Origin of the sequence: Microbacterium pullorum, assembly GCF_014836535.1 — a bacterium.
In the GTDB taxonomy this organism is placed as follows: Bacteria; Actinomycetota; Actinomycetes; order Actinomycetales; family Microbacteriaceae; genus Microbacterium; species Microbacterium pullorum.
In genome coordinates, this window is the sequence record NZ_JACSQP010000012.1 from 1 (window position 1) to 57,671 (window position 57,671).

Consider the following 57,671-nt stretch of genomic DNA (forward strand, 5'->3'; position numbering starts at 1 on the left):
GGAAACCAATAACAACAACCCAAGGGGGGTCAAGATTCAAACGACGAAAAAGGGTCAGAATTCAGGCGACGTTGACAACTCGCCGACGAGGACAAAAGCAACGACCATAATCCGGAGCTGGCACGAGCATTTCGCATCGCTGCAGCGTGTGACCGTCGCTCACCCGATTCACGCGGTCTGTAGTCGCTCATCTTCCTCAGCGCGGCTTGTTGACGGTACGAGCGCGTACCGGCGCGACTGGGCAGCGGTCAGAGCACCCGCCCCTCCGAAGTCCGCTCAGACGGCCCACGATGGGACTGCGCAACCTTGGCCGCGGCGTTCATACGGCGGATCTCAGTGAGCGCTGCCTCGGCCCTCGCGTGATCGATTCGCTGCGCGGTGGCTTCGGGTCGGGACCCAAGCGGGCTCGGCGTCGTGACGGCGTATCGGTCGCGATACGCGGCGATCGTCCGCGCCGCCAACTGCCACTTCTCACGCCCCGATACAGCGGCGGGAGCATCACCGAGTGACGCGATCCATTGCGCACCATCTGCGATTGCTTCGCCGAGCACTGCGTCGGCCCGCTGCGTGATGAGGTCACGACGTTCATCGAGCGCCTGACGCATGTCATCAGCGACCCACCCCATCGCTTCGGGCACCAGCCCTGCAACGAGCCTGGCCGCTTTCCGTGAACGCCCCGATCCAGCGGGCTGAGCAGTCGCCGCTATCAGTCGGTGACGAATGACCGCAGCGATGTCGTCCGCATCCCCAAAGCCGCGTGCACGGACAAGACGCGGGAGCACGTTGGCCAGGTCATGATGGTTGGCTTCAGCTCGGCGCAGCTCTGCGGTCAAAGGGCCGAACGCATCCGAGCCAATGACCTCATCCGCTTCTTCAGTAGTGAGGCCGGATGCCCGAACCAGGGCGGCCCACCGGTCGCGTTGCGCTGCCGCAGCGACCGTCTCGTACTCGGCGGCGAGCTGTGCAATCGTTCCCCAGACCTCTTGTTCGACGGCAATCGTTTCATGCGCGGAGAGTTCCGCGCCGACGTGCTGGAGCACGCCGCCGAGAACACTGCGGCCGGTGACTTCATCGTTCTGTCCCGGATGCGGGCCATCGTGGGAAGTGTCGGGCGTATCGACGGCAACGTAGGCGATATTGGTGTCACGTCCCCGCGTCATCGCCACGTAGAGAGTCTCCCTGGTCATGGTCGAGTCGACGAGCACGTGGGCAGTATCGGTGGTGAGGCCTTGCGCGCGGAAGGATGTCACGGCGTAGCCGAGTTCGAGGTGCTCAACTACATAGTCGGCTGGCAGAAGAACGCTGGTCCCCCAGGAACTTCCAGCCCGTCGAACAAGCATCGATCCATCGCGTCGAACATCGACGACGTTCCAGCGATCCCCGTTGCGCACCCAGCCTCGCCCTGCCAGCAGGCGGCGATCATTGCGGCGCGTGATGACGATGTCACCGCACGCCGCATGGGTTCCATCGTGCAGCTCTGATTCGCGCGCCCCGCGGACAGTTCCGTCGAGGATGAGATCGGTCCGCGCGCGGTTATTGAGCGCGGTCACGGATTCGTTGGAGTCGGAGACGAGAATCGTTGCGCGCCCCGCGAGGTGGTCGGTGCGCCATGCGGTGTAGGCAGCATCGATCATGCTTTCGGTGTCACCGTCCACGATTCGATTCTGCGCGTCGTAGGTGTCGATAACTTCGGTGTGACCGTGGCGAAGATCGAGAGACGCACGCTTTTCCCAGTCGTGTGTGAATCGGTGAACTTCGACGAGCTCGGGCACGTCATCGCGGTCGTGCGTGAGCAGCCCGAATGCGCCGCCCGCGTCGACGGCCTGGAGCTGTGCGTAGTCGCCGACGAGTAGCACTTTCGCTCCGACCTCACCCGCGAGCTGGGTGATCCGGTCGAGCGAGAGCGTTCCCGCTAGCGACGCTTCATCAACGATCACGAGCTGGCCAGACTGAAAGGTCTCACCTTCTCGCAGGTGATTCTGCCACCACTTCGCCGTGTTCTCGGTTGCGATACCGAGATCCTCGGCGAGCACATGTGCCGCATTCGAGGAGGGCGCAAGCCCGACGACAGATCCTTGACCGTGCTCCTTTTCCCATGCCCGGCGTAGTGCGTTCATCGCGGTTGTTTTCCCGGCGCCAGCCGGGCCGACGAGCAGATCAACGACACGACCGGAGACAGCGATCTTCGTCAGCGCAGACGCTTGGTCCTCCCCCAACACCAACCGCTCACGATCAGGCGTTCGCACGATCCGCTCGACCGTCTCCAACGAGATGGTCGGGCCCGTCATTGTGTGCGCGAGTTGAAGCAGGCGCTCCTCGGCATCGAGCAGTTCACCCGACGAGAACACCGTGGAGTTCTTTGGGCGGAACACCGACGATTCATCGCTCCTGCGAAAGACCGCAGGGCTGGATGCCAGTTCGGGCGGCGTGAGCCGAATCGACACGGCCTCGGCCGCGTCCACCACTATGCCGATGATCGCTTCGCGATCGAGTGTGCTTGCGAAACGGTACCGCATCGTTTGCCGAGCAGCTTCGGCCGTGAGATTCCACCGGCGCCACGTCGAACGCTTCTCCCCAACTACAGTCACAACGCTCTGTCCCAGCCCACGAACGACGTCAAGCGGCACATCATCAGCGCGCAAGAGCAACGGCGCGCTATTCGCGGTGACCTCACGTGACCAGCCGCTTGCATCGTCACCAAGGATGTTGCCCGCCCGCTGCCTCCACTGAGTGGTGAGGTCGGCGAGCGAATGAATCTCCTTCTCCGGCCTTGTCGCGAGTGTCGCCTGGGCACGTAATTTGATGATCGTCGCGCTGGAGGGTTGCCTGCCGTGCTTCTCCATGTACGCAGCGATGAGACGATCCTTCTCCTCATTGATATGCCGCGAACGCGACGAGAACTCGGACACAAGTTGTTCAGGGACCTTCGCGATGGCCCATGCCGCGTTGCGGTCCCGGCCGCGATCACGCGTTTCCCACTCAACGCCGAAGAGCCGCGTGAGGTGATCCGCGAACACCGCTTCGTGGAACTCGGAGAGCGCCACCGTCGCAGCGTGGAGGGGGCGCCCGTCCAAGCTTCGCCACTTGTTGTCGAGCACGGTCTGCACCTTGTTGCTGATGACGACGTGCGTGTGCAGATGGGGGTCGCCTGAGCGTGAGTCGTAGTGGTCATACGCTGTTGCGATCAACCCGCGCACGTCGACCTGTGCAACGGCACCATCCCCAGGGGTTGCACCGGCACGAGTAGCTGCAACCTCACGCTCCATGAACGCAACCACCTCTGCAACCGCCGCATGGTGTGCGTTGACGATGAGAGATTGCGTTCCTGCGTCAGCAACTGCCCACAGCACGGAGGCGGACTTCGGGATGGAGAAGGTGAAGTCATATCCGGCCACGGCTCGTCGCGTGCCACGCTCGGATTCCTCCGCTTCGATCGCCGCGACTGCTCGGGCCCGAACGGTAGGACCCAGCTCGGGATCGAGCGCGCTGACTCGCTCACCAACCCGCTCAGGCGCCGATTTGTAAGCCGGGTACGCGCGCCCACGCGGCTCCCCCGTGACAGGATCACGCCCCATGCCAATCAACAGCTGGAGCTGGGCCTCGGTGACTCCATCGCCGTCGTGGAGTTGCCCGCTTCCGAGCCCTGGGAGACCGCTGCCCATCCATCGTCCCGGCGGTGTGCCGTCTGCGTTGTAGTACCTCGTCAACGGGGTCGACAGGTTGCGGTCGCCGTCACCGGCGGCCACTGTGCGCAGCAGGTACTTGTAGCCGTCGCCCGCCGACATCACCCGCATCGACACCGTCACCGCAGCTCACCTTCTCTCCATCAAGGAGAAGGTGAACGAGCAGGATCGGTAGCTTCAGGAGTCACAAGACAGAATCACACGGGAGTTGCCGAAACCTCGATCTGCAAGACGCGTGGTGGTGCTGAAGTCAGCGATCTCAGGTGAAGATATCTATGCCGCGATAGCGAACGCCGTACCGTGTGCCGAGTCGTTCCGCAGCGCGGCCAATTGCCGGGTCTGGAACGTCCAAGTACTTCAGAATCACGAGAGTCAGCACGATCCAGTTGGCGTCCCGGATACCGCGCAGCAAGACGCCATTTTCCCAGATGTCGCTCGAAACCGCGTGAGCAATAGTATTTCGAGCCTTGAGAAATTGCTTCGTCCATTCTTCAATGGACACCCGCGCCTGCTGCCAGACGTCGTCATCGACATGTCGGATGAGCTGCTCCACTTTCGAACGGAATGTGGTCCTTCCAAGATCGCCCTTGAGCTGCGCCACCGCCTCCTTCTGCGCTCGGTCGAGGCCCGTCAACGATTCCAGAGCTTCGAGAATCGGCCTAGATTCGTCGGGACCTAATCGCGGAGCTTCGTGTTGTTGAAGCGCTGTGGCGACTGACTCAATTGCCGCGGAGCTGAGGATCACGTCTGCGTCGACATATCCAGGCTGGTACCGCAACCCCGCGAGGATCTGGAGGACTGGTTTCCATTCGCTGTATGCCACCCACCAGCGCTCGATCGTGTGTTGAATCCAGTCACCTGCGAATCTCAGCGTGTATTCAACCGGCTTGCGCGTCGGACGCTCAAACGGCGCGTACTTGTCTCGCCCAAAGATGTTCACGGTCTGCCCGGACCTGTCAGTTGCGACTAGCGTGAGTTGTCCGCACGGCAGGTCAGCCGCGAATGTGAGCATCGCCTGAAAGACGGCGAGTTGAGTCTCAAAGTCCTCCAACGGAACCGGCTCCGGCACAACTAACGTGATCGAGTTCTCTCCACTGCGTAGCGTCGCTTCCATTTGCGACGCTCCGCCAATCGCCGGGAACACCAACGGTTGCCCAGGGCTCCGAGCCGCTCCATCCTCGTGGCGGCAGGAAGAGACCGATGCCAGGTGCTCGAATGTCGCCGTCACAGTTGTGTATTGAGCATCATCCAGAGCTGATCCGACCCTGAGTTCATCGACTCGCAACCCTAGGTCACCGTCGATCGCGAAGACTGTTCCACGTATGAGCGTCGGTGTCCCGTCAAGAGATGCTGTGAGGACTCGTATGCCAGGCTGCCCTGTCGCATACGAGAAGCTACTCGGTGATTTGAGGATCCACCGCCCGCCACGTTCGACAACTTCGGCCGTGCCGTCGCGTGCGCCATCACCGATCGATTCAAATACGACCGAGGTCGATGTCCATTGAAAGTTCTCCGAGAAGAGCGCCACAAATCGACCTATGCCGTAACGAGCTGCATCAGCTCGGTGTAGTCGGTGACGACCTCATAGGTGACGTCCTGGCCGTTCTTCTCACTAATGGATGCGAAGAACTTGCGGGCGCACTCGATCTTGGCGTCCTCCACTCCCTTGAGCTGGAGCGTTGAAAGAGACCCCTTGGTTTCAGCAACGAAGTAGACGTGTTTGACGCTGCCCTCTGTGAACGCAATCGCCCAGTCGGGGTTGTAATCACCCACCGGAGTCGGGATGAAGAATCCACGCGGGAGCTTCGCGTAAACAGCGACCTCCGTACTTGTGTCCAGCTCGGTGACGAACGCACGCTCGATCTTCGAGTCGGTCACTACGAAGTCATAGATGTGCTTCTTGAGCTTGGCACCCGCCTTACTGAAGTCCTGTGCCGTTTGATTCTCGGTGAAGATTGCCGAGTCGAACCGGTCCTCCAGAGCGTCGTACGCCAAGTGCTCGACGATGACGGTCGCCTTCTGCTCGTTGATCAGCCTCGCAGCCTCGGTGATGAACTGCTCCGGGTTGAGCCGGAACTTCCCGAACGTGCCCGGCGCCACGCCTCGCAAGATCGCGGCAACCGTACGACGGGTGAGCTGGGTCTTCTCGGTGATCTCACCAAGCAAGTCGTACTTCACTTGCGATCCCGCACTCACGGTCTCGGTGTGAGTCTGCGTGGACGACACCGCGAACCCTGAGCCGCCCGCGAGGTCGTCAGCCTCCAACTTCTCGCGCTGCTGCCCTGCTTGGACGACGTACTGCATCGCCGCGACGTTCAAGTGCTTATCGAGATGATCTGCGGACTTGCGGATCAGTTCGGCCGAGTCGAACTCGACCTGGTAGACCGCCTTATGGTTGATCCGGCCCCAGAGCGCCTGGAACTCCTTCTTGGCGAAGTTTGCCTCGTTGAGCGGGATCTTCTTCGGCTTGCGGTCGTCAGTGATCTCCGGCGCCGCGACGTGTAGAGCGTCAACTAGCTCCGCAACCTGATAAAAGTACGGCTGCAGCGATGTTGGCAGCTCGGGCATCTCTGGCAATTCAGCCCGACCGAACCACTTGTCAGTGAGGTGCTGCTCGTAGTCGATAAAGGCATTAACCGTCAGCCAGTGCTGGAGTTGTTTTGCCTCATCTAGCGTGATCGTGTGAAGGGTTCCGGTTGGAACATCCTCAACAGTCTTGCCGACGAAGTACTCGGTGGTCGCCTTGCGCGGTCGGGCAGCAAGGGACTCCGAAATCTCCTTCTGTAGTCCGGCGACAAAATCGGTGTATGACTCGTCGGTAACCACCGTCAGCTCGTTGATGTCATGAACAGTGGCGGGGTTGTCCATGCGTATGCCGTGCTGGTCGACGGCGAGACGCAGGCCGCGGCCGATCTCTTGGCGACGGGAGACCGTGTTGTCGCTCTTCTTGAGCATGCCCATGACGAACACATTGGGATTGTCCCAGCCCTCGCGCAGCGCCGAGTGGGAAAAGAGGAACCGGACTGGCTCACTGAACGAGAGCAGTCGCTCCTTATCCTTCAGGATCAAGTCGTACGCATCAATGTCGTTCGACTGCCCCTTGTCGTCGCCACGGCCGGAGACACTGCCGTCGACTTGATGCTTGGATTTCTTGTCGATCGAGAAGTACCCCTCATGCACCCGTCGGACTTCGTCGCGTCGCAAGTACTGCTGGTACTCTTCAGTCGCGTTATCGATGGCCAGCTCACCAAGTACCTCGTTGCGGATCGCGGCGTACTCTTCCTCGAACGTTTGTGCGTAGTCGCCGAGGGTGTCTTCGCGGCCGTAGTCACGGTATTTGGCGACCTCGTCAATGAAGAACAGCGAGAGCACCTTGATGCCCTGGCTGAACAGCGCACGCTCCTTATCCAGGTGGGCGCGAATGACTTCGCGAATTTGGATGCGCCGCTTCGTCTCCTCCGTGGCGTCTCGGTCGGCGAGCTGCCCGGCGATGACGACGTCGCCGTTGCTCAGCTCGATCACGTCACGATTCGCGTCGATCTCGGTGATGAAAAGGCCCTTGTAAGCCTCAATGCCGTTCGATACGTCGTGCAGGTTCGCACCGACGTCGAGGCGCTTGACCTGACGTTTGATGCCAGTCTGGGTCTGTACTTCGATTTCGATCCGGGCACTTGGCTTCGTCCCTTTGGCAATCTCGATCGCGTCCAGGTACAGGTATGCGGTAGATCCGGCCAGGCCTTTGACCGTGATGCCTCGCACCGCAATTTTCTTAACTAGCCTCTGGTTGTATGCGTCCAAGGCATCGAGGCGGTGCACCTTTGTGTGCTCTACCTTGTGAGTGGCCGAGTAGCGCAACATCATGAGGCCGCGGAATCGCGAGAGCGCATCGAGGGACTTCGCAGCACCAATCTTCTGCGGCTCGTCAATAATCACGATAGGTCGGTTCGCCGCGATCACGTCGATCGGACGCCGCGACTGGAAATCATCGAGTACGTCGTAGATGCGACGGTTGTCCTTACCAGTCGCGTTAAAAGCCTGAATGTTGATGATCATCACCTGCACCCCGGCATCGGAGCTGAAACGCTCGATCTCGTGCAGTTGCGAGGAGTTGTAGATGAACGATCGCGGCTTGGTCCCGTAAAGCTGCTGGAAATGCTCGGACGTGACATCGAACGACTTCTTGACGCCCTCACGGATCGCGAGCGAGGGCACGACGATAATGTACTTCGACCAGCCGTACCGCTTGTGCAGCTCTAAAATCGTCTTGATATAGACGTAGGTTTTCCCGGTTCCCGTCTCCATCTCCACGTCCAGGTTCGGAGCCCCCGGAGCCGCCTTGCTATCGACAAGTGTCGTCGAAAGCGGCAGATTGCGAGACCGCTGGACCTTTCGAACGTTGTCCAGCAGCTGGGTAGAGGAGAGCGCGATGTCGGCGTTCCGAAGACCGGAGTCGGGCGTATCGTTCGTCTCGAACAGCCTCGGGTTCGAGACAGGCGTCGTTCTGCCTGGGTCGATTCGATAGGAGATGCCGTCGCGCTTGGGCTGCCCCTCGAAAATCTCGACAACCGCGTCGACAGCGTTGGTCTGGTATTGCTGGACCTTGAACTGTAGTTTCATCCCGATCAAATCGCCTTCACGTCGGTCGCCGGAGATACCTCGCGGAAAACCTGCTCCGCATTGATCCGTGCGTCATCCGACCCGAATGCGGAGTCCCGGAACACAACGCGAACTGGCTTTTCATCTGCGATGGCCCGAACCAGCTCAGGGCTGACCTCTCCGTCAAAGCAAGCGATCAGAGCGCCGTCCTCGACTCGAAACACCTCATGGCCGTGAATGGACACCCGATCTATTGACATCGACAAGTCGAGCCCCCAGTCCAATAGCACTTGGAAGAGCAGGTCCTCACCAGTACGCCCCGGCTTGATATTTTCCTCGAGTTCCGCCAGATCGAGTTGTCCAGTCTCGTCTGGTGCGCGTAAGACATCAATCATGTTCGAGGTATCGACTGTCAGAGCGCGAAAACCTGAGTCAAAGTGCGCTCTGTTCAAACCGGATTCCTCGGACGCACGTTTGCTCGCGCGGCGGACCCTCTCGCGGGCGAGCTCTGCAATGGTACTGAAGCCCTGCTTCGCAGCTTCACTTGTAGGAGGAAGCGTTTCCGGCAGCTGGACGAGAATCCATGACCGGTTCTTGCCGTCTTTGGCGTTTGCGCGCATGACCGCGTCTGCCGTGGTGCCTGACCCTGCGAAGAAATCCATGACGATATCGCCTTCGCCAACGCCCGCGATCCAGAGCAACTGCTCGATCAACTTCGTAGGTTTCGGTGTGTCAAACACCGCTTTCCCATCAAATAGTCTTTTGACCTCCGTGGTGGCTTCGCGCGTGGTACCGACTTCGCTGCCGAGCCACAATGACTCGACTGCGCGGCCCTCGAGGGTATCGAGATAGATCTTCCGTGTGATCGACGTCTCGCTCTCGTTGAAAACCACCTCCCCGGTCTCGATCTTCAATTGCATGGTTTCGCGGCTCCAGCGCCAACCATTCTCAGGAGGGTCGATGACCCCTCCGCTCGGTGTCGCTAGCTGGTAGCGAAGATTCGGCCGGTAGAGCGCGTTTCGAACGTCACCGGCCCGCCACGGCCCGCGAGGGTCATCATCGCGGTTCCGATAGTTGACGTTATGTTCGGGAGTGCGTTCGAGCGGCTGCAGCGCAAATGCCTCGCCACGCCGGTAGCCGAGGATCGTGTTGTGGTGCACAGAGACGGTATCGGTATACCCCTTGGGCTGCACGCTGTGCTGCCAGATTAGCTCTGCAATGAAGTTTGAGCGACCAAACACCTCATCGAGCAGAGATCGTAGATTGGCGCTCTCGTGATAATCGCAGCTAACGAAGATGGCGCCGTCGTCGCTGAGCAAGGATCTAGCCAGTCTGAGCCGAGGAAACATCATGCTCAACCAGTCCGAATGATATCGACCATTTGTCTCAGCGTTGGAGATCAGACGAGCGCCGATTTCGTCTGACTGTCCAGACTCCCGCAAGTAGTCATCTACCGTCTGCGAAAACGAATCGGAGTAGACAAAGTCGCTTCCGGTGTTGTAAGGCGGATCGATGTAAATAAGCTTGATCTTGCCGAGGTAGGACTCTTGCATTAGCTTCAGTGCGTCGAGGTTGTCACCCTCGATGAAGAGGTTCTCAGTGGCGTCAAACTCGACAGACTCCTCTGCGTTTGGACGGAGGGTCTTCGAGATAGGAATATTGGCTTCAACCGCAGAGGCGCGCTTGCCCGGCCAGTCCAGTTGATATCGCTCCTGCGATCCTTCGATCACGTGGTCGGAGAGCTCTTGGCGCAGCAGATCGAAGTCGACGGCCATCGTGACGTTGCCGTCGGCGTCGACGGACTCAGTGACGACGGTCGGGAACAACTCGGCAAGCTTCTCGATATTGGCGTCTGTCAGGTCTGGCGACGTCATGCGTAGTTTTTCCACGGGTTACCTCTGCTGTTCGAGTTCTTGTTGTCTAGTTTTGAGGGTGCGGCGCAGCTCGATTTTGCGGTTGAACTGCGGCTCGGTGCGGAGCTTGCGCTCCAAAGCGGTGATCTCGCGTTCGAGTTTCCGCACGGTTGCCAGCCTGTCGGCAACCGCTGACATCTCCTCACCGGGCCGTACCGTTACCGGCGTCAACGGCTCTAGGATCGCCGCGTAGAGGGTGGGCAAGCCGATTGCTGTGGGGAGCGACTGCCGTTCTGCATCCGCAGGCAACCAACCGGTCGAGTAATAGGTGCTGAGCTTCGGAGCGCCCGAACCGAGCTGCTTGTGCGCCGCGGCCATCCGGACTTGCGGTTCGCCTGCACTTCTTCGCGTGATCTCGAAGATGATCGGGTACTGGATGGCCTTGTCGATCGCAGACAGCGCCTGATCGGCGACCTCACCGGTTTTCGTGTCTATCTGGAAGACCTGGATCTCGGGCACAGTTGCGTTGCCAGGGAGGTTGATGGTGGATTCGGCAAGCTTGTAGGCCCAAGTAATGCGCTGGACCTCGGACACAAACTTCTCGCGCACAGCGGTGCTGACGTTGCCGTACTCGTAGAACTTCTCCTTGGGCACACGGCTGCCGAACTTTGCTGCGACAGGCCACTTGTACAGCAAATCAACCATTGGTTCCCTCGTCGGCAGGCTCAGGGAGCGAAGACGGGGGGTCCACAATGGCGACGAATGCGATCAGTTCGAAGTCGTCGAGCCCTGCGATGGTCTGGGTCAGCGCGCTGGTTTGTCCACCGGTGAAGAGGCTGTCGATGTCGCGTTCTTCTGTGACGTCGATCATCGAGTGAATCGCATCTGTCAGGAGCCCGGAGTACTTTCCCATCTGCGCACCCTCCTGCGTAGCTGCGTTGAACACATGCACGGCCTCGGAGAGTGGCTCGTCGTAGGGGCGACATCCGGCGCGGAGCAGGTCTAGCAGGTGCTTGGCCTCGGTGTGGTCGGCGATGACGTTGCCTTCATCGTCCAGGTAGACAAGATAATGCGGGTGGAGCCGGTTGCCACGGTTACCACTCTTCCCGGCGAGCTGAGCATCCTCTGCGTTCACGCTACGCAGCGCAAAGATCACCCCCGGCTGCAGGCCCTTCGCAGGGTCCGCAGGAACGACGGCATGCAGGCCCTTGGGTACGTCTGCGAGATCTCCATTGTCCTTGATGTAGCCCAGCAGATCCATCCGGAAGTCATTGAGCCCGAGGTCAGTGATCGAGACACCGGTCCGCACGTCTTCAAGCTCAATGACCTCATCCTGGAGCTTGCGGAGCTGTTCTTTGCGGAACGCCGCATCGGAGTTTTCCAGACTGAGGACGTTGTCATCGGCGGTACCCGCCACGTCAGCGATGACCATGCGGTTCTCGACCCGCTCTTTGAGGTTGATGTACTCGTCGAGGGAAATGTCGGGCCAGAAGTTGACCAGCTGAATCTGAGCATTGGTGGAGCCGATGCGGTCGATACGCCCAAACCGCTGGATGATCCGCACCGGATTCCAGTGGATGTCGTAGTTGATCAGAAAGTCGCAGTCCTGGAGGTTTTGCCCTTCGCTGATGACATCAGTGCCAATGAGGACGTCCAATTCGCGCGTCTCTTTCGGCATGGTGAGGTGCCGTTGCTTCGACTTTGGCGAGAACATCGCCATGACCTGCTGGAAGTCGAATCCGGTACCGAGCGTGGCCTTGGCGCCATGGCTGCCGCCGGTAATGACGGCCGTCTCCAGCCCGGCATTGGTGAGCACCGGGGCGAGCTCACGGTAGAGGTAGTTCGCGGTGTCAGCGAACGCCGAAAAGACCAGCACCTTGCGGTTGCCAGGGTTGATCGGATGTGCGACCTTCTCGGTGATGAGTTGCTTGATTTTCTGGAGCTTCAGGTCGTGGGCCGGAGCGACCTTGCGCATCTCATCAAGCAGTTCTCGAAGGGTCTCACGATCGTTCCAGAGGTCCCGCCGCCAGGACTCGATGTCAATGTCATCGAGGTCGATCTTGATCTTCTCGCCGAACGAAATGGCCTCGATGTTTGCATCGTCTTCATCATCGAGATCGAAGTCAAGTCCCGTGAGGTCCGCGCTCAGATCAGCGAGCGCTCCTGCGTGAGAATCGAGGCGCCGCAATGTGCGGTCCACTGACTCCTCGATCTTGCTTACGGTCAGGCGGAAGGCTTCGACTGAACTCTCCAGTCGTTTGAGAAGGTTCACCGTCATGAGCTTCTTCAGGCCTTGCTCGCGCCCGGCTTGGCCAAGGTTGGAGCGGGCGCTGCCTGTTGTGACGTTGTACAGATCCTCGTACTTACTCATCCGACTTGGAAATACGTAAGCCATCGGAGTGTAGACGGCGAGGGTAAGCGCTTGGAGTTGCTCGAAGATCTCGTTGAAGTCCGGCACATCCGCTAGGTCAGTGAGCGGTGCGCGGATCGAGAGCGGTGGGAGGCGTTCGGGGAATGCGCCGATCTCAGTGGTGTCATAGAACGCCTGGATGTGCTTGCGTGAGCGGGCAATCGTCACCGCGTCGAGTAACTCGAAGAAGTCGAAGTCGAGCATCTTGAGGATGCGATCGGTGGTGCGATCTTGAGGGTCGAGTTTGGACCATTCATTGAATACCCGTTGCGCGTCGCTGAAGACTTTCTCTACGGTGGTAGAGAGGTTCAGATGCTGGGCGAGGTTCTCCGACTCCCCTTCGTAAGCGAGTTGGAGCTGGTTCTTCAAGTCGTTGAAGCGGTTGTTTACCGGGGTTGCCGAGAGCATCAGCACCTTGGTCTTTACACCTTCTCGGATAACTTTCCGCATGAGCCGTTGGTAGCGAGATTCCTTTTCCTCGGCGTAGTCGGCGTTGCGAAAGTTGTGCGACTCATCGATGACAACCAAGTCGTAGTTGCCCCAGTTGATCCGATCCAGTCTCAGGCCGAGCGATTCTCCGCGTGTGCGGGAGAGGTCGGTGTGGGCGAGAACGTCGTAGTTAAACCGATCAGACGCAAAAATATTCGTCGTGAGGTTTGCGTTGTAGTTTGTCCAGTTCTCGGAAAGCTTCTTCGGAGCAAGCACGAGCACTGACTTGTTGCGCAGCTCGTAGTACTTGATCACCGCCAGCGCCGTGAAGGTCTTACCCAGACCGACGCTGTCGGCGAGGATGCAGCCGTTGTAGGTCTCCAGCTTGTTGATGATCCCGGTTGCCGCATCGCGCTGGAAATTGTAGAGGCTCTGCCAAACCTTCGTATCTTGATAGCCAGTGCGATCGTTCGGCAGGACATCTTCGTTGATGTCGTCCAAAAACTCCGCAAACAGGTTGTAAAGGACTAGGAAGTAGATGCGTGCTGGGGCATTTTCCGCATAGACGCTGGCAATGTGGTCATGGACCGTTTGAGTGACATCGTCCAGCTGATCGGGATTGTGCCAGATTTGGTCAAACAGCTGGAGGTACTGAGACGTCATCGGAGCCTCATCAACGCGTTGCACCATGTTCGATACCGCGTTGCCCCGCTCGTAGCCAAGGTCGGCCGTGGTGAAGCCTTGCAGAGACGTGTAGGCAGCGCTGTCGCCAACGACTGCGAACTGCTGCATCGGGTTGCTGGTTGCGTTCGAGCGGAACGTGACCTTGCGGCGTACCCAGTCGGCACATTCCTTCGCCACTGCGCGCTGGGTGAGTTGGTTGCGCAACCTAATCTCAAACTCCGACCCAGACAGGCTCGACTCGGCGTGCGCACCGGGGATGAAGAACTCGCGGCGCTCCTTGCGGAGCTTGTCCGTCATCTTCTCCGTAACGAACGCTGGCGTCGTAAAAATGAACTCCAGCTCAGAAACCTGCTCCAGCTCCTTACGGAGCGCCTCGAACGCGAAGATCGAGAATGTCGATGCAGCGATACGGACTTTGGAGCCCGGGGTGATCTCGGCCTTCAAATCGTCTCCGAGGAGGTCTGTGACGTTATTGATGATGCGCAAGCGTTAGCCCTCCGCCCCGTCAGACACGTTTCCGGCCGCGCCGCCGCCTCGAACCCAGTCGTCAATCTCGCTGGCCTGGAACTTCCACAGGCGACCGATCTTGTGGGCGGGCATGCCCTTCTCAGCGATCCAGGTGTAGACAGTGTCCTTGGTGACGCCAAGATGAACAGCGATGTCGTCAGCTGACAGCCACGGCTCGGTCACGTAAGTCCTCCATCTCGACCCGCTCAGGCCGACATCCCCGATGATATCGGAGAGACAGCGGGTTGAGTAGGGTTTTTCCGGGTGTGAACCGGCCTACTGTCCCTCGCGAGATCGCGCTCGCATCACGTTGCAGGTCAAGAAGGCAGCTGCTTCGCGAGCCAGGCACTGACCGCATAGCGCCATCGCGACGGGTCGGAGTTCCACGCAAGCGTGTGCCCTGCATCAAAGGATTCCAGTTGGACAAGATCAGGACGTCGATCGCGGAGTGCTTCCGAGACGTTGATAGGAGCTGAGTCATCCCTGACACCGTGAAGGATCAGCATGGGCACGGTGAGCTCTTCGGCACGCTGCACCCAATCAAACTCCCGAAGTGGGATTGCGCTCGGCAGCCCAACCATTCGAGCGAACGGGCCGAACGTCAACCACGGGGTGGCGAGATTGCCTGCGGCACCGGGCAAACCGCTGCGCGCGCAGTTCGCTTTGATCACGTCGATCCAGTTGAGAACTGGAGAGTCCAGGACGAGTCCCGCGATAACACCGCGCTCTCGTGCGCGGCTGGCAACTCGTAGCGCGATCGCGGCACCCATTGACCAACCGAACAGTACGATCCGTTGCGCGCCGTTCTGGATCGCATGCTCCACTGCGGCTTCGGCGTCCTCGCTCTCGGTGAGGCCAAGCGTTGAGCGTCCGGTACCAAGCCGGGGGCCTTCGCCGTCGTTGCGGTAGCTGACGATGACCGATGTGTAGCCCAATTCCGTGGCGACCTGCGCACCGCGCAAGGTTCCGGCCCGACTACTCCCAAGACCGTGGATGTGGATCGCCCAGGTCGAACCGTTCTCTTCGCCCTCAATGAGCCAGGCCGGGGCTACCCCCGCGCCTGTGTCGATCGAGACGTCCGTGGCGCTGAGGCCTGCATCGGCTGGGTTTGCGAAGTAGATCCCGCTCCATGAGAAGCGGTCGCCAGCGAAAGCTAGGAAGTCGTTTGCCGCATCCGTCACAACCCGGGCGATCTGATCAGAGCTTCGGTCGAGCACTTCGTCGGATACTCGCACCCACTCCCCCGTCTCGACCCACAGGTTGTAGACACCACGCGCGGCAGTCTCGCGTGTGCGGTCGAGGACCAGTAGTCGCCGATCTCCATCAACCTCCACGTCGCGGATGGTCAGGTCGAAGTTCCTTGGGCCCACCGGTGCGGTCAGCCTCCGGGCGATAGTCCATCCGAGACTCAGACCTCCCGCGGTAAGCAGCGCCGCGGCCGCAGCGATGATCCGTCTCATACCTGTCCTCGTTCGCGTGCAGGGCGACCATGCACAGATTCAAGTGCGCCGCGCGCATCAGCCCCCAAGAGGTGAGCCTCGGCTCGCTCCAGCAATGCACGATCGGGTCCAGTGACTTCGAAAGAGACGCGTGGATCGATCATGGCGTCACGGATCTCGACGATCTCGCGGTGGAGGCGTACCTCTGGGTCATCCAGGCTCGACCCGAGCGAGTTCGTGCCGCTGAGTCCCGGCCGCACGAGTGTTGCTCGACGCCAGAGCGGCTCCAGCTCTCTCACCATCTCAGCTGCCTGCGCACGTCGGGCGCGATCCCGCACGTATCGGACCATTGGTTGCCCTACGAATCCGGCGCACAGAAAAACAAACGCGAGTAGAGACAGCGGCCCATACGTTGCGCCGACCGCGTTCATGAGTTCGAGGTTGCCTGAGATGTGCGCAACATCCATAACGATCACCACCACGCAGAGGGCGACGCCCGAAGCGGAGCCAATCAACAGCAGCGCTGGCGGAATGCGCTGGATGCCAGCACCAAGCCGGAACTGGCGTGTCGCCAGCGCGAGCATCGCAGCAACGACAATCCCGCAGTACGTGAAGGCGATGATCGAATACGTCGCGGCCCACAGTTGGGCGCCGAGATCAATCATGAAGTTGACCGTCGTTGACCCACGCTCGATGAGCATGAAAGCCACTGTGGCGCCGAGGAGTGCGATGGACAGCGCGGAGCGACCGACGGCTGCGCGCACCAACCGAGGGCGATACTCCCCCGCTTTCATTGCTGCCCGTCCGAGGAAGAAGAGTCCGATCATCAGGAGGCCATCTGAGAGCAGCGTAGCCAGGTTGGTTGCGCCAAGGACCCGATCGACGATGACGTAGACCGCATCGACGTTGAGTGTCATCGCGATAGCGATGGTGAGCGCCGAGTACGTGATACTGCGGTCTGTGCGCCCGCGCCGCAGGACGAGCAGGCTCGCCACAAGCACCCACATGAGTGCCGCGACGAGCGTCTGGATCATGCGAATATCTCCGAGTAGCGAGACTCCGCGAAGGCCGAACCGCGGATGCCTGCCGCGAGCCGATCAGCCAATGACTCTGCAGCGATCTCAGTGCCTGTGTCGAGGTCCTGGCGCCTGAGCAAACGTCCGCGAGTGTGCGGTGGGATATCGGGCAGCAGGGCATCCACCTCGGAGCACTCGTCGCCGTCGCAGTGCCCAAGAATCATGTGAGCGAACTCATGCAGAACGAACTGCTGGCGGTGCAGAACCGAGTCGCTGTGGGCATGAAGGATCAGATCCTCAGTATCGGTAGTCAGCCAGACGGCGCAGATGCCATCGTGGTCGCCAAGCTCGGCAAGCTCAACGACGCGCAGCTTCCGTTGCCTGCGCTGCCGCACAGCGTCGAACAAGGCGTCGAAGGTGAAGGCTCCGCCCAGAGCAAGATCTGCGACAGCCGTAGATACGGTCATTTCGATATTCATGCTCTGCTCACCCTCCTTCGAGAGCATCTACCGGCGTCGCTCGCACCGGGGTGCAACGTCACTGCTCGATTGTGTGTGCCATTTCCTCATCTAGGAACCTGCTGATGGCTTGGAGAGCTTTCGGTGAAATATCTCCAAGGGTGCGGGCTGCGTAGGACTTGACCTTCGCCGCCCGCATTGAGCGCACAAGATCAAGTTGTGCACTCACTCTCGCCGGGACCTCGGCACCATCAGAACCGACAAGGAAGTCAGCGTCGACATCGAAGAACGATGCCAGCCCTTCGAATACCTCGGGATCTTGCACGTACCGGTGCCCGTTCACCATGTAGGTCCACCGCGATCTCGACAGATTTGTACCGCGTTCGCCTAGGTAGGCGGCGATCTGCGAATACGTGGGTTCAATACCGGACTCAGCGATCGCAACGTCGAGCAGCAGGCGCAGGCGTTTCGCGAGATCCGCAGCTGCGGCTTTGCTCTCGTTCTCGGTCATTGGTGTTGACCCCTTCCGTTCGGGACGGGTAGGTATCGGCGACGGCCACCCCGGCAGGAGTGTTGCGCATGCTCAATATAGCCGTTGAGCATGCACAAATCAAGGGTTGCGCATGCTCAATTGCCATGTTAGAACGGAAGACCTAAGCCATTTGAGCATGCTCAAACTTCATGATTGGGCGTGATGGCACCGCTGCTCAAAGGGAGGTGGACCATGCCCAGATTCGAGGCGATGATGCTCGTTCACTCAGTCGCGCGTAGTCACAGCACGCTCATGACATCCCGGCTAATATGCCGTTCCGCGTCACCGCGGCTTGGGCATCCTCGCTCACCTCACAGGTGTATCGCCACACGCTTCTGCGTCATGGCACATCGAAGAGGAGGCGGATCAATGGCATCCACAGACGATCGCCGCGAAGCGCGCGAGGCAAAGCTCGATGAGTTGCACGAGAAGCTGACCGAGGCTGTCGATCAGCTGGTGTCTGGCGAAGACTGGGCCAAGGCACTTGCCTTCGCAGCCCAGTTCCGAAGCCGTTCGTTCAACAACACGCTTCTGATCTGGATGCAGCACACCGCCGCGCATGAGGCAGGCTTGGTGCCCGATCCGATGCCTTCGTACGTGGCCGGTTACAAACAGTGGCAGCAGCTCGGGCATCAGGTGGAGAAGGGCCAGCCGGGTTACCAAATCCTTGCTCCCGTTACTGGCCGCTTCGCCTCGCCGACCCCATCGGACCAGACATCATGGCGACGACTCAACCGAAACGAGAAGCCTCGCCCCGGTGAGCAAGTTCGGTCGAAGATGGTCGGCGTCCGCCCCGCGTACGTCTGGGACGCCGCGCAGACCTCGGGCGATCCGATCCCGGCACCGCCTACTCCGAAGCTGCTGCGTGGTGAGGCTCCTTCGGGACTCAGAGCTGGAATCACTCGGCAGATCGAAGCAGCCGGATTCCAGCTGCACGCCGTGGCCAATGCAGGCGCGATCTATGGTGCGAACGGCGTGACCAACTACGGGGAGAAAACCGTGAGCGTCCGCGATGACATGGACCCGGCCGCCCAGACGAAGACGCTGGCTCACGAGCTCGCACATGTCCTCATGCACGGCCCCGACCAGGGAGATGCACGTCAGCACCGAGGTATTGGTGAAGTCGAGGCGGAGTCGGTAGCGCTCATGGTGGGCGCGGCGCACGGCATGGACACCACCGGCTACACGATTCCGTATGTCTCGACGTGGGCGGCTCAAGTCGATGGGGAGGAACCGTCGAAGGTCGTTCGGGCAACGGGCGAGCGAGTCCGTGCGACGGCGATGAAGATTCTCGATCAGCTCGACACACAAATGACCGGTGACGGCACACCTCCGGGGCTGGAGCGGGACTCGCCTCGTCAAGGCTCCAAGGCAGTCGAATGCACGGGCGCCTCACCCTCAACCATGGCCACCGCGGCGTCACAACAGGTGGCGTTGGCCGACGTGCGAGGGATGCGATGAATGCGCCGGAAGCATTCGTGACGACGCTCGATCACATTGGTCGCGGGGTCTCCCTCCGTCAGAGCGCGCTCGCGTTCGCAGCATCCGGCGTCCCCGTGTTTCCCTGCACCGCGGACGGGAAGCGCCCCGCCGTTGCGGGAGGGTTCCTTTCGGCCAGCAGCGAGCCCGAGTCGGTTCATCGCTGGTGGGCCGCGATGCCGTCAGCAAATATCGGGATGCCGACTGGCGCTGCCACGGGCCTTGTCGTGGTGGACGTCGACGTGCACAGCTCGGTCAACGGTTACGACGCACTCGATGGCGCCCAGCGTGCCGGGCTGCTTGAAGGTTGGGAAGCCGCCGTCAGGACTCCGTCCGGCGGGCTGCACCTCTTCTTCCCAGCAGAAAGGAACAGCGAGCAGCGCTCATGGCAATCCGCGCGGACCGGAATCGACTTCCGTGGCGACGGAGGCTATGTCATTGTCCCACCGTCTGAGCGCACCCTCGCCGGGTCGACGCACCGATACGAGATCCTCCAGTTGACTGGTGGACGAGGTCGTCCGCTCGACTCGCAGCAGCTCCACGACTATCTCGATCCGCCGCAACGTAACGAGGCACGTCGAAGTCCGCGGTCGGCGCAACAGCCAGTTGACGTGCAACGGCTGGCCGATTGGGTTGCGCGACTCCAAGAAGGCGAACGCAACCATGGGCTCTTCTGGGCCGCGTGCAAGATGGCGGAGCAGATGGTGCCGAACAGCGAGGCGCTCGACGCCCTCAGCGCTGCCGCCGAACAGGCCGGTCTCAGCCAGCGAGAAGCCGCGACTACCGTCCGGTCTGCATACCGGGCAGTGCAGGGTGCACCTCCGCAGCGATCGATGCGCGCCAACACAAAAACGTCGTGTGATCGCCCACCGCCCGCGTCACACCCACGGGCACTGGCATGAGTGATTTCAACGCGCGACGATGGGCTGTCATGACGGCCGTCGCGGGCACCGTCTTCATTGCCGCGGGAGCTTTCTGGCTGTCATTCACCTCGCTTGCGGACCTCGCCGCCCGTTCAGGGATTGGTGCCGGGCAAGCGTGGGCGTGGCCGCTCATTGTCGACGGCGTCATCGTCGTATCGACCGTCGCCGTCGTCGCGCTGGCCGGAGCCCGAGCAGCCTGGTACCCCTGGACTCTGCTGGCTGGCGCCGCGGCCGTGTCAGTGACAGCCAATTCGATTCACGCGGTTGTCGCGGCGGATGCCGATGTGCCGAGCTTTCTCGCCGCGGCGGTGGCGGCGGTTCCACCGCTGGTCTTGCTGGCGATAACTCACCTCACAGTGCTCCTCATCCGTATTCCCGAGCGACCCGAAGCTGCTCGCAAGACCATGACGCAGACCACGCCCCAGGAGTCTGCGATGGCTTTGCGCGCGGACGGGTGGTCGAACAAGAGGATTGCGCGTGAGCTGAGTGTGCACCCTTCGACTGTGGGCCGCTGGTTCGCAAACAACCCGCTCGATCAGGATCGCAATGTGCCCGCATTCGCAACGCCGCACAAGGAGGAATTGAAATGAGCGACGAAGAAAAGGACGGCGCCGCTGTCGCTGCCAGTGAGAATTCCGTAAGGACGACGAGCGCTCCGGAAGCAGTTGAGGCAGCGAGCGTTCAAGGTCATAGTCGCAGCACTGGAATCGACCCCGCGTTCTACCGCGGTCGTGGAGTCGAGTGGGTGCGTCCGACTGATCTGATGGTGCGCGGTGGTTCGCGCGTTGCCGGGGCAGGGATCAATTTCCAGGCCGAGCTTCGACGTCGCACGTACCAAGCGACCGCGACCAGCGCCCGCGGCATCGCGGAGCGAGCCCGGCACCTCCCGCCGTTGTCCGCGTTCGGACATGGCAGCTCCAGACGAGGGACCGAGCGCGGCGCGATCGGGACCCCCTGATCGTCGGGCACGGCATCTCATGGGCACTTCGCTGACATCCAGGACCCCGCTGGGGAGCGGGCGCGCACCTGCTTGCCAGGAGGTGCCCACACCATGACCGATAACAACAGCCCGGCGCCGCAGCCACGCGAGGACTATACGACGAGCGAAGGGCTTCGCGCCTTGCTACATCGACTGCACGACACGGGTGCCCGCGCGTGGGAGCACGATCGCGTCGCTGCTGAACTCGCAGCATTCGCCGCGGAGAAGTATGCCGCATTGGCTCGCAAGCATGGCCTGGATCCGTGGGAGGCAGCGTCGGCAGCATTCGACGTGATGAGAACTCGATCCGCTCGCGAGGCCATTGATCCTTGGGCTGTGGTCACCCGTGGCGTCCAAGTCACCTGCATCGCGGAGGAACGCGGGCAGGGCTTGCTCTGCGCGACGCATCAAGCACGTCGCCCGCAGGTATCTGCGTTTCACGACCCCGAACGTTTTGCCGACCGTGAGAATCCTCTTGCCGACTACCACCCGGCATTCCACGTCGTGGATCGATATTCCATCACGGAGGACGACGACCCCAACACCACGCGAGACGTCGATACAGCCCGGCGCGCAATCAAGTGCTCGATCACCCTGTTCACGACCTTGGGGTGGCCCGAAAACACCGCGCGGGCCGCGATCGAGCATGTGTGCAGCGCGGTGGCACGGATCGGGTCTCGGCAAAGTGCGTACGAGCTGCTGCGCCGAGACAAGCACGCAAGAGCGCTTCTCGACTTGCCCGCCGACTCTTGGTCGTCGCTTCTGCACGTGCTGCTTGGGCATCCCCATCCTGCTTACCGCGCGACGAGCACCGGTCGTGGCATCCTGCTCCGCCTACTCGTCGGCGAGACACTCCCGACGCTTCTCAGTGACGACGACCTGGTAATGGTTGTTGCGATGTCGGCGCCCACTCATGGGAACGCACGATGAATGCACGTGACGGCCATATCGAGCTGGAACGGGCAGTCGACTCGATCCAGGTCGGACGCCGTCACCGCACTGGGCTCGGCGACCTCAGATCACTCTCCGCGTCGATCGAGCGCGATGGTCTGCTGCAGCCGATCACAGTCACCCCTGACGGGATCCTGGTCTGCGGTGCGCGACGATTGGCTGCGATAAAGCAGCTCGGATGGCAGCACGTCAAGGTCTGGGTGCGGTCCGGCATCTCGGGGGATCTCGCGCACCTCCTTGCCGAGCAGGACGACAACGTGCTGCACAAGCCGCTCACCCAGTTAGAGAGCGCCGCGCTCTATCGAGAGATCAAGACGCTGATGGCTGAGGATGCCGCTCGCCGTCAGGAAGCGTCACGGTTCAGCCGCGAAAACCAGCCGGGAACTGACGGTGACGCAAATTTCGCGGCACCGTCAGAGTTGCTCGGAGATTCCCGTGCGCAGGCCGCCGCGATGATCCCGGATGGCGCGTCACACACCACGCTGGAGAAGATCAACTACCTGCAACAGCTCGCTGACGATGAGAACCAGACAGAGTCGGTGCGAGAGGGTGTCGCAGCTGAGCTTGAACTCATCGGGTCCGGCGCGCCCGTGCATCCCAGTTATGAACGCGCACGGCAGCTCGTGTTGGGGGCTCAGTCAGATGCACCGGCCGAGGACGTAGCGCAGCTGGCCGAGGCCGCGCTGGCACGCATCAAGAGCATGCCACGTCAGAAGCGTCGTCCCTCACCGAGCCCCAGAACGGCGCCCATCGACACCGACGAGCCCTGGCCAGTTCGGGCGTTCGTGGTGACGTGGAATGAACTCGATGGATGGTGGCGACACTTCGAGGTCGACGACCTCGTCCGCCAGCTCAGCGATGCAGAAGTCGAGATGTTCCTCCGCGTCGTTGACGCGACTTCACACTTTGCCGAACAACTCCGAAGTGTGCTCGATGCCGAGGATGCAAGTTCCGACTCATCAGCATCAAGGGGCGACCTTCGCGCGATCTGATGATGACGGGCTGGCGCTGCGCACCTGGCCGACATGAAGCTCCCCACCGCGCTCCGCTCACGACGCACGCTCGTCGCTCTCATCGCTGCTTCGATAGCGGTGATTCTCGTCACAGGTGTTGGCATCTACGGGATCATCATCGGCTCCCGCGAAACCACGGCTCCAATCGGTCCGTCACCGTCGATCACTGAACCAGCAGCGCAACCGTCGCGTGAGTCACCGTTCCGGCCGTCTCGGATTACGGCCATCCCTCACAGCACCGATGCGGAGGGCTTCTCGCGCAGCGTCGCGACGGCGCTATTCACCTGGGACACCGGCAGTGGGTTCCTGCCGCTGGACTACACCAAAGTCATCCTCGACGTCGCCGACCCCACCGGCACCGAGCAGCCGGGGCTCGCCGCCGACGTAGCAATGTACTTGCCCACCCAGGATGCGTGGACGCAGCTGCGACAGTACGCGACGAGCCAACACTTGGAAATCACGTCCGCATTCGTGCCGGATGCCTGGACCGACGCACTCGCACAGGCTCGCCCTGGCCAGCTCCCCGCTGGCACCACCGCATTCACGTTAGAGGGAATCCGCCATCGCTCCGGTCTCTGGAACGGCGACCAAGTCAGCGCCGAGCAAGAGGTCGCGTTCACGGTCTTCATTGCCTGCCCGCCCGATGGCAGTTGCTACGTCTTGCGGCTCTCACAGCTGAACAATCCGCTGCGTTAGGAAGACCAGCTCATGATGAAGAAGCTCGCGATCGCAGTCGTCGCCCTGATGTTCTTGGCTCCAACGCTAGGGCTCGTCACCTTCGGTCTCGTGATAAATCCCGCCGTTATTGCGTGTCTTTCCTCGTCAGGACTCACCTTGGGCAACGTGCCGGACTCTCTCGTGGTGACAACAGCGAATGGTGAGACGTTCACGCTCAACAAGCAGCAGCTGACTCACGCGGCAACGATCATCACCGTGGGCTCACGGATCGAGCGCGTCACCCGAGATGGCGTCCAGATCGCGATCATGGCTGCGCTCACCGAGTCGACGCTGCGGCAGCTCGCGAACACGGGCACCTACCAGGAATCCGGGGGCTATCCGAACGATGGAAACGGGTCCGACCACGACTCGCTCGGCCTGTTTCAAATGCGCCCACAATCGGGCTGGGGATCCGTAGCTGAGCTGATGGACCCCGAGTATCAAGCTGCTGCGTTCTTTGGCGGACCGTCCGGCCCCAACTATCCCTCGCCCCGCGGCCTCCTCGACATTCCTGGATGGCAGAGCATGGGTAAAGGCGAAGCCGCTCAGGCGGTCGAGGTGTCTGCCTATCCTCACCGGTACAACAACTACGAGCCCGTCGCCGAGATGATCCTCACGACCCTCACGAGCGGCAAATCGACTTCTTCGACGACTGCCCCGTCTCCGGCTGACGCCGTGGCCGGATCCTCGCACGTCGTGTTCCCGTTGCCGGAAGGTACCTGGGTGCTCACTGGTGACTTCGGGCCCCGCTTTGACCCCATCACCGGAGAGAGGGCCTTCCACTCAGGCACCGACCTTGCTGCCGCTGACGGAACACCCATCCTCGCAGCAGCGGATGGTGTCGTGACAGTCGCGGAGTTCTCTGGCGGCTATGGCGGACTCGTCGTGATTGAGCACCGCATCGATGGCGAGACCATCGCGACCGCCTACGCGCATATGTGGGAGAACGGCATCCACGCCACCGTCGGAGAACACGTCATGGGTCTGCCGCACGGATAGGTGACGGTTTGTAGTCACGCCGCGAGGGCGACGTCGGTATTCATGATTGCTTCGTACTCGATGGGGGTCAAACCGTGGAGTCGCTTCTGTCGGCGGCGTCGGTGGTAGGTGCGCTCGATCCAGGTGACGATGGCGATGCGGAGCTCGTCGCGGGTGGCCCAGGTGCGCCGGTTGAGGACGTTCTTCTGCAGCAGGCTGAAGAACGATTCCATCGCCGCGTTGTCGCCCGCCGCGCCGACGCGGCCCATCGATCCGACCATGCCGTGGCGGTGCAGGGTGCGGACGAGCTTGCGAGCACGAAACTGGGACCCTCTGTCGGTGTGGACCACGCAGCCGGCGACGTTCCCGCGTCTGGCGACGGCGTTGTTGACCGCGTTGACGGCGAGACGAGCTTTCATCCGGTCGCTGATCGAGTAGCCCACGATCCGGTTCGAGAACACGTCCTTGATCGCGCAAAGGTAGAGCTTTCCTTCGCCGGTTTTGTGCTCCGTGATGTCGCTGAGCCAGAGCCGGTTCGGGGCATCCGCAGTGAACTCCCGGCGCACGAGATCGTCGTGGACCGGTGGGCCAGGACGGCGGCCCTTCCCGCGGCGGCGTTTGCCGAATGCGGACCACCAGCCGTTGTCACGGCAGATCCGCCACGCCGTCCGCTCCGCCATGACCTCGCCCGCGTCGCGGGCCTCGTCGAGGAGGAACCGGTACCCGAACTCGGGATCATCGCGGTGCGCGTCGAACAACGCGTTCGCGCGATACGCCGCGACAAGTTCGGCATCGGTGATCGGGTTCGCCAGCCACCGGTAATAGGGCTGTCGAGCGAGCTTGAGTACCCGGCACGTCACCGCGACGGGAACACCGTCAACGGCGAGCTCGGTCACGAGCGGGTAGAGCCTTTTCCCGGCAGGTTCGCCTGCGACAGATACGCCGCAGCCCGCCGCAGCACCTCCACCTCCTGCTCCAGCAACCGGATCCGCTTCCGCGCCTCCCGCAGCTCCGCGCCCTCGGAACGTGACACGCCCGGCTTCGAGCCCTCTTCGACCGTGGCACGCCGCAGCCACTTCTGCAGCGTCATCGGATGGACACCGAAATCGGTCGCGATCTGCTCGATGGTCACACCGGGCTCGCGGCTCCTGGCGACGCGCACAACGTCGTCACGGAACTCGCTCGGATAAGGCTTAGGCACAATGACATCCTTCCAGGGCACCCTCCCGGGCAACCCAAATCAGATGTCACCTACCGGTGCGGCAGACCCCATCGCTGGTCAACACATCGGTGATGTCGGCTCGTCTGGACACTCCACCGGTCCGCACCTTCACTTCGAAGTCCGGCCGGGTGGCACGAACGCTGAGGCGGTCGATGCGGCGAAGTGGCTCAACGATCACGATGCCGCCGACCTTCCGGAAGCCACCGCAGGAGCCGGATGCTCGGCAATGACGGGCGGCTTGTCGTGAATGTGTTTCCGGATTTCGGCAGCATGAGCGGTATCGGCGATCTCAAGGTTGTCATCGGGGCGATGCTCACGATCATCCTAATTTTTGCTGTCCTCATGATCATCATCAGCGCAATCATCTGGGCCATCGCCACCTCCACTGGCAACCCTGGGGCCGCCGCGAAGGCACGCGCCGGGGTCTTCGTCGCGCTGGGTGCCGCGGTCCTCGCTGGCGGTGGCGTGACGTGGATGAACTGGCTCATCAACCTAGGTGAGCAGCTGTGATGTCTCTACCCAACGCTGGTGGCGACCGCGTTGCCTCCAGATGGCTTTACGAGATCATTCGTCGCGCACATCGGCTCTACCAGGTGCCTGGTCAAGCGTTCAGCCTCAACGCCGTGACCACTGACTCCAGCATTTCGTGCTCGACCTAATTCTTCGACCAAACGATCTCGGTCGTGACCTCAATCGAACTGATCGATTCAACGGCCCGTGTAAACAGACCGCCACCGCCAAGCTTCATACCGAGATTCGTTGTCAGTTCGAGGCCCGCTTTAAGACTTCGGGTTGATTCGCGAAGACCATTCATCTTCACCCTGTGAGTCCGTACGGGGTTACCTGCTGCACAGAGGTCGATAAGGCCCAACACATCCGGGTCGTTCGCTAGGCGTCGCTCCAGCATGAATGCCCGCGCCGCTTCGACATCAACAGGCTTGCCAGCGAGGTCGGTTGCAGCCTCAAATCGCCCTTCCAACCGGTTCTTGATCGTACGAGCGAACTTAGCATCGGCCTTTGTGACCTTCACATTCGCTTTGAGATCGCCAGCAGTGTCCGACTTATCCTGCTCAATTTCCACCTTCAAAAACTTGATGGAAGACGCGCCAAGATGTGCAGCAATAGAAGCTAGGTGGTAGTACTTCGCTTTGACGAATGTTTCTAAAGCATCGTCCGCATACTCGTATGAAGTTGGATCGTATGGATTCCGAACCAATAACTGATCAGTCGCCATGAGATCACGATCAATAAGCTGTTCCCTCACGGCAACCACACGCTTGGCCTGGGCGACAGGGTCAGCCGAATAGGGGACAACGAGCGAGTCTGGAGTCTCTAGGAGGTATGCCTTGCGTTCGTCGTTCGCGATGTTGCGATAAGTGCGGTCGGACACGACGACCGCTACACGAGGGGCAGGCATGGATTGCTCAGACAAGTTCACTCTGTTCATTGTTTGGGTAATGCGGTGACAATAAAAATAGCGGCCGCGATCACAACGCCAGCCACGATGATGACGCTTCCACCGAGGATGATCCTCCGGCGAGTCAAGTATGACGAATGCACGTCAGTAGCGAGCTGAATCACTTCCCGTATTCCCGTTGCGTCCACATCGCGGTGGATTGCGCGGACTCCTTTGACCGCAGCGGCGACTGCCGCATCCAGGTTGCCCTTCGCGCGATCCATGTCGACGACAACTGTGATGGGCGAGCCGTCTTGATCGTCATCGGTGTCGTCGAATACAAGGCGGGCGACACCGTGCGAGTATCGGAGTTCAAAGCCGCCAATCTGAATCGGATTTGCGCTCGCCGCCGCTCTGCCGCGCTCGCGAAGCTCCGAGAGCTTTGGGTGGTCGTTCCCAACCACCGCACCATTCACAGCGGACTCAAGCCCCTGCCGGCCCGATGCTTGCGCGTAGACCGCAATCACTTCAGATACCTCGCAATCCGCTCAACCAGCTTGGTGGCACCATCCTTCGCCACCTGGCTGCCGATGACGATGTCGGCTTTCCCCAGCTTCACAGAGCCCTGGCGAATTGGCGTTGAATTGCGCACCCGATCCTCGAAGTCACCATCGTCGCTGTAAGTGGCATCACGATCGGCAAAGACCCCGACGAGGATCACCTTCGGTGCTGCGTTTCGACTTCGAAGCTCTTCGAACCAGTCTCCGAGGTGATCAAGATGTTCCTCAACCAGCTTTGTCTCCGATACATCGCCACTCACAATGAGGTCAGACCGAAACAGGTACCAGACAAAGTCAGCTGCCTCAAACGCCTCACGCCAGTCCTTATACGCGGGGATAGTGTGTCCCGGCAAGTCTTGCGGAACTGAAAACTTGACTTCACCTTTGCCAGGAAGCTGGAGCGTGAACTGTCCGCCCGGCAACGGATCCGGAGTGCGCTCCCGGCGCTCGGGAAGCTTGCCCTCTATCAGAAAGTGCAGGAGCGTCGACTTTCCAACTTCCTGCCGCCCGAGTATGGCGATGCTCTTGTCCCTGAGTGCCTTGCGGGTACTCCTCACGATTGCCGGAACGGTAATCGCAGCAACCAGAATGCTGACACCAACGATGGCTACCGGGATGAGTGGGAACGGCATCGTCTACCTCGTCCTTCCTGACTGCTCCATTGGCATCGCGAAACGGAACGACCGAGCACCGTATCGCTGTGAGTCTACTAGGAGCCCCCTGACTCACATTCCGAGTCACTCGACATGTGATCGCAGCACCGCCTCGGACCCAATGACTCTCATCCGGCGAGAGGGCATGACGGCACAAAGCATCAACCGGCAGGAGCCGGTGGCACACCTCTGAGGTGACCATGTTTCGTCTGCCGCCGACGGCGGTGTTCATGCCAAAGGAGCCACCGTGTTCGAACTCATCACGACCATCGCCTCAGCCCTGCCGATGGACATCGACATCACCCCGAATGATTCGGGGCTGCCGGGGATTGCGCAGCTGCGCACGATCGTCGGCGCTGTCATGACGATCGGCCTGATTCTCTCCGTGCTCGCGCTCATCATCTCGGCGATCGTCTGGGGATTCGGGTCGAACTCCTCCAACCCACACCTCGCCTCTCGCGGCAAGCTCGGCGTACTCATCTCCTGCGGTGCCGCCGTCATCTGCGGCGCCTCAGTGACGCTCATCAACTTCTTCTGGAACGTCGGACAGCAGGTCTGAGACCCACCCATCCATCACTTCCCGGAGACCTGCGATGAGTGTCTGCGATATTCCTGTCATTTCCAACGTGTGTGATGCCGTCGGTGAAGGTGCCGCGACACTCGTGTCGGCGCCATTCGACTGGCTCGCCTCCACGATGGGGCAAGCTGCCGGATGGCTCATCGAAGCCATGTGGACCGTCTTCGACAGCACAACCCTCGTGGACGTCCAATCCCCCGGCTACCTGAACGTCTACAACCTGCTCTTCGGCATCGGTGTCTTCATCGTTCTCCTGTTCTTCTGCTTCCAGCTGATCCTCGGCCTCATCCGACGCGAACCCGCCGCACTTTCCCGCGCAGCCCTCGGCGCCGCCAAAGCTGTTCTGGGGTCGTTCGTCGTCATTACGTTGACGGCGACGGCTCTTGAGATCGTGGATCAGCTGTGCATTGGGGTTGTTCAGGCCGCAGGAGAAACCACCGCCACCATGGGCGACAAGATCGCGCTCCTCACCGCAGGACTCACAACAATCAACATTGCCGCTCCCGGGGTCGGTGCGATCGTCACGATCTTCCTTGCCGGACTGATGATCTGTGCTGTCGCTATCGTGTGGTTTTCGCTCCTGATTCGCAAGGCCCTGCTTCTCGTCGCAATCGTGCTCGCGCCCATCGCGTTCGCTGGGGCTGCATGGGACGTCACCCGCGGATGGATCGGGAAATGGGCGGCGTTCGTGGTCGCGCTCATCATCTCCAAGCTCGTACTCGTCGTCGTGTTTCTCATTGCGATCACGCAGGTCTCGACCCCGATCGAGGCTGACCTGTCTGCCGTCACCGAACCGATCTCAGGCATCGTGCTGCTGTTCATCGCAGCCTTTGCGCCGTACATGGTCTACCGATTCATTTCGTTCCTGGGCTTCGATCTTTACCACGCGATGGGAAGCGAGCAAGAAGCGAAGAGCGCCGTGAATCGACCGGTGCCTGTGCCGTCGAAGCCTCAGAGCGACGGAGTGAAGAAAGTTCTCGACGGCGGCTCCGGTGGTGGCGGGACATCCAAAGCCGCTCCAGGAGCAACCGCTTCACCCAGCGCGTCTGCTTCAACTGGCGCAACTTCCGGCGGATCCGCTGCCGGAGCCGGTGCAGGTGCCGGTGCAGGTGGCGCTGCCGCAGCTGCTGGCCCCGCAGCGGCAGCGATCATCGGCGCGAAGGTCATCAAAGCTGCCGCTACTGCCGGGCCCCAGCTCGGAGGCGCTGTTGGTGGCACGGCCGAAACTGCGGCTGCCGGTGCAGGTGGTTCGGGTGCGGCTGCACCCGCTCCTCATTCCACGCCTCAGCCTCCCGCACCGCGATCAGATCCAGCACCACCCAGAACCCAGCAGCCACGATCTGGGAAGGAATAGCTGACCATGCCAAAGGACTACGACGATCAACGAGCCGGGGACCTCATTCCGGTGAAATTCTCCCGACTGACACGAAGGGGCATCCTGCTCGGACTATCCCTCTCACAGCTGGTCGCGCTCGGAATTGGTGTGACTACGCTTGTGTGGGCCTTCTATGCCGGAGGCGGCATGCTCATCGCGTTCTCGGCACCCGTATGGCTCTGTGCCGCGGCCGTGGTGTGGATCCGGATCGCTGGACGTCCGATCGTCGAATGGGTTCCCGTTGCCTTCTGGTGGATGTGGAAAACCACCGGTGGACAGTTGCTCTACCGGCGGCGTGTTGTGAAGCCGCGACCTGCGGGCTCACTCGCGCTACCCGGCGACATGGCACGACTGCGCGAGTACGACGACCCGATCACCGGCGCCGGAATGGTTCATGACCCGACCGCCAGTACCCTCACGGCCATCGTTGCGGTCTCGCACCCCGCGTTCGCGCTCCTCGATCCCGGTGAGCAGGAACAGCGTGTCTCCTCCTGGGGGCGTGTGCTCGCGACCGTGTGCAGATCCGGGCGCCTCTCAATGCTGCAAGTGCTTGAGCGCACCCTCCCGGACTCCGGGACAGGACTCGCTGAATGGTGGGCATCGCACGGCAACGCAGATGGCTCCTGGGCCTCGACGACGTACACCGAACTCATCGACCGCGCAGGACCCGCTGGAGAACGCCACGCCACCACGCTCTCCCTCTCGCTCGACATGCAGACAGCGGCACGACAGATCCGCACTGCCGGTGGCGGCATCCGTGGCGCTGCGGCTGTTCTTCGCCAAGAGATGTCTACATTGGTCGCCGCACTGCGCTCAGCAGACCTCGCACCCTCATCGTGGTTGACGTGCGGCGAGATCGCCGTCATCCTACGTTCGGCATACGACCCGGCAGTCGCCGCGACGCTTGAACGGCATGGCGAACTCGGCCAGTCGCTCGCCACCGCAGGTCCGGTCGCAGTGAACGAATCCTGGTCTCGGCTGCGCACAGACTCGGCCTTCCACGCGGTGTTGTGGATCTCAGAGTGGCCGCGGTCGATGGTCTACCCGGGCTTCTTGGCACCCGTGCTCCTGTCGACCGGGATACAGCGGTCCTTCTCGCTGCTCTGCACACCGATGCGGTCCGACCAGGCAGCACGTGACATCCGGAAAAAGAAGACGGAGTACATCTCAGACGCAGCCCAACGACAGCGCATCGGCCAGATAGAGGATGCCTCGCAGACGGCTGAGTTTCAGGACGTTCTCCAGCAGGAAGCCGATCTCACCGCTGGGCACGGCGCCCTGCGCTACACCGGCCTCATCTCGGTCTCCGCGAGGACCGCTGACGACCTCGACGCCGCCGTCGCCGCGATCGAGCAAGCCGCCATTCAAGCGTCCTGCGAGATGCGACTCCTCGTCGGACAGCAGGCCCAAGCGTTCACTGCGGCGGCCCTGCCGCTATGCCGGGTTGTGTGATCGTCAGGCAGGAAGCCGATGATCCGATTGGATGCGCGTGGCATGCGCGCGTCAGTCACCGCCATTCGCCGCCTTCTTCGCGGTCATTGAACTTGTCTAATTGTCAGGTGAAATGTCCACGCGACTTCCATAAGGACATTTAGCCGCTGACCCGCGGTATTCGAGTTGGCGCGATTGGTGGAGAAACCTTCCTCTTGGGAATGGTCACTGGTTACTGTATAGTCATCGCATGCTGACTATTGCTTCGCGTCTCGACGTCATGAACCGGCTTGGCCGAGCGATGGCGGACCCGACGCGCTCCCGGATCTTGATGACTCTGCTCGGCGGGCCGAGTTACCCCGCTGTGTTGTCTCGCGAGTTGGAGCTGACTCGTTCCAACGTCTCGAACCATCTGACTTGCTTGCGTGATTGCGGGATCGTGGTGGCCGAGCCTGAGGGCAGGCAGACCCGCTACGAGATCGCGGACCCTCACCTCGCGGCGGCTCTGACTTCCCTTGTGGATGTGACGCTGGCGGTGGACGAGAACGCACCGTGCGTGGACTCGTCGTGCACCGTGCTGGGCTGCTGCGGGTCGGTAACGAACGCATGAGCGCCGTGATGCGGTCTCAGGTGGACACCGTCGACGTCGACGATCATGACGACGACAATCATGACGGGCCGTGGTGGACGGACCGCGGGATCATGGTCCCGGTTTTCTCCGGTGTCGCGTTCCTCTCGGGCCTGATCTGCGAATGGTCCGGTGCGGAGATTCCGGCGCTAGTACTGTTCTGGATCGGATTGCTGCTGGGCGCGTCGACATTCACCCCCGGTGCGATCAGGAAGCTACTCAAGGGCAAGCTCGGCATCGGTCTGCTGATGACGATCAGCGCGGTCGGCGCGGTCATCCTCGGCTACGTCGAAGAGGCGGCCGCACTAGCGTTCCTCTACTCGATCGCCGAAGCGCTGGAGGACAAGGCGATGGACCGCGCCCGCGGTGGTCTACGGGCTCTGCTGAAGCTGGTTCCCGACACCGCGACGGTGCTCGTCGCCGGAAAGCAGACAGAGATCGCGGCGAAGGACCTCACGATCGGGCAAGTCATGTTGGTGCGTCCTGGGGAGCGGATCGCTACCGACGGCGTCGTCCGCGCTGGGCGCTCCAGCCTAGACACCTCCGCGATCACCGGCGAGTCGATCCCGGTCGAGGTCGAGCCCGGCGATGCTGTGTCCGCCGGGGCGATCAACACGGCAGGGGCACTCGAGGTCGAGGCCACGGCGGCGGGGACCGACAACTCGCTGACCACGATTGTCGAGCTCGTCGAGCAGGCACAGGCAGAGAAGGGCGATCGAGCCCGCCTTGCAGACCGGATCGCCCGGCCACTGGTACCGGGCGTGCTGATCCTCGCCGCGCTGGTCGCGCTGATCGGGTCGCTGTTCGGTGACCCGGAGCTGTGGATCACCCGCGCGCTGGTGGTGCTCGTCGCAGCCAGCCCATGCGCCCTGGCGATCTCGGTTCCGCTCACCGTTGTCGCCGCGATCGGAGCGGCCAGCAAGTTCGGCGTGATCATCAAGTCCGGTGCAGCCTTCGAGCGATTCGGCACGATCCGCCACGTCGCCGTCGACAAGACAGGTACCCTGACCCGCAACCAGCCCGCCGTTACCGCGGTCCTCACCGCCGACGGTGTGACCGAGCGTCAGGCGCTTGCCTGGGCGGCGGCGCTGGAGCAACACAGCACGCACCCTCTCGCCGCAGCGATCACCGCCGCTGCCCCGGGCGTTCCCGCGGCGATTGAGGTGACCGAGCAAGCCGGGCACGGCATCGAAGGCACCGTCGACGGGGCGCGGGTCACCGTCGGCAGCCCCCGCTGGCTCGACGCCGACACGCTCGCGAGTCAGGTCACGAGTCTGGAGGAACAGGGCATGACTGTCGTGATCGTGCACCGTGGCGGGGCACCGGTCGCCGCGATCGGCGTCCGGGACGAGCTGCGCCCCGAGGTGCCGGAGGTCGTGCGCACCCTCGCCAGTCAGGGCATCGGGGTGACCATGCTCACCGGTGACAACGCCCGCACCGCGCGCGCCCTCGCCGCGCAGGCCGGGATCAACGACGTGCGCGCCGAGCTCCGCCCCGAGGACAAGGCCGCCGCGATCGGTGAGTTGTCCCACGACCGTTCGGTCGCGATGATCGGGGACGGCATCAACGACGCCCCCGCCCTCGCTGGCGCGGATATCGGCATCGCGATGGGAGCTACCGGCTCCGACGCGGCAATCGAGTCAGCTGATGTTGCCTTCACAGGCCACGATCTGCGGCTTATCCCGCGCGCGTTCGACCACGCTCGCCGCGGCCGCCGCATCATCAACCAGAACATCGTCCTGTCTCTGCTGATCATCACCGCCCTGCTTCCACTCGCGCTATTCGGTGTCCTCGGGCTCGCCGCCGTCGTCCTGGTCCACGAGATAGCGGAGGTCATCGTGATCCTCAACGGCCTCCGCGCCGCCCGCACACGGACGGCGGTCGCATGACTGCCCCAGACACCGGGCGGCACGCCGAGGCACCCACGGGAACACGCGACGAGCCGTCGCCCCGACGGAAGACCACCAAGCGGCCTTCCCGCGCGGTCGGCATTGCCCTCGCCGTCGCGGGACTCGGGCTAATCCTCGACCAGGGTACAAAAGCCCTCGCGACAGCCCAGCTTCCACCCGACGACCGCGTCCCCCTCATCGGTGACGTGCTGTCTCTGACGCTCGTGTACAACCCCGGAGCGGCATTCTCCCTCGGCTCCGGAACGACCTGGGTGTTCACCATCATCGGGGTCCTCGCCGCCGCAATAACAGTTGGATTCGCGGTGCGACTGCGTGGCGTCCGTTGGGGCATCGCACTGGGCCTGATCCTCGGCGGCGCGGTCGGCAACCTCGTCGACCGGATCATGAACCCGCCGTCGTTCGGGCAGGGGCATGTCACCGACTTCATCGCCTACGGTGACCTCTTCGTCGGGAACATCGCCGACATCCTCGTCATCAGCGGTGTCGCCCTGCTTTGCCTGATCATGGTCAGGACGAGCCCACAACCGGACCAGCATGAGCTCAGGGACGTGGATTCTGACCACGATTCGCCGAACGCACAGACCGACATGACCCCTGCTCGCACCACCCGAGCAAAAGGCCCATCCCAATGAAAGTACAACTCCTGCACATCGATGACTGCCCGAACACGACGGATGCCGAAGCGCGCACGCGCGCTGCACTCGATGCGCTCGGCTACGAGCGTGTGGCGGTCGAGTCAGTCACGATTCGCTCCGAAGCCGAGGCTGCGAGCATCCACTTCGGTGGCTCGCCGACGATCCTCGTCGATGGGGCTGACCTGTTCCCGACGCCGCCAGTCCGATCGGTGGCCTGCCGGGTCTACCTGACGAAGGATGGCTTCGCCGGTGCGCCAACTCAAGAACAGGTCGAGGAGGCTCTGCGCGGCGTCTCTCGGTGACGCAGAGGCAGCATCTGCACGTAGCACCGGCTCGTCCCCGGCGCGCCCCTGGACCAGATCTAGAAGAGCAAATACATCGACGGCGCCGTCGATGACGCCGGTCTCCTGCGGGCTATCCCGTCCATCTCAGGAACCAGGACGATGGGCTAACCATCCTGGGATCGTGGGTGGAGCAGGCTGCCAAGGCAGGGGATCGACAACTGGACTACCACTCGTCAAGACCGCGGGACGTGTTCGCATCGCGTAGACAAATTGACTGACGGATCGGCGTGATCAGCGTGGACAGCTCTCAACCAATACCACGCGCTTGTGTCGGACAAGTTCGAGGATTTCCTACAGTTCACCGACGATCGCGAGGCCGTCTCCGTCGCTCGCGAGTTCGATCTCGTCTGTCATGCTGCGCTCCTCGCTAACTGCCTGTACCTAGGTTTTGCCCACCTCAGACGTCCGGAATGCCGACTGCGCACCTGACTGCTATCAAGGCCGACGCTCGATAGCCAAGGAGACACAGCCATGCCCACGTTCTACGATCCCGGCGCTGACGCCACGGAAGCATCCGAAGCGTTGCGCGGTCTCGCCCAGGCGACACGAACGGTCGAGAATCCGCAGGATCTGTACGGCGTTCTCGGTGACCTGCTTTCAGGTGTGCGATCGCTCAAGCAGGTTCTCGATCAGATCGCTGCCGCTCACATCAAGAATCGCCCTCGCGCATTTGACGACCACGGTGACCACTCCATCGGATCCAAGGATGCCCTGGACGCCGCCGACGAGCTTCACCAGGCGGCGACCCTGATCGACCAGGCAGAGGAACGGCTCGACGCCGCAGCGAGTGCGGCGAGTCGCGTTGCTTGGCACGAAGTGCCAGCCAGCGAAGCACCGACTGTCGCTCGTTGGATCAATGTCGTCTTCATGCAAGGTCAAGAAGCAGACGAGGTGCTGGAGATGATCGACGCCGACGGTGCTCTCGCTGGGCTCAACCATCTGAAGTACTGGGATTACGGTGACGAGACCACCAGCGCAGCGTTGGAAAACGGATACGTCTACGACGCACCTCCGAGTGGCCCGCTTGAGTATGAACTGCACGACGGCGACTACCACCTCGCCTACAGTCACGCCTTCGCGCACGTCGCGCTCTACCGAATCCACGCAGTGGACACGGTAGATCAACTGCCCGATGAAGCTCGGAGCCTCCCTGCTCCGTCGGCACCGAGCCGTGCTCGCGAGCCACAGCGAGCGACTTGGTTTGAGCCTGCCAGCATCACCGCGGTCAAGCGACAGCGAGGCCTGGGGCTATGAGCCGCGACGATGCCGAGCGCTTGCACACTGCGGTCCTCGTCGCTCCAGCATCCGAGAAGCGGCGTATACGTAAGCAGCGCAGGCAGGCTGCCGCGAAGTTGCAAGCGAACCAGCAGAGAGCGGAGCAGCAGGCGTCTCGCGCAAAGTACGCCGCGGATCTGGCTGAGCGTCGGGCAACCACATACATTTCGCCAGCTGGCGAACCAGGACCAATGCAGATGCGTTCGTCCGGAAGGTTTCGCCTGCCACGGCATCAAGACACTTCCGCAACTCTTGCTGGTGCATACCCATTCCTAGCTGAAGGCGGGCTCGGCTCCGACGGCGTCTTCGTTGGTCAGGATCTCTACTCCGGCGGTTCTTTCGTCTACGACCCATGGGTGCTCTACGCGCGCGGCATCATCACCGCACCGAATCTCGTGCTCGCGGGCATCGTCGGTTCCGGAAAATCCAGCTTGGCCAAGAGCCTCTACACACGATCGATCCCGTTCGGGCGCCGTGTCTACGTCCCCGGTGATCCGAAGGGCGAGCACACAGCGGTCGCAGAAGCTGTGGGCGGTCGGGCGATCGTGCTCGGTCATGGGCTTGCCGCTCGGCTGAATCCGCTCGACGAAGGCTACCGACCCGCCGGAATGAGCGAAGAGAGCTGGGCATCCACGATCGCCGCCCGACGACGCGACCTGATCGGCGCGCTCGCCGAGACGGTCCTCACTCGACCACTCACACCCTTGGAACACACGGCGATCGACACTGCCCTGACCGAGGTCGTTCGCAGCAACGACGTGCCGATCCTGCCGATGATTGTCGAACACATACTCGCCCCGACAGTGCAGGGGGATCCGGATGGACGCCTCGCCGAAGACGGGCGTCTCGTTGGGCATGCCCTGCGGCGCCTTGTCGCAGGTGACCTCGCCGGGCTCTTCGATGGCCCGTCGACAGTGAGATTCGATCCGACGCTGCCGATGATCTCTCTTGACCTATCGAGAGTGACAGAGAACTCGACCCTGACCTCGGTCCTCATGACCTGTTCGTCGGCCTGGATGGAATCCGCCCTGCTCGACCCGAACGGTGGTCAGCGCTGGTGCATCTACGACGAGGCGTGGCGCCTCATGTCCCATCCGGCGTTGCTGCGCCGGATGGATGCGCACTGGCGACTGGCGCGCCACTACGGGATCGCGAACATGCTGATCTTCCACAAGCTGACCGACTTGGAGAATGTCGGTGACCAGGGCTCCGCGATGCGAGCGCTGGCAAGCAGCCTTCTCGCCAACGCCGAGACGCGAATCATTTACCGGCAGGAATCCGATCAGCTCGGGGCCACTGCAAGAGCGCTCGGCCTGACGGGGACCGAACAAAAGCTGCTGCCGGGCCTCGGTGTCGGCCAGGGGTTGTGGCGAATCAAGGATCGCTCTTTCGTCTGCCAGCACCAGCTCCACCCAGGCGAGCTGGAACTCTTCGATACAACCAGTCGCATGATGAGCTGAACGATGGGTGGGCGCCGACGCGCACCTCCGTGGCATGAGCAATCGCAATAGTCCTGCGGAATCGCCGCCCGTATCGCCCTCCGCCCTCCCACTCGCAGTTATCACGGTCAACGAGCGCGGAACCATGACCGTCAGCTACGACGGGCGCGACTTCCCGCCTCCAACGACGGATGCCTCTTGGAGTCGGGCACGCTTTGGTGATGTTCTCGATGCAGTCTCCGACCACCGCACTCGCACTGTCCGAGTTGAAGTACACGAGTTCGATGGCTCGGTGTTCACCGACATCGTCCATGCGGCGCGACGAGAACAAGCCATCGCAGACATTCAATTGCCCAGCACGACGCGGCGAGCGCGACATCGCCCAACACATCAGCTCAGCGAGGTCATCGGGTCCGGATTCATCCCCGGCGAGGACGTCACCGTAGCACTGGCAGTCTCCAGTGCTGAAGGATCCGCTGACGGGAGCGCTCGTGCGGTTATCGATATGAGCCAACTCGTGGATCACCGATCGGAGATATTGCTCATCGGACGCATCTCCGGCGTCATCGTCACCGAATCTTTGCCATCGTGAGCACCCCACACGGTCAGGGTCGGGGTTTCGGCGATGAGTTGACCAACTTCCTGATGATCGCGTTGATCGCAGTCTTCGGGGTCGCCGTCGTCTTGCGAGCTGCGGGTTCGGTTGCGGCATTCCTCGCTGGCTCTGGACAGCCACAGGTGGGGATCGCTGGCGGGGTCGCCCTGCTGTTCAACCCGACTAACCCGGCCGAGGTGCTGCGGGCGCCAGGGCTGAATGCAATTCTCTACTGGTCGATTGCAGTACTACTGCTCCTGTTGCTCGGGAGCGCTATCGGGTGGGCTTGGGTCCGCTGGCGTCGGCACTCGCACCGGGCCGATGCCGACCCGCGGCGGCTCGCGGGAACTGCCAGCAGTCGCGAGGTTGTAACCAGTGCGTCGGCGAAGGCGCTCCTGCGCCGTGCTGTGACGCTTCGCCCTTCACTGGAACAGCCAGAACCCGCGGACGTGGGCTACCTGCTCGGGCGCTCGCACGGCAAGCAGGTGTGGGCCAGCGTCGAAGACTCGATCCTTCTCATCGGGCCGCCGCGTTCAGGTAAGGGCCTGCACATTGTGATCCCAGCGATTCTCGATGCGCCGGGTGCAGTGGTGACGACGTCGACCCGGCCCGACAACCTGACGGCAACGATGCGCGCACGCGAACGGGTCGGTCCGGTCGCTGTCTTTGATCCTCAGCATCTTGCTGAAGGCGTCTCCTCGGGGCTGCGGTGGTCGCCCATTCGGGGGTGTGAGGACCCGCTGACCGCGATGATTCGCGCCACTGGTCTCGCTGCGACCACCGAGCTGTCCGCTGGCGGCGTCGAGGGTGGAGGATTCTGGGAGGGAAAGACGCGCATCGCTCTGCAGGCGCTCCTTCACGCGGCCGCGCTCGATCATCGGAGTCCGGCTGAGTTGTTCCGATGGACTCTCGACCCATCGGCAGCGGCAGAGGCTGTAGCCATCCTGACGGGCTCATCGCTGGCAGCCACGGGGTGGGCAGATTCGCTGGAGGCAACGCTCGACGCCGACCCGCGCACGCGCGACAGTATCTGGCAGGGTGTTTCGCTCGCATTGTCGGCGCTGGCCGACCCGAGAGTGCTGGATGCTGTCAGCCCGGGAGAAGGCGAGCAGTTCGATCCCGAGAGTTTCATCCGTGACCGTGGCACGCTTTATCTTCTGGCGACGGGTGTTGGGGCCGGGAACAGTGCAGCTCTCGTCGCAGCTCTCGTTGAAGACCTTGTCGAGACCGCCCGTCGCATGGCTGCTCGATCACCCGGCGCACGGCTCGACCCGCCACTGCTGTTTGCGCTCGACGAGATCGGAAACCTTGCGCCGCTACCTTCGCTGCCCACACTCATGGCGGAAGGAGGGGGCACCGGCATTACAACGATGCCGGTGCTCCAATCCCTTGCCCAGGCGCGGGACAAGTGGTCAGAGAACAAGTCGGCAGCGATCTGGGACGCCAGTATCGCGAAGATCATCCTCGGTGGCGCCTCTAACTCACGAGACCTTCAAGACCTCTCAACGCTGATTGGCGAACGTGACGAGTTCACCGACTCAGTCACTCTCGGTGACCATGGCTCGCGCTCGAACCAGCGTTCCATCCGTCGCGTACCGATCTTGCCGCCCGACCGCATTCGCACGTTGCCGTTTGGCACCGGGGTCATCTTGCTCCGGTCGGCGCCCCCCATCATCACTGACCTCCACCCTTGGCCCGAGCGCTCCGACGGTCAACAGCTCAAAGCAGATCGTGCGGCGGTTGAGTCGCTGTTGGAACGCCCTGCCACGCCATGATCCGCGCTGGGGCGCAGCGCGCACCTGCCTGTTGCAGCAGCCATCGCATCCGATGGCCGCCCCAACAGATCAAGGAGTCGTCATGTCCATCGACACCCAGCAAGCCATCACAGGATTCATCGCGACCGAGCCCCGTCTGACCTACACCGAGGACGGCACCGCGCGGTTCTACGCGCGGATCGGCATAGAGCATTCGCAGCAGACCCCAGACGGAAGCTTCACGCAGCTCGACCCGTCCTTCCACGACATGAGTGCCTTCCGGCGCGCAGCCGAAGAAGGAGTCACTCGATTCCACAAGGGCGACAAGTTCATCGCCACCGGGCGCGTGCGCGAGTACAGCTACGAGAAGGACGGCCAGAGCGTCGCAGCCGAGGAGTTCATCGTCTCCCGCTTCGGTCACGACGTTGCACGCACCCAGTACGAGGTCGATCGCGGACCCCATCGCGACAGCAACATGCGCGAATCGACCGGTCGTGATGCTTCCCCTTTTGAATCCCCCGCCCGAGCACGAGCGCAGTCAGATGTCGCTCCTGCGGTCAGCATCTGAGCAGGAGCGGGCATCATGAGTGACTTCGTTCCCACCGCTGAAGCACACGAAGGGCGCGACGAGGATGACTACGACGAATCGCTCGTGGCTGAACCACCGCATCCGATCAACTGGAATCTCCTCACCGCGAACGACGCGGAGGTTGAGTGGCTGGAGCTGAATCGCTGGGTCGACTGGCTCCGCCGCACTTACGGGCTCCCGGCCGCAGTGATCCCGCCCTATTGGCACCGTCATCCCGAACTCGTGTGGGAGCTGTCAGCGCTGCATCTGCACTGGCTGTGCGCCTATGACCCCAACCAAAATGGATCCGCACCGCTGGGGTGGCATCGCGACTTTGCGGATGCTCGCCTTCGCCTCCGCGACTGGGTCGCTACTTCCGGGACTCGACTCGATCGTGATCGCCCCACACGGCAAGCCACCTGGCCCGGCGAAGAGCCGCCTACCCCCTCCGAAGAGTCAATGATCACCGACCGTGAAGCCGACTTTGTCGAGTTCGTGGTTGATGACGTTCAGCGTCGTCAAGCAGCTGAGGACGAGTTCTACCGTTCGCTCGGCGATCCTCCGCAGGAGGAGCCATGAGCAACGCGGCAGAAGCGACCGCGCCCGTCTCACCATTGCTGGATAGTCGAGAGGTCGCCTCGTACCTGAAGGTCTCCGAATCGACATTGTCTCGATGGCGCTCCGCGGAGACCGGGCCACCATTCATCAAGCTCGGCGGTATCGCCCGGTACCGGCTCGAAGCCATCGACGAATGGCTGCAGAAATTGGAGCCGCACCATGGCGCGCCCAGTTGAGCCGATGCCAGAGTCCTCACCCCGACCGGTGCCACCGATCGGGGTGAGGATCTCCACCGACATGGAACGACGCTCCTACGGGATTCGAGCGCGGGCACGCTGGACCGATCCGCTCACCAAGCAGCGCGTGATCCGTACCGAGATCGTGAAGGACGAGGCAACCGCACGGGCATTCTTCGAAACGCTCCGTAATTCTTCGGTCAAGGGAATGGACGTCTCCATGACGCTCCTGGAGTTCTTCACCTCGATCGAGGATCGATGGGCACGCGGCCTCGATATGACCTCTACCGGAGACAACTACCGGTACGGTCTTCGGCTACGAGTTCTCCCGGCGCTTGGCCATCTGCCCGTCACTCAGATCACCGCTGGAATGATCGACCGCACGATCGATGACTGGGAGAAGCAGTACGGCGCATCGACGATCAAGAACACCATCGCCCCACTCGTGCGGGTACTCGACTAAGCCGTTCGTGACGGCCTGATCACAATCAATCCCGCCAAACACCGTGCGAAGCGCAGTCTCCATCGAAACGCTTTCCGAATCCAACCCGCCGAAGATGCTGCCCCGCGCGCACACGCGATCCCTGACCTGCAGAAACTGAACCAGCTCGCCTCCGCCTGCGGCACCGTCCATCAGTCCTATTCAGACTTCGTGATGCTCGCAGCTCTGCTGGCAGCACGTTCTTCCGAAGTCTCCGGACTTCAAGTTGGCGACGTGGACTTCACAAAGAACCTCGTCATCATCAGACGACAAGTCTTTCCCGGCAGGGGCGGCCTCATCACCAAACCAACCAAGAGCCGCAAAGAGCGTCGCGTGCCGATTCTCGACCCACTCCGGCCGGTCCTGAAACGACTCTGCGCGTTCAAGCAATCGGACACACCACTCCTCGTCGGTCCACGGGGCGGCTTCCTCACGACGGCCACCGTTCGCGATGCGACCAGCTGGGACCAGGTCGTTGCTGACCTCGGCCTGCCGAATCTCACCCGACACGGTCTCCGACACACCGGCGCCACCTGGCTCGCCGACGCCGGGGTTCCGCTCCATGTCCTCCAAGAGATCCTCGGACACGCATCAATCGAGACGACACGCGGCTACCTCCACCCCGATGACCGCCACCTCGCCTCCGCCGCGGAACAAGCCAACGCCTTCCTCAGCAGAGACACTCGTCGGAACCCATCGGGACGACCGCGGCAGGGCACGGGACGCGGGCTATGAGCGGCTCAGTCGTGGATTTCCACCGTTCTGGTCCCCTTTTGGTCCCCTTGTCCACAGACAGGTCATGCGACGGATTCTGCCATCCACAGGTCGACCACGCCAACCTGTCCAGGGGGACCAGAGGGGGACCAGAGAAAACGACGTTCAGAAACAACAAATCCCTGATGAAAATTGCTTCTCATCAGGGATTTTCTGTCGGGCTGACAGGATTTGAACCTGCGACCCCTTGACCCCCAGTCAAGTGCGCTACCAAGCTGCGCCACAGCCCGTGGCATTGTTTTTCAGTTGTTCGGGCCGACCGAAGAGTGGTAAACCACTTAACCCCCAGTCAAGTGCGCTACCAAGCTGCGCCACATCCCGGTCTTCTGCTGTCCGCTCGCGGACAACTCCCCTATGCTAGCCGCTCCGCGCGGCGCGCGCGAACCAACGCGCAGCCCGGGTGCGGCGCCCCGCATCAGCAGAAGGCTTGTCGGTGTCGGCACCCGCCGCTACGGTCACGGCATGGCTGAGATCAGCATCCAGGCGGCGACCCCCGACCGCTTCGACGACATCCAGTACGCGTTCTCGGACGGCGGCGACGCGGCCGGCTGCCAATGCATGTGGTGGCTGCTGCGCGCGAAGGACTTTGATGCCACGACGGTGGACGAACGCCGCGACCTGTTCCGCGCCGAGATCGATTCCGGTTCGCCGCCGGGCCTGGTCGCCTACCTCGACGGCACACCCGCGGCGTGGGTGCGCGTCGGGCCGCGCACGCGGCAGCCTCGCCTCGCGCACACCCGCAACTACGCCGCGAGCCCCGACCCGTTCGATGACCCTGACGTGTGGGCGGTGAGCTGCTTCGTGGTGCGCCGCGAGTTCCGCGGCCAGGGCCTGAACCGGGCGCTGCTCGATGCCGCGGTGGACTTCGCCCGCGACGGCGGCGCCCGCGTGGTCGAGGCCTACCCGATCGACGTGCAGGTACAGAAGACCAGCACCAGTGACCTGTACCACGGCGCGCTCACGACCTTCGAAGCGGCCGGATTCCATGAGGTCGCCCGGCCGAAGCCCCACATCGCGATCGTGCAGCGCGCCCTCGCCGGCTGACGGCGAGTCGCGCCGCGCGGGTGGGACCGTACGATGAGAGCCATGCCGCACGAAGGAGCGCCGTGCCTGCCCATACCCACTCCCCGGTGAACACCACCCTGCGACCCGCCCTCGCCGGGTCCTGGTGGTGGGGGTTCGCCGTTTACGCGGTGGTCTCGCTGGTGCACGTCGTCCTGCTGGCCGTCGACTCCGACCTGGCCTACCCGACCAAGCTCGCGCTCATGCCCGCGCTCGCCCTCGCGGCGATGTGGGCATTGCGCGGCACGCGCTGGGGAGCGCCCCACTCGGTGCTCCTCATGGCGCTCGCGCTGTCGTGGCTCGGCGATGGCGCGGCGTTCTTCTTCCCGTTCTTCGACGACGAGCTGCCCATCATGCTGCTCACGTTCGGCCTCGCGCACGCCTGCTACATCGCCCTGTTCTGGCGTTATCTCGCCGAGCGACCGCTCCCCCGCTGGTCGGCGGGCTACGCCGTGTGGTGGATCGTCCTGGTCCTCGTGCTCTGGCCGTTGCTCGGCTCGCTCGCTGTGGGAGTCGCGATCTACGGACTGGTGCTGGGTGGCACGGCGGTCGCCGCGACCCGATGCGACCCGGCCGTGGTCGTCGGCGCCCTGTTCTTCCTGGCATCCGACACCCTGCTCGCGTTCGACATCTTCGTCGCCGGCGCGCCCGACATCCTGGGGGTCGCCGTCATGGTCACCTACACGATCGGACAGGGCCTCATCGCGTTCGGCGCCGTGCGGTTTCTGCGGGGAAGGATGCCACGATGACCGATGCCGTGAAGCCCGCCCGGGTCGACGCGTGGCTGTGGGCGGTGCGCGTGTACAAGACGCGGTCCGCGGCGACGACGGCGTGCCGCGCCGGTCATGTGCGCGTCAACGGCGAGCGCGCGAAGGCCGCGCAGCCGGTGCGCCCCGGCGATGAGCTGCGGGTGCGCGTCGCCGGCTTCGACCGCATCCTGGTGGTGCGCCAGACCATCACCAAGCGGGTGGGCGCGGCCCTGGCTGCTGCGGCCGTCGACGACCGCACCCCGCCCCCGCCGCCGCGGGAGCTGACGGCGTTCGTCCCGACCCGCGACCGCGGCGCCGGGCGCCCCACCAAACGCGAGCGTCGCGAGACGGACCGCCTGCGCGGCCGCTGACCGCTGCGCACCGACCGGCGGCTCGCGCACCGACCGGCGGCACGTGCGCCCGGGTCAGCCGCGATCGTCCACCGCGTCGAACTGGTGGGCGTAGGTCGCGAGTCCGCGCCGCAGGCCCAGGTAGATCTCCCGCACCGACGACGTCTGGCCGAGCTCCACGCGGCGCGCCCACTCGTCGAACGCGAGGCGCACCGTGCAACTGACGGCAGTGATGAGCGCCCGCGCGGTGAGCACGTCGCCGTCGGCCTTCGCCGCGTCGACCGCAGCATCGGTCAGCGTGTCCGCACTGGCCGCCTCGTTCCGCAGCGCCACGGCCAGCAGCCCCGGCTCGGCGTGCACCAGGCGACGCAACCGCAACGAGCGGTCGTGGGTGTCGGGGCGGGCGTCGAAGGCTTCGAGCAGCCGCAGCCAGCCGGTCTCCAGTGCCGCCGCGACCGGCTCCCCCGCGCGGATCGCGGCGAGCGTGTCGCGGTGCACCGCCGCTGCGGTGTCGTCGTCTGGCGCGAAGGCGGCATCCTCCTTCGTCGGGTAGTAGCGAAAGAAGGTGCGCGCAGAGATGCCGGCGGCGCGAGCGATCTCGTCCACGGTGGTCGCGGCGACGCCCTTGCGCTCGAACAGCTCGAGCGCGGCATCCGACACCTCGCGCTGCGTCTCGCGTCGCCGTCGCTCGCGCAGGCCGACGGGCTCGTCGTCGAGCTCTTCGGGCTGCGTCGTCACGCTGTACATGCCGCCATCCTACAGATTGCGCCAACATGGCAGAATCTGTCATGATTGACCCTTCTTCGTCGGCGACCCACGTTCGCCGACCCTTTTTCCCGTTCCGCCACCGCCACTGCGCGGTCGCGCGCGACGCGTACGACAGAAAGACCCTCGTGACCCTCGAGAAGACTCCTTCCACCACGGGCGCCCAGCCCACGGTGGCCCCTCCCACATCCGTTCCCCGTCCCGGTGTCGTGATCGCGCTGCTCGTGATCTCGGCGTTCGTCGTCATCCTCAACGAGACGATCATGAGCGTCGCACTGCCGAGCCTCATGATCGACCTCGACATCACCGCGAGCACCGCCCAGTGGCTCACCACCGGCTTCCTGCTGACGATGGCCATGGTGATCCCGCTCACCGGCTACCTGCTGGCGCGCTTCCCGCTGCGCGGGGTGTACCTCACCGCGATGAGCCTGTTCATCATCGGCACGCTCATCGCCGCCCTCGCCCCGGGCTTCGGCATCCTGCTCGTCGGTCGCATCGTGCAGGCCTCCGGCACGGCCATCATGATGCCGCTGCTGTTCACCACGGTGCTCACGATCGTGCCGGCCTCGCACCGCGGCCGCATGATGGGCGTCATCTCCATCGTCATCGCGGTGGCCCCCGCCGTCGGCCCGACCATCTCGGGCATCATCCTGTCGGCGTTCAACTGGCGCTGGCTGTTCTGGCTCGTGCTGCCGATCGCCCTCATCGCCGTCACGCTCGGCGCCGTGTGGGTGCGCAACGTCACCGAGACCACCCACGCGCGCTTCGACGCACTCAGCGTGGTGCTCTCGGCGCTCGGCTTCGGCGGCCTGATCTTCGGACTCTCCTCCATCGGCGAGGCGGCATCGGGCAACGCGATCGTGCCGGTGTGGGTGCCGCTCCTGATCGGCGCGGCGGGCCTCGTGGCCTTCGTCGCCCGCCAGCTGCACCTGCAGAAGACCGACAGCGCGCTGCTGGACCTGCGCACCTTCCAGTCCAAGGCCTTCAGCCTCGCCGTCACCCTCGTCGTCATCGTGATGGCGTCCCTGTTCGGCTCGCTCGTGCTGCTGCCGATCTACCTCGCATCGGTCCTGCAGCTGGACACCCTCACGATCGGCCTCATGCTGCTGCCCGGTGGTGTGCTGATGGGCGCCATCGCGCCCATCGTGGGTTCGCTGTTCGACAAGTACGGCCCCACCCCGCTCGTCATCCCCGGCATGGTCGTCGCCGCCGCGGCGCTGTGGGGCATGGCCACGTTCGACGCGTCGACCTCGATCGGCTGGATCGTCGCGGTGCACATGACCCTCAACCTCGGTCTCGGCTTCGTGTTCACCCCTCTCCTCACGTCGGCGCTCGGGTCGCTGCCACGCAAGCTGTACCCGCACGGCAGCGCGATCGTCGGCACGATCCAGCAGGTCGCGGGTGCCGCCGGCACCGCCGTGTTCGTCACCCTCATGTCGGTGCAGGCCGCGTCGGCCATGGCCGAAGGGGCGGATGCCATCGCCGCGACCGCCTCGGGCGTGCACGCCGCGTTCCTCACCGGTGCGATCGTCGCCTCGGCGGCCGTCGTGCTGGCGTGCTTCGTGCGCAAGCCCGCGGTGCCCGACGACGCCCCGCACGACGAGGCACTCGCCGCCGCTCACTGACACACCGCGAACACTGACACCGCGAAGGGTCGGCAGCTCAGGCTGTCGGCCCTTCGTCGTACCCGCGCGCCGTGGCTACGCGTCGGCGGGAAGCATCTCGCGGAGCCACCCGGGGCCGTGCACCCCGGCACCGACCCGGGCGACTCGCCCGGCGAGCTCACGGTCGGCGGTGACGACGCTCACTCGTCGCCCGGCCGCGACCAGGCGCGCCGTTTCGGCGACGATCGTGTCGTCGCCGGCAGCCTCGGCCCGCACGACGTGCACGCCGGGTTCGTCAGCCGCCGCGCGGGCGGCACCTTCGAGCACCACCGAGACCTCGGGGTACCAGCGCCCGTCGGGCAGGTCCAGCGCGGCCCCCGGGACGCCGTCGTGCGCCCACGAGGCGATGCGGGCGAGCAGCCGCGAGGCCGCGCCCGCCCGGTCGCGCCACCAGCCGTCGGGAACCGATCCGACGACATTCGCGGCATCCACCACCACGGCGGGACGCACCTCGAGCAGGGCGCGCAGCGCCGGCCACGACTCGGCGAACCCCGGATGCAGAGGGTACGTGTCGACGTCGGCCACCGGCACCCAGGAGAGCTCCCGGCTCTCCGGGTCGCTGATGACGGGCTCGAATGGCGTGACGATATCGGCCAGCAGCGTGCCGTAGGTCCAGATCTCGAGATCGAGCGTGCTGAGGAACCGCGCCCGCACAGCCCGGCGCGGCACGCCGGCCTCTTCCGCTGCTTCCCGCAGCGCCGCGTCGCACGCGGTCTCGTGTTCGTGACGCGCGCCGCCAGGCAGACCCCAGGTGCCCCCGAAGTGGCTCCACGCCACGCGATGCTGCAGCAGGATGCCGCGTTCATCGTCGAGTGCGAGCAACCCCGCAGCGCCGAACCGCCCCCAGTACCGGGTGCCGTCGTCGGCCACGACCCAGGCATCGCCCGCATCGCGCTTCGCTTCGGGGCGCCGCGGGTCATCCGCAGCGGGAGGGACGATGGTCACCCTCCCACCCTGTCACACGACCGCCCACCGCTCGCGGCGCGGCCTGCCAGAGCCTCCTATACACCCGACATCGGCGCCGATGCGGGAGCGGCGCGCGATGCTGTAGGCCTTCACAATCCACCTCGCGCGACTCGCGCCATCCGGTTGTAGCCACTACATATGCCTTGTACGTGAGGTCTGACCACCTATATATAGTGGTGATCCCGAATGCTTGCGTCGGCGGCATCCGCCGGCACCTTCCCCGCCCAGAGGACACACATGACCACCCCGCCCGCCACCCCCGCCGCTCGTTCCGTCACCGTCGGGACGACCATCAACGAGTACCTCTCGCGCGCCGACTGGCGGGTCAACGCCAACGCCAACCAGGGCTACTCGCTGGGCGGACTCATGCTCAACACCTCGGGCAAGCTCATCGCCAACTACTGGCTCGACGAGGTCTACGCCCCCGAGGCCGGCGCCGCACACCGCGACGGCGACCTGCACATCCACGACCTCGACATGTTCGCCGGCTACTGCGCGGGATGGTCGCTGCGGACCCTCCTCGAGCAGGGCTTCAACGGCGTGCCCGGCAAGATCTCGTCGCGGCCCCCGAAGCACCTCTCCAGCGCCCTCGGCCAGATGGTGAACTTCTTCGGCACGCTGCAGAACGAGTGGGCCGGCGCTCAGGCGTTCAGCTCGTTCGACACCTACCTCGCCCCGTTCGTGCGGCTCGACCAGCTGACCTACGCCGAGGTGCGTCAGGCCATGCAGGAGTTCGTCTTCAACCTCAACGTGCCCTCGCGCTGGGGCACGCAGACCCCGTTCACCAACCTCACCTTCGACTGGACGGTACCCGACGACCTCGCCTCCCAGCGTCCGCTCATCGGGGGCAAGGTCTGCGACTTCACCTACGGCGACCTCACCGCCGAGATGGCGCTGCTCAACCAGGCGTTCATCGACGTCATGGCCGAGGGCGACGAGGACGGCCGCGCGTTCACGTTCCCGATTCCGACCTACAACATCACGAAGGACTTCGACTGGGACGACCCGGCCGTCGACGCACTGTTCGCGATGACGGCGAAGTACGGTCTGCCGTACTTCCAGAACTTCATCAACTCCGACCTCGACCCCCACATGATCCGGTCGATGTGCTGCCGGCTGCAGCTCGACCTCACCGAACTCCTCAAGCGCGGCAACGGCCTGTTCGGCTCGGCCGAGCAGACCGGCTCGCTCGGCGTCGTCACGATCAACTGCGCCCGGCTCGGCTTCGTGCACTCCGGCGACGAGCAGGCGGTGTTCGCGCGGCTCGACGAGCTGCTAGAGATCGCCCGCGACACCCTCGAGGCCAAGCGCATCGTGATCGACCGTCACATCCAGGGCGGACTCTTCCCCTACACCAAGCGCTACCTCGGCTCGCTCGAGAACCACTTCTCGACGATCGGCGTCAACGGACTGAACGAGTTCGTGCGCAACTTCACCCGCGACGCCGACGACATCACCACCGAGTCGGGGGTCGCCCTCGCGAGCCGCATCCTCGACCACGTGCGCGCACGCATGGTGGAGTTCCAGGAAGCCACCGGCCACATGTACAACCTCGAAGCGAGCCCGGCCGAGGGCGCCACCTACCGGTTCGCCAAGGAGGACATCGCCCGCTACGAAGGCATCCTCCACGCCGGCACCGAGGAGAACCCGTACTACACCAACTCGTCCCAGCTGCCCGTCGGCTACACCGACGACGCGTTCGAGGCGATGGCGCTGCAGGAAGGACTGCAGGGCAAGTACACCGGGGGCACAGTGCTGCACCTGTACATGGGCGAGGCCGTGGCATCCACTCGCGCCTGCAAGGCGCTCGTGCGTCGCGCGCTGGAGCGCTTCCGGCTGCCGTACATCACCATCACCCCGACCTTCTCGATCTGCCCCGCGCACGGCTACCTCTCCGGCGACCTGCCCACGTGCCCGCGGTGCGGCGCCGACTGCGAAGTGTGGACCCGCGTGATGGGGTACTTCCGTCCCGTGTCGTCGTTCAACATCGGCAAGAAGGGCGAAGCCGCCGAGCGCGTGTACTTCGACCAGACCAAGGATGCCGCGCCGCAGCCGGTGGGGGCCTCCGCGTGAGAGCCGACTCCCCCGAGGATCTGCGCATCGCCGGGCTCACCCGGCTGTCGACGGTGGACTGGCCCGACATGCTGGCGGCGACGGTCTTCCTGCAGGGATGCCCGTGGGACTGCTTCTACTGCCACAACCCGGCGCTCATCCCGCCGCGCGCGGCGGCGGCGATGAGCTGGGACGAGCTGGCGGCGTTCCTCGATTCGCGGGTCGGCCTGCTGGATGCCGTGGTGTTCTCGGGCGGCGAACCCACGATGCAGCCGGCGCTCGGCGCGGCGATGGCGGCGGTGCGTGAGCGCGGGTTCGCCGTGGGGCTGCACACCGGCGGCGCCTACCCGTTGCAGCTCGGGCGGGTGCTGCCCCTCGTGGACTGGGTGGGCCTGGACATCAAGACCACCGCCCGCGACTACGCCGCCGTCACGGGGCGCTCCGGCTCGAGCGAACGCGCGTGGCGGTCGTTGGAGCTGGTACTCGGCGCGCACCTCGCGCGGGAGCACACGGACCGGCCGCTGGGCTACGAGGTGCGCACCACGGTGCACTCCGGCGCGATCGATGAGTCGGGGCTCGCCGAGCTCGGCTGCCGCCTCGCCGATGCCGGGGTGCGCTCGTGGGCGCTGCAGCGGTTCCGCGAGACCGGCGCGCGCGCCCCGCTCCCCCGCACCGCCGCCGATGCCCGCCCCGTCGCTCTCGACGGCGTGCCCACCGACCGCTTCGACCGCTTCGTCATCCGCTGACGCGCGCCGCGGCATCCGCCCGCCGTCCCGCCGCCGCCGGGCCGCTCGCGCGCGGCGGCATCCGCCCACCCCTTCACGCGAAAAACCACTTTCCGGCTGGGAAACCACGCAGAGCGTGATGTCTCAGCCGGAAAGTGGTTTCTCAGCGGCGCGGGCGGCTCGGCGGGCGCAGCGGCGGCGGCGCGGGTCAGCGCTGGCGGCGCTCCCGGACGCGCATGTTGACCACGAGCGGCGTGCCCTCGAAGCCGAACAGCTCGCGCAGGCGGCGCTGGATGAACCGGCGGTAGCCCGGGTCGAGGAACCCGGTCGTGAACAGCACGAATGTCGGCGGACGGGTGGATGCCTGCGTGCCGAACAGGATGCGCGGCTGCTTGCCACCGCGCAGCGGGTGCGGGTGCTCGGCCACGAGCTCCGAGAGGAACGCGTTGAACTTGCCCGTGGGGATGCGCTGATCCCACGACGCCAGCGCCGTCTCGAGCGCCGGCACCAGCTTGTCGAGGTGACGGCCGGTGAGCGCGGAGATGTTGACGCGCGGCGCCCACGCCACGTGGGCGAGGTCCTGCTCGATCTCGCGCTCGAGGTAGCGGCGACGGTCCATGTTCTCCATGTCGTCGTCGTTGAGGCGATCCCACTTGTTGAACGCCAGCACGAGGGCGCGACCCGACTCGAGCACCAGGTCGATGATGCGCACGTCCTGCTCGCTCAGCGGCTGGCTGACATCGAGCACGACGACGGCGACCTCGGCCTTCTCGAGCGCGGCCGAGGTGCGCAGCGACGCGTAGAAGTCCGCACCCTGCTGCAGGTGCACGCGGCGACGGATGCCGGCGGTGTCGACCAGACGCCACAGCTTGCCGCCCAGCTCCACGACCTCGTCGACCGGATCGCGGGTGGTGCCGGCCAGCTCGTTCACCACGACGCGCTCTTCGCCGGCGGCCTTGTTCAGCAGCGACGACTTGCCGACGTTCGGGCGCCCCAGGATCGCGACGCGGCGGGGGCCGCCGATCTCCTGCTTGGCGACGGCCGAGACCTCCGGCAGCACCTTCATGACCTCGTCGAGCAGGTCGGCGACGCCGCGGCCGTGGATGGCCGAGACGGGGTACGGCTCACCGAGGCCGAGGGCCCACAGGGCTGCGGCCTCGGGCTCGTGGCGCTGGTCGTCGATCTTGTTGGCGACGAGGAACACGGGCTTGCCGCTCTTGCGCAGCAGCTTCACCACGTGCTCATCGGTCGAGGTGGCGCCCACCATCGCGTCGACGACGAACAGCACCACGTCGGCCAGATCGATCGCGATCTCGGCCTGGGCGGCGACCGAGCGGTCGATGCCGCGCGCGTCGGGCTCCCAGCCGCCGGTGTCGACGATGGTGAACCGGCGGTCCATCCACTCGGCCTTGTAGGTCACGCGGTCGCGGGTCACCCCGGGGGTGTCCTCCACGACCGCCTCGCGGCGACCGAGGATGCGGTTGACCAGCGCCGACTTGCCGACGTTCGGACGACCGACGATCGCGACCACCGGCAGAGCCGGAAGGTACTCGACGCCGTCTTCGCCCTGCTCGGTGCCGGCCAGCAGGTCGGTGTCTTCGTCGTCGAGCTCGTAGTCCGACAGCGTCGCGCGCAGCGTGGCGGCGCGCTGGTCGGCCAGCTGCTCATCGATGTCGGCGAGCTTCTCGGCGAGGTTGTCGGGCCCGCCTTCGTATTCTTCTTCAGCGCCCATGTTGCGCTCCTGTCTCTGCGCGGACGACGTTGAGCACGGCGTCCACAGTCTGTTCGAAATCCAATGCCGTCGAGTCGATGACCGTGACTCCCGGTGCGGCGGTCAAGAAGTCCACCACCTGCGCGTCGGCGGCGTCGCGGCGGTGCAGGGCGTCGGCGACGGCGGTCGCGTCCTGTGTGGCGACCTCGGCGCTGCGGCGGGCCGCGCGCACCTCGGGGGCGGCGGTCAACAGGATCCGCACCGGCGCGTCGGGGGTGACGACGGTCGTGATGTCGCGGCCCTCGACAATGACGCCGGGGCGGCCTGAGGATGCCACGAGCGCGCGGAACATCGCGTTGACGGCCTCACGCACCGCCGGCACGCGCGCCACGCCGCTGACGGCGTCGGACACGCGGGGCTCGCGGATGGCGTCGGTGACCTCGGCGGCGCCCACGCGCACCCAGTAGTCGTCGGGGTCGAGCGAGATGGCGTAATCGAAGTCGCCGGCGGCATCGAGCACGGCCAGCGCGTCGGAGGTGTCCACGCCCCGCTCGAGCGCGTGCCAGGCCAGCGCACGGTAGGCGGCGCCGGTGTCGAGGTAGCCGAAGCCGAGATGCCGTGCGGCCTGCTTGGACACGCTCGACTTGCCGCTGCCGGCCGGTCCGTCGATCGCGACGACGATCGGCTCGGCCGCAGCGGTCTCGGTGCGGGGGTCAGTCATTGGTGCTCGCAATCTTCCAGCCGCGCTCGGTGAGACCGTCGACCGTGCGCCGCACGGCGGCCGGGACGATACTGACTTCGGCGAGGCCGAACTGGGCGCCAGGAGAGTGCTCCAGGCGCAGGTCTTCGACGTTGACGTCGATGTCGCCGAGGTCGCCGAACAGGCGCCCCAGCTGACCCGGGCGGTCATCCACCATCACGACGACCGGCTCGAAGCGCCGGTTCTGGCCGTGCTTGCCGGGCAGTCGCTCGACGCCGTCGTTGCCGCGGCGGATCGTGTCGGCGACGCCGCGGCGTGCGCCGGGGGCGTCGGGGTCGCGCAGCGCCGCCGCGACGGCGGTGAGGTCGGCGGCGAGCGCGTCGAGCACATCGACGACGGGCGCGGCGTTGGCGCCGAGGATCTGCACCCACAGCTCCGGGGCCGATGCCGCGATGCGCGTCGTGTCCCGCACACCCTGACCGGCCAGGCGCAGCGACCCGTCGGGGGCGTCGACGAACCGGCCGGCCAGCAGGCTCGCGACCAGCTGCGGCACGTGGGAAGTCAGCGCGACCGCGCGGTCGTGCTCCTCGGGGCTCATCTCGATGGGCGTGGCCCCGAGGTCCAGCGCCAGCGCCTCGACGAGGGCCAGGTCACCGGCACGGGTCTCGCCGTCACGGCACACCACCCAGGGCCGACCGATGAAGATGTCGGCGCGGGCGGCGATGGCTCCCCCGCGTTCGCGCCCGGCGAGCGGGTGGGAGCCGATGTAACGGGTGAGGTCGACACCGCGGGCGCGCAGCTGCCGCAGCGGCTCGAGCTTGACGCTCGCGACATCGGTGACGACGGCGCGCGGGTGGGCGGCGAGCTCGCGCTCGATCACATCGGCGGTGACATCCGGCGGCACCGCCACGATCACCAGCGTGGGGTCGTCGTCGTCGCGGGCGGCGCGGCCGGCCCCATAGTCGACGGCGAGACGCAGCTGGGCGGGCGACGTATCGTCGAGGGCTACGTCGATGCCGAGCGCCGTCAGCGCGTGGCCGATGCTGGAACCGAGCAGGCCCGCACCGACGATGCGCACGGGGCCCTGCACGCGCGCGGCGAGCGGCCCTGGTGTCGTATCGGTCACTGCGTCTCCTGGTCGCCCGGCGACGGCTCCTCCGTCGCAGCGCGCGCCAAAGTCAGCAGCGCGCCGCGTTCCACTGTAGTCAACTCACGTGCCCGTCCCGCCGGGAGGGTTCCCAGGTGCAGCGGGCCGAACTGGCGGCGCACGAGCTCGACGACAGGGTGCCCGACGGCCGACATCATGCGGCGCACGATGCGGTTGCGGCCGGAGTGCAGGGTGAGCTCGACCAGGCTCGTGCCGCTGTCGCCGCCCGAGGTGTCGAGCAGTCGCGCCTTGTCGGCGGCGATGGGTCCGTCGTCGAGGTCGATCCCTTTCGTCAGCCGCGAGATCGTCTGCGCGGTCACGCGCCCCGACACCTTGGCGATGTACACCTTCGTCACCCCGAACGAGGGGTGTGCGAGCACGTGCGCGAGGTCGCCGTCGTTGGTGAGCACGAGCAGCCCCGACGTCTCGGCATCCAATCGGCCCACGTTGTACAGCCGCTCCTCCCAGTCCTGGGTGAACTGGCGCAGGTCCGGTCGGCCGTTCTCGTCCTTCATGGTGCTGACGACGCCGGTGGGCTTGTTGAGCATGACGTAGCGCTTGGACTGATCGAGCTGGATGACGGTGCCGTCCACCTCGATGAGCGCGGTCTCCGGGTCGATGCGCGAGCCGAGCTCGGTGACGACCTCGCCGTTCACGCGCACGCGCCCCTCGACGATCAGCTGCTCCGAGACGCGGCGCGACGCCACGCCCGCGTTCGCCAGCGCCTTCTGCAGTCGTACGCCTTCGGTGTCCATCGGTCGTTCTCCATCCGGGCCATCGCCCTGTTGCGGGCTCATCGCAGGCCCTCCACGTCGAATCCATCCGCGCCGTCGTCGAGCAGCGGCGAGATGTGCGGCAGCTCGTCGAGCGAGTTGATGCCGAGGTTGACCAGCAGCGCGTCGGTCGTGCCGTAGTTGATCGCCCCGGTCTCGGGGTCGGTGAACAGTTCGGTGATGAGTCCGCGTGCGACGAGCGTGCGCACCACCGAGTCGACGTTGACGGCGCGGATCGAGGCCACCTGGCTGCGCGTCACCGGCTGCTTGTAGGCGATGACGGCGAGGGTCTCCAGCGCCGCCTGCGACAGCCGCGAGGGGGCCTGGGCGTTGACGAACTCCGACACGAGGTCGTCGTGCTCGGCACGCACGTACAGGCGCCAGCCGCCACCCACTTCCCGCAGCTCGAACCCGCGCCTGGGCCCGCCGGCCTGACCGTCGTAGTCGGCGACGAGCGTCTCGATCGCCTGACGCACGGCGGCCGTGGGCGCGCCGACGGCGGCCGCGAGGCTCACGAGCGGCTGCGGCTCGTCGATGACCAGCAGGATCGCCTCCAGGCGCTCCGCGACGGATGCCACGTCCTGCGGGCGCTCGCGCGGCTGCTCGCTGTCATCGGTCGCGAAGACCGCCTCGTCGGCGGGCAGTGAAGGGTCATCGGTCATAGTCGGCTCCCAGAGAGGCGAGGCTGTCGTCCGACCAGCGTTCGGCGGTCCAGCGGAGGGTGAGTTCGCCGAGCGGCTCGAGCTGCTCGAACGACAGGGCGGCGTGGCGGTAGAGCTCCAGCACCGCGAGGAAGCGGGCGACGACCACGCCGGTCTGGGTGACCCCGGCGATGAGGTCGCGGAAGTTGAGGGTGCCGGCGGCGCGCAGCAGCGTCACCACGACCGCAGCCTGCTCGCGGATGCTCACCAGCGGCGCGTGCAGATGGTCGAGCCCGACGTGCGGGATCTCCTTGGGCGTCATCGCGAGCACCGCGAGGGCGGCGAAGTCGTCGAGCGAGAGGGTCCACACCAGCTCCGGCACGGCGCGGCGGTACTTCTCCTCGAGGCGCACCGAGCGGGTGTGGCGACGGTCCTCGGCCTGCAGTCGCTCGGCGAACCAGCCCGCCACCTCCTTGAAGGCGCGGTATTGCAGCAGGCGCGCGAACAGCAGGTCACGCGCTTCCAGCAGCGCCACCGATTCGGCGTCGACGAGTTCCCCCTGGGGCAGGAGGCCGGCGACCTTCATGTCGAGCAGGGTGACGGCGACGACGAGGAACCCGGATGCCTCGTCGAGCTGCTCCGCGGTCTGCATCGCACGCAGGTACGCGATGAACTCGTCGGTCACGCGGCTGAGTGACACCTCGGTGATGTCGAGCTCGTGCTGGGAGATGAGCGACAGCAGCAGGTCGAAGGGACCGTCGAAGACGTCGAGCGACACGCGGAACCCCGCCGCGGCGGCATCCGTGTCCGGCGCCGCGGTGGGTGCCGGCGCGTCGACGGCGGGAGACAGCTCGTCGTCAGGCGACGGCGCCACGGGCGACCAGCTCCCGCGCCAGCCGCAGGTAGGCCTGGGCAGCCGGGTGCTCCGGTGCGAACTCGGTGATCGGCACGCCCGACACCGACGCATCCGGGAACTTCACCGTGCGGCCGATGACGGTCTCCAGCACGTCGTCGCCGAACGCGTCGACGACGCGCTCCAGCACCTCGCGGGAGTGGAGCGTGCGGGGGTCGTACATCGTGGCCAGCACGCCGTCGAGGGTGATGGTCGGGTTGAGGCGGTCGCGCACCTTGTCGATCGTCTCGATCAGCAGGGCGACACCGCGCAGCGCGAAGAACTCGCACTCGAGCGGAATGAGCACGCCGTGGCTCGCGGTCAGCGCGTTGACCGTGAGCAGACCCAGCGACGGTTGGCAGTCGACCAGGATGACGTCGTACTCCCCCGCGACCTTGCGCAGCACGCGGGCGAGG

53 protein-coding genes, 1 tRNA gene and 2 pseudogenes (1 of these 56 running past the window's edge) are annotated in these 57,671 nt (G+C 64.2%); 31 read left to right on the forward strand and 25 right to left on the reverse strand.

Annotated elements, in window-relative coordinates; all coding sequences use genetic code 11:
* Positions 1–248 precede the first annotated feature (248 nt).
* The 11 genes from mobF to H9651_RS13820 form a co-directional block, all read right to left on the reverse strand.
* Complete coding sequence (gene mobF, locus H9651_RS13770) at positions 249–3,794, reverse strand: MobF family relaxase (RefSeq protein WP_191719961.1); 3,546 nt, start codon at positions 3,792–3,794, stop codon at positions 249–251.
* Positions 3,795–3,942: 148 nt separating this feature from the next.
* A complete protein-coding gene (locus H9651_RS13775; RefSeq protein WP_191719909.1) occupies positions 3,943–5,211 on the reverse strand; it encodes a hypothetical protein in 1,269 nt (422 codons plus the stop codon).
* 8 nt (positions 5,212–5,219) lie between these two features.
* Entirely contained in the window at positions 5,220–8,300 is a 3,081-nt protein-coding gene (locus H9651_RS13780; protein ID WP_191719910.1) for a type III restriction-modification system endonuclease, read from the reverse strand.
* A 5-nt stretch (positions 8,301–8,305) separates the two neighbouring features.
* Positions 8,306–10,153 (reverse strand): site-specific DNA-methyltransferase, encoded by a 1,848-nt coding sequence (locus H9651_RS13785; protein WP_191719911.1) that lies wholly within the window; start codon positions 10,151–10,153, stop codon positions 8,306–8,308.
* A gap of 18 nt (positions 10,154–10,171) precedes the next feature.
* Positions 10,172–10,837, reverse strand: a complete 666-nt coding sequence (locus H9651_RS13790) for a DUF4391 domain-containing protein (protein ID WP_191719912.1) — start codon at positions 10,835–10,837, stop codon at positions 10,172–10,174.
* Positions 10,830–14,141 carry a helicase-related protein gene (locus H9651_RS13795; protein ID WP_191719913.1) on the reverse strand — a complete coding sequence of 1,104 codons (3,312 nt, stop codon included), beginning with the start codon at positions 14,139–14,141 and terminating at the stop codon, positions 10,830–10,832. Before H9651_RS13795 ends, H9651_RS13790 begins: the two co-directional genes overlap by 8 nt.
* Positions 14,142–14,144: 3 nt before the next feature.
* Positions 14,145–14,345, reverse strand: coding sequence for a helix-turn-helix domain-containing protein (locus H9651_RS13800; protein WP_191719914.1), 201 nt, complete (start codon positions 14,343–14,345; stop codon positions 14,145–14,147).
* A 134-nt stretch (positions 14,346–14,479) separates the two neighbouring features.
* Positions 14,480–15,622 (reverse strand): alpha/beta hydrolase family protein, encoded by a 1,143-nt coding sequence (locus H9651_RS13805; protein ID WP_191719915.1) that lies wholly within the window; start codon positions 15,620–15,622, stop codon positions 14,480–14,482.
* Entirely contained in the window at positions 15,619–16,635 is a 1,017-nt protein-coding gene (locus H9651_RS13810) for a DUF6545 domain-containing protein (RefSeq protein WP_191719916.1), read from the reverse strand. The genes H9651_RS13805 and H9651_RS13810 overlap by 4 nt, the downstream gene beginning before the upstream one ends.
* Positions 16,632–17,096, reverse strand: a complete 465-nt coding sequence (locus H9651_RS13815) for a hypothetical protein (RefSeq protein ID WP_036276282.1) — start codon at positions 17,094–17,096, stop codon at positions 16,632–16,634. Before H9651_RS13815 ends, H9651_RS13810 begins: the two co-directional genes overlap by 4 nt.
* Before the next feature lie 58 nt (positions 17,097–17,154).
* Positions 17,155–17,586: a hypothetical protein gene (locus tag H9651_RS13820; protein WP_036276110.1), complete on the reverse strand. Its 432-nt coding sequence runs from the start codon at positions 17,584–17,586 to the stop codon at positions 17,155–17,157.
* Between the two features lie 390 nt (positions 17,587–17,976).
* Between H9651_RS13820 and H9651_RS13825 the strand changes: the two genes are divergently transcribed.
* The 7 genes and pseudogenes from H9651_RS13825 to H9651_RS13855 all read left to right on the forward strand — a co-directional run.
* A complete protein-coding gene (locus tag H9651_RS13825; RefSeq protein WP_191719917.1) occupies positions 17,977–19,068 on the forward strand; it encodes an ArdC-like ssDNA-binding domain-containing protein in 1,092 nt (363 codons plus the stop codon).
* 17 nt (positions 19,069–19,085) lie between these two features.
* Positions 19,086–19,988, forward strand: a complete 903-nt coding sequence (locus tag H9651_RS13830) for a bifunctional DNA primase/polymerase (protein ID WP_191719918.1) — start codon at positions 19,086–19,088, stop codon at positions 19,986–19,988.
* The gene (locus H9651_RS13835) at positions 19,985–20,599 is read left to right on the forward strand and encodes a DUF2637 domain-containing protein (RefSeq protein WP_191719919.1); all 615 of its coding nucleotides are present in this window, start codon (positions 19,985–19,987) and stop codon (positions 20,597–20,599) included. Before H9651_RS13830 ends, H9651_RS13835 begins: the two co-directional genes overlap by 4 nt.
* A 461-nt stretch (positions 20,600–21,060) precedes the next feature.
* Entirely contained in the window at positions 21,061–21,918 is an 858-nt protein-coding gene (locus H9651_RS13840; protein ID WP_191719920.1) for a hypothetical protein, read from the forward strand.
* Positions 21,915–22,931, forward strand: a complete 1,017-nt coding sequence (locus tag H9651_RS13845) for a ParB N-terminal domain-containing protein (RefSeq protein WP_191719921.1) — start codon at positions 21,915–21,917, stop codon at positions 22,929–22,931. Before H9651_RS13840 ends, H9651_RS13845 begins: the two co-directional genes overlap by 4 nt.
* 33 nt (positions 22,932–22,964) lie before the next feature.
* Positions 22,965–23,648 (forward strand): hypothetical protein, encoded by a 684-nt coding sequence (locus H9651_RS13850; RefSeq protein WP_191719922.1) that lies wholly within the window; start codon positions 22,965–22,967, stop codon positions 23,646–23,648.
* Positions 23,649–23,660: 12 nt separating this feature from the next.
* Positions 23,661–24,662: pseudogene (locus H9651_RS13855) on the forward strand (M23 family metallopeptidase); the annotation flags it as partial.
* Positions 24,663–24,682: 20 nt separating this feature from the next.
* Here H9651_RS13855 and H9651_RS13860 read toward each other — a convergent pair.
* A protein-coding gene (locus H9651_RS13860; protein WP_191719962.1) for an IS3 family transposase occupies positions 24,683–25,848 on the reverse strand; the annotation gives its coding sequence in 2 pieces (ribosomal slippage) (positions 24,683–25,561 and positions 25,564–25,848; 1,164 coding nt in all).
* 73 nt (positions 25,849–25,921) lie between these two features.
* On the opposite strand from H9651_RS13860, the pseudogene H9651_RS13865 reads away from it, so the two are divergent.
* Positions 25,922–26,116 (forward strand): annotated as a pseudogene (locus H9651_RS13865) (M23 family metallopeptidase); the annotation flags it as partial.
* Complete coding sequence (locus H9651_RS13870; RefSeq protein WP_191719963.1) at positions 26,113–26,379, forward strand: DUF6112 family protein; 267 nt, start codon at positions 26,113–26,115, stop codon at positions 26,377–26,379. The pseudogene H9651_RS13865 and the gene H9651_RS13870, both read left to right, overlap by 4 nt.
* 145 nt (positions 26,380–26,524) lie before the next feature.
* On the opposite strand, the gene H9651_RS13875 is transcribed toward H9651_RS13870, so the two are convergent.
* Genes H9651_RS13875 through H9651_RS13885 form a run of 3 tightly spaced genes read right to left on the reverse strand, consistent with a single transcriptional unit; the run spans position 26,525 to position 28,457 of the window.
* Positions 26,525–27,259 carry a hypothetical protein gene (locus H9651_RS13875; RefSeq protein WP_191719924.1) on the reverse strand — a complete coding sequence of 245 codons (735 nt, stop codon included), beginning with the start codon at positions 27,257–27,259 and terminating at the stop codon, positions 26,525–26,527.
* A gap of 53 nt (positions 27,260–27,312) precedes the next feature.
* Positions 27,313–27,792, reverse strand: coding sequence for a hypothetical protein (locus H9651_RS13880; protein ID WP_191719925.1), 480 nt, complete (start codon positions 27,790–27,792; stop codon positions 27,313–27,315).
* Positions 27,789–28,457, reverse strand: coding sequence for a GTPase domain-containing protein (locus H9651_RS13885; protein WP_191719926.1), 669 nt, complete (start codon positions 28,455–28,457; stop codon positions 27,789–27,791). Before H9651_RS13885 ends, H9651_RS13880 begins: the two co-directional genes overlap by 4 nt.
* A 307-nt stretch (positions 28,458–28,764) precedes the next feature.
* Between H9651_RS13885 and H9651_RS13890 the strand changes: the two genes are divergently transcribed.
* From H9651_RS13890 to H9651_RS14820, 16 genes are all read left to right on the forward strand, one after another.
* Positions 28,765–29,037: a DUF6112 family protein gene (locus H9651_RS13890; RefSeq protein ID WP_129073445.1), complete on the forward strand. Its 273-nt coding sequence runs from the start codon at positions 28,765–28,767 to the stop codon at positions 29,035–29,037.
* Between the two features lie 34 nt (positions 29,038–29,071).
* On the forward strand, positions 29,072–30,409 hold the full coding sequence (locus tag H9651_RS13895) for a conjugal transfer protein TrbL (protein WP_191719928.1): 1,338 nt from the start codon (positions 29,072–29,074) through the stop codon (positions 30,407–30,409).
* A gap of 6 nt (positions 30,410–30,415) precedes the next feature.
* Positions 30,416–31,882, forward strand: a complete 1,467-nt coding sequence (locus H9651_RS13900) for an SCO6880 family protein (RefSeq protein ID WP_191719929.1) — start codon at positions 30,416–30,418, stop codon at positions 31,880–31,882.
* Positions 31,883–32,111: 229 nt separating this feature from the next.
* Positions 32,112–32,471, forward strand: a complete 360-nt coding sequence (cmtR, locus tag H9651_RS13905) for a Cd(II)/Pb(II)-sensing metalloregulatory transcriptional regulator CmtR (RefSeq protein WP_191719930.1) — start codon at positions 32,112–32,114, stop codon at positions 32,469–32,471.
* Between the two features lie 8 nt (positions 32,472–32,479).
* Positions 32,480–34,378, forward strand: coding sequence for a heavy metal translocating P-type ATPase (locus tag H9651_RS13910; RefSeq protein WP_225216819.1), 1,899 nt, complete (start codon positions 32,480–32,482; stop codon positions 34,376–34,378).
* Positions 34,375–35,031 (forward strand): signal peptidase II, encoded by a 657-nt coding sequence (locus H9651_RS13915; protein ID WP_191719932.1) that lies wholly within the window; start codon positions 34,375–34,377, stop codon positions 35,029–35,031. Before H9651_RS13910 ends, H9651_RS13915 begins: the two co-directional genes overlap by 4 nt.
* Positions 35,028–35,336 (forward strand): hypothetical protein, encoded by a 309-nt coding sequence (locus tag H9651_RS13920; RefSeq protein ID WP_191719933.1) that lies wholly within the window; start codon positions 35,028–35,030, stop codon positions 35,334–35,336. Before H9651_RS13915 ends, H9651_RS13920 begins: the two co-directional genes overlap by 4 nt.
* 513 nt (positions 35,337–35,849) lie before the next feature.
* Complete coding sequence (locus H9651_RS13925; RefSeq protein ID WP_191719934.1) at positions 35,850–36,632, forward strand: hypothetical protein; 783 nt, start codon at positions 35,850–35,852, stop codon at positions 36,630–36,632.
* Positions 36,629–38,113: an ATP-binding protein gene (locus tag H9651_RS13930; RefSeq protein WP_191719935.1), complete on the forward strand. Its 1,485-nt coding sequence runs from the start codon at positions 36,629–36,631 to the stop codon at positions 38,111–38,113. The genes H9651_RS13925 and H9651_RS13930 overlap by 4 nt, the downstream gene beginning before the upstream one ends.
* A 124-nt stretch (positions 38,114–38,237) precedes the next feature.
* Positions 38,238–38,684 carry a hypothetical protein gene (locus H9651_RS13935; RefSeq protein WP_191719936.1) on the forward strand — a complete coding sequence of 149 codons (447 nt, stop codon included), beginning with the start codon at positions 38,238–38,240 and terminating at the stop codon, positions 38,682–38,684.
* Positions 38,681–40,462, forward strand: a complete 1,782-nt coding sequence (locus tag H9651_RS13940) for a type IV secretory system conjugative DNA transfer family protein (RefSeq protein WP_191719937.1) — start codon at positions 38,681–38,683, stop codon at positions 40,460–40,462. Before H9651_RS13935 ends, H9651_RS13940 begins: the two co-directional genes overlap by 4 nt.
* 82 nt (positions 40,463–40,544) lie before the next feature.
* Positions 40,545–41,009 carry a single-stranded DNA-binding protein gene (locus H9651_RS13945; RefSeq protein ID WP_191719938.1) on the forward strand — a complete coding sequence of 155 codons (465 nt, stop codon included), beginning with the start codon at positions 40,545–40,547 and terminating at the stop codon, positions 41,007–41,009.
* 15 nt (positions 41,010–41,024) lie between these two features.
* Complete coding sequence (locus H9651_RS13950) at positions 41,025–41,588, forward strand: hypothetical protein (protein WP_191719939.1); 564 nt, start codon at positions 41,025–41,027, stop codon at positions 41,586–41,588.
* Entirely contained in the window at positions 41,585–41,803 is a 219-nt protein-coding gene (locus H9651_RS13955) for a helix-turn-helix transcriptional regulator (protein WP_033107407.1), read from the forward strand. Before H9651_RS13950 ends, H9651_RS13955 begins: the two co-directional genes overlap by 4 nt.
* A gap of 61 nt (positions 41,804–41,864) precedes the next feature.
* Positions 41,865–42,266, forward strand: coding sequence for a hypothetical protein (locus tag H9651_RS14815; RefSeq protein WP_225216815.1), 402 nt, complete (start codon positions 41,865–41,867; stop codon positions 42,264–42,266).
* Between the two features lie 135 nt (positions 42,267–42,401).
* On the forward strand, positions 42,402–43,019 hold the full coding sequence (locus H9651_RS14820) for a tyrosine-type recombinase/integrase (RefSeq protein WP_225216821.1): 618 nt from the start codon (positions 42,402–42,404) through the stop codon (positions 43,017–43,019).
* 195 nt (positions 43,020–43,214) lie between these two features.
* On the opposite strand, the gene H9651_RS13965 is transcribed toward H9651_RS14820, so the two are convergent.
* Positions 43,215–43,288, reverse strand: a tRNA-Pro gene (locus tag H9651_RS13965).
* Between the two features lie 232 nt (positions 43,289–43,520).
* On the opposite strand from H9651_RS13965, the gene H9651_RS13970 reads away from it, so the two are divergent.
* The 3 genes from H9651_RS13970 to H9651_RS13980 all read left to right on the forward strand — a co-directional run bounded on the left by H9651_RS13970 (position 43,521) and on the right by H9651_RS13980 (position 45,240).
* Positions 43,521–44,102 carry a GNAT family N-acetyltransferase gene (locus H9651_RS13970; protein ID WP_191719940.1) on the forward strand — a complete coding sequence of 194 codons (582 nt, stop codon included), beginning with the start codon at positions 43,521–43,523 and terminating at the stop codon, positions 44,100–44,102.
* An 86-nt stretch (positions 44,103–44,188) separates the two neighbouring features.
* The gene (locus H9651_RS13975) at positions 44,189–44,869 is read left to right on the forward strand and encodes a lysoplasmalogenase family protein (RefSeq protein ID WP_318244887.1); all 681 of its coding nucleotides are present in this window, start codon (positions 44,189–44,191) and stop codon (positions 44,867–44,869) included.
* Entirely contained in the window at positions 44,866–45,240 is a 375-nt protein-coding gene (locus tag H9651_RS13980) for an RNA-binding S4 domain-containing protein (protein WP_191719941.1), read from the forward strand. Before H9651_RS13975 ends, H9651_RS13980 begins: the two co-directional genes overlap by 4 nt.
* Before the next feature lie 54 nt (positions 45,241–45,294).
* On the opposite strand, the gene H9651_RS13985 is transcribed toward H9651_RS13980, so the two are convergent.
* Entirely contained in the window at positions 45,295–45,966 is a 672-nt protein-coding gene (locus H9651_RS13985; protein ID WP_191719942.1) for a TetR family transcriptional regulator, read from the reverse strand.
* A 41-nt stretch (positions 45,967–46,007) separates the two neighbouring features.
* Here H9651_RS13985 and H9651_RS13990 point away from each other — a divergent pair, with 41 nt between their 5' ends.
* Positions 46,008–47,609 (forward strand): MDR family MFS transporter, encoded by a 1,602-nt coding sequence (locus tag H9651_RS13990; RefSeq protein ID WP_225216816.1) that lies wholly within the window; start codon positions 46,008–46,010, stop codon positions 47,607–47,609.
* Positions 47,610–47,684: 75 nt separating this feature from the next.
* On the opposite strand, the gene H9651_RS13995 is transcribed toward H9651_RS13990, so the two are convergent.
* A complete protein-coding gene (locus H9651_RS13995; RefSeq protein WP_191719943.1) occupies positions 47,685–48,593 on the reverse strand; it encodes an NUDIX domain-containing protein in 909 nt (302 codons plus the stop codon).
* Between the two features lie 258 nt (positions 48,594–48,851).
* Here H9651_RS13995 and H9651_RS14000 point away from each other — a divergent pair, with 258 nt between their 5' ends.
* Both H9651_RS14000 and H9651_RS14005 read left to right on the forward strand, forming a co-directional pair.
* A complete protein-coding gene (locus tag H9651_RS14000) occupies positions 48,852–50,687 on the forward strand; it encodes a ribonucleoside triphosphate reductase (protein ID WP_191719944.1) in 1,836 nt (611 codons plus the stop codon).
* Positions 50,684–51,412, forward strand: coding sequence for an anaerobic ribonucleoside-triphosphate reductase activating protein (locus H9651_RS14005; protein WP_318244888.1), 729 nt, complete (start codon positions 50,684–50,686; stop codon positions 51,410–51,412). Before H9651_RS14000 ends, H9651_RS14005 begins: the two co-directional genes overlap by 4 nt.
* A 187-nt stretch (positions 51,413–51,599) precedes the next feature.
* Here the strand turns inward: H9651_RS14005 and der are convergent, their stop codons facing one another.
* The 7 genes in view from der to H9651_RS14040 are tightly spaced (at most 38 nt apart) and all read right to left on the reverse strand, a layout consistent with a single transcriptional unit that may run on beyond the window.
* On the reverse strand, positions 51,600–53,123 hold the full coding sequence (gene der, locus H9651_RS14010; protein ID WP_191719945.1) for a ribosome biogenesis GTPase Der: 1,524 nt from the start codon (positions 53,121–53,123) through the stop codon (positions 51,600–51,602).
* Positions 53,113–53,823, reverse strand: a complete 711-nt coding sequence (gene cmk / locus H9651_RS14015) for a (d)CMP kinase (RefSeq protein ID WP_191719946.1) — start codon at positions 53,821–53,823, stop codon at positions 53,113–53,115. The genes der and cmk overlap by 11 nt, the downstream gene beginning before the upstream one ends.
* A complete protein-coding gene (locus H9651_RS14020) occupies positions 53,816–54,928 on the reverse strand; it encodes a prephenate dehydrogenase (RefSeq protein ID WP_191719947.1) in 1,113 nt (370 codons plus the stop codon). Before H9651_RS14020 ends, cmk begins: the two co-directional genes overlap by 8 nt.
* Positions 54,925–55,704 (reverse strand): pseudouridine synthase, encoded by a 780-nt coding sequence (locus H9651_RS14025; RefSeq protein ID WP_191719948.1) that lies wholly within the window; start codon positions 55,702–55,704, stop codon positions 54,925–54,927. The genes H9651_RS14020 and H9651_RS14025 overlap by 4 nt, the downstream gene beginning before the upstream one ends.
* Positions 55,705–55,742: 38 nt before the next feature.
* Positions 55,743–56,384: an SMC-Scp complex subunit ScpB gene (gene scpB, locus H9651_RS14030; RefSeq protein ID WP_191719949.1), complete on the reverse strand. Its 642-nt coding sequence runs from the start codon at positions 56,382–56,384 to the stop codon at positions 55,743–55,745.
* Positions 56,374–57,237 carry a segregation and condensation protein A gene (locus H9651_RS14035; RefSeq protein WP_318244889.1) on the reverse strand — a complete coding sequence of 288 codons (864 nt, stop codon included), beginning with the start codon at positions 57,235–57,237 and terminating at the stop codon, positions 56,374–56,376. Before H9651_RS14035 ends, scpB begins: the two co-directional genes overlap by 11 nt.
* A protein-coding gene (locus H9651_RS14040) for a ParA family protein (protein WP_191719951.1) crosses the window boundary here: on the reverse strand, positions 57,221–57,671 show its 3' portion. 431 nt of this gene lie beyond the right edge of the window; 451 of the gene's 882 nt are visible here — the last part of the coding sequence; its start codon lies beyond the right edge, outside the window — the gene reads right to left on this strand; the stop codon is at positions 57,221–57,223. Before H9651_RS14040 ends, H9651_RS14035 begins: the two co-directional genes overlap by 17 nt.

Excerpts from the sequence above, each read along its gene's own strand:
- H9651_RS13920 (WP_191719933.1), top strand. The coding sequence starts at position 35,028 with ATGAAAGTACAACTCCTGCACATCGATGACTGCCCGAACACGACGGAT.
- H9651_RS13785 (WP_191719911.1), bottom strand. The coding sequence starts at position 10,153 with ATGACGTCGCCAGACCTGACAGACGCCAATATCGAGAAGCTTGCCGAG.
- H9651_RS13950 (WP_191719939.1), top strand. The coding sequence starts at position 41,025 with ATGAGTGACTTCGTTCCCACCGCTGAAGCACACGAAGGGCGCGACGAG.
- H9651_RS13945 (WP_191719938.1), top strand. The coding sequence starts at position 40,545 with ATGTCCATCGACACCCAGCAAGCCATCACAGGATTCATCGCGACCGAG.
- H9651_RS13970 (WP_191719940.1), top strand. The coding sequence starts at position 43,521 with ATGGCTGAGATCAGCATCCAGGCGGCGACCCCCGACCGCTTCGACGAC.
- H9651_RS13885 (WP_191719926.1), bottom strand. The coding sequence starts at position 28,457 with ATGCCGTTCCCACTCATCCCGGTAGCCATCGTTGGTGTCAGCATTCTG.
- cmtR (WP_191719930.1), top strand. The coding sequence starts at position 32,112 with ATGCTGACTATTGCTTCGCGTCTCGACGTCATGAACCGGCTTGGCCGA.
- H9651_RS13955 (WP_033107407.1), top strand. The coding sequence starts at position 41,585 with ATGAGCAACGCGGCAGAAGCGACCGCGCCCGTCTCACCATTGCTGGAT.
- H9651_RS13925 (WP_191719934.1), top strand. The coding sequence starts at position 35,850 with ATGCCCACGTTCTACGATCCCGGCGCTGACGCCACGGAAGCATCCGAA.
- H9651_RS13915 (WP_191719932.1), top strand. The coding sequence starts at position 34,375 with ATGACTGCCCCAGACACCGGGCGGCACGCCGAGGCACCCACGGGAACA.
- H9651_RS13910 (WP_225216819.1), top strand. The coding sequence starts at position 32,480 with ATGCGGTCTCAGGTGGACACCGTCGACGTCGACGATCATGACGACGAC.
- H9651_RS13935 (WP_191719936.1), top strand. The coding sequence starts at position 38,238 with ATGACCGTCAGCTACGACGGGCGCGACTTCCCGCCTCCAACGACGGAT.
- scpB (WP_191719949.1), bottom strand. The coding sequence starts at position 56,384 with ATGACCGATGACCCTTCACTGCCCGCCGACGAGGCGGTCTTCGCGACC.
- H9651_RS13805 (WP_191719915.1), bottom strand. The coding sequence starts at position 15,622 with ATGAGACGGATCATCGCTGCGGCCGCGGCGCTGCTTACCGCGGGAGGT.
- H9651_RS13890 (WP_129073445.1), top strand. The coding sequence starts at position 28,765 with ATGGACATCGACATCACCCCGAATGATTCGGGGCTGCCGGGGATTGCG.
- H9651_RS13930 (WP_191719935.1), top strand. The coding sequence starts at position 36,629 with ATGAGCCGCGACGATGCCGAGCGCTTGCACACTGCGGTCCTCGTCGCT.
- H9651_RS13810 (WP_191719916.1), bottom strand. The coding sequence starts at position 16,635 with ATGATCCAGACGCTCGTCGCGGCACTCATGTGGGTGCTTGTGGCGAGC.
- H9651_RS13850 (WP_191719922.1), top strand. The coding sequence starts at position 22,965 with ATGAAGCTCCCCACCGCGCTCCGCTCACGACGCACGCTCGTCGCTCTC.
- H9651_RS14000 (WP_191719944.1), top strand. The coding sequence starts at position 48,852 with ATGACCACCCCGCCCGCCACCCCCGCCGCTCGTTCCGTCACCGTCGGG.
- H9651_RS13780 (WP_191719910.1), bottom strand. The coding sequence starts at position 8,300 with ATGAAACTACAGTTCAAGGTCCAGCAATACCAGACCAACGCTGTCGAC.
- H9651_RS13985 (WP_191719942.1), bottom strand. The coding sequence starts at position 45,966 with ATGTACAGCGTGACGACGCAGCCCGAAGAGCTCGACGACGAGCCCGTC.
- der (WP_191719945.1), bottom strand. The coding sequence starts at position 53,123 with ATGGGCGCTGAAGAAGAATACGAAGGCGGGCCCGACAACCTCGCCGAG.
- H9651_RS14815 (WP_225216815.1), top strand. The coding sequence starts at position 41,865 with ATGGAACGACGCTCCTACGGGATTCGAGCGCGGGCACGCTGGACCGAT.
- H9651_RS13790 (WP_191719912.1), bottom strand. The coding sequence starts at position 10,837 with ATGGTTGATTTGCTGTACAAGTGGCCTGTCGCAGCAAAGTTCGGCAGC.
- H9651_RS13990 (WP_225216816.1), top strand. The coding sequence starts at position 46,008 with ATGATTGACCCTTCTTCGTCGGCGACCCACGTTCGCCGACCCTTTTTC.
- H9651_RS13815 (WP_036276282.1), bottom strand. The coding sequence starts at position 17,096 with ATGAATATCGAAATGACCGTATCTACGGCTGTCGCAGATCTTGCTCTG.
- H9651_RS13820 (WP_036276110.1), bottom strand. The coding sequence starts at position 17,586 with ATGACCGAGAACGAGAGCAAAGCCGCAGCTGCGGATCTCGCGAAACGC.
- H9651_RS13900 (WP_191719929.1), top strand. The coding sequence starts at position 30,416 with ATGCCAAAGGACTACGACGATCAACGAGCCGGGGACCTCATTCCGGTG.
- mobF (WP_191719961.1), bottom strand. The coding sequence starts at position 3,794 with ATGCGGGTGATGTCGGCGGGCGACGGCTACAAGTACCTGCTGCGCACA.
- H9651_RS13825 (WP_191719917.1), top strand. The coding sequence starts at position 17,977 with ATGGCATCCACAGACGATCGCCGCGAAGCGCGCGAGGCAAAGCTCGAT.
- H9651_RS13895 (WP_191719928.1), top strand. The coding sequence starts at position 29,072 with ATGAGTGTCTGCGATATTCCTGTCATTTCCAACGTGTGTGATGCCGTC.
- H9651_RS13840 (WP_191719920.1), top strand. The coding sequence starts at position 21,061 with ATGACCGATAACAACAGCCCGGCGCCGCAGCCACGCGAGGACTATACG.
- H9651_RS13980 (WP_191719941.1), top strand. The coding sequence starts at position 44,866 with ATGACCGATGCCGTGAAGCCCGCCCGGGTCGACGCGTGGCTGTGGGCG.
- cmk (WP_191719946.1), bottom strand. The coding sequence starts at position 53,823 with ATGACTGACCCCCGCACCGAGACCGCTGCGGCCGAGCCGATCGTCGTC.
- H9651_RS13845 (WP_191719921.1), top strand. The coding sequence starts at position 21,915 with ATGAATGCACGTGACGGCCATATCGAGCTGGAACGGGCAGTCGACTCG.
- H9651_RS13835 (WP_191719919.1), top strand. The coding sequence starts at position 19,985 with ATGAGTGATTTCAACGCGCGACGATGGGCTGTCATGACGGCCGTCGCG.
- H9651_RS14025 (WP_191719948.1), bottom strand. The coding sequence starts at position 55,704 with ATGGACACCGAAGGCGTACGACTGCAGAAGGCGCTGGCGAACGCGGGC.